Raw genomic sequence first — 57,671 nt, forward strand, 5'->3', positions numbered from 1 at the left:
CGCGGCCGGTGGTATCGGCAACGGCCGCCAGATCGCCGCCGCGATGGCCATGGGTGCGGCCGGAGCGTGGACCGGCTCGCTGTGGCTCACCGTCGAGGAGGCCAATGTGCCGCCCGCGCAGATGCAGTCCTACATCGATGCCACCAGCCACGACACCGTGCGCTCGCGCTCGTGGACCGGCAAGCCCGCCCGCATGCTGCGCAACGACTGGACCGAGGCGTGGGAGAACCCCGAGAACCCGGACCCGCTGCCCATGCCGCTGCAGATGATGGTCGCGCTGGACGGCGTCAAGCGCGGGCACCGCTACCCCGAGGCCGCCAAGGACGTCAACTTCAACCCCGTCGGCCAGGTCGTGGGCCTGATGAACAAGGTCGAGCGCACCTCGGACCTCATGCAGCGCCTCATCGAGGAATACCTCGAATCCTGCGAGCGCCTGAACAAGCTCAACAACGGCTGAGTTCCACACCCGCACAACGCGATTGCGCCGCCCCCGGATGCCGGGGACGGCGCAATCGGTCGTTTACGGCCCCGATCCCGCCGGATAGGCATGTGGGTCCCGTGGCGCGAAAAGTCGCGCTGAGCCCGACTGCACGGGGGCGGGTTGACCGATTCGAGTGAATGCTCAGCGTTGTTGCGGCGCTGATTGTTTCATGAGCGGCTGTGCGGGATGAAGGTGTCGCGGCCGGTGCGGAGTTCAGAGTTGACATCGAACCTGTCCGGTGAGCTACGGTGTGAGGCGATGACTACCGGGACGGCGTTGCGCCACACACGGATGGGTTACCCGGTGCTGTTCTGAGCGCCGCGCGGGCCGGTGTCGGCCCGCTCGTCGATCCAGGATCCTGCCGTATCGCGCGGGCCCCGCCTTCGTCGTGTTGATCACCGAACATCAACTACGACAGAAGGATTCAACGATGACTGCAACGCACGGTAAGTCCGTCGACCTCCGGACACCCGACGGTGTCGCCGACGCATACATCACCTCCCCCGACGACGGCGCCGCCCATCCGGGCGTACTGGTGATCCAGGACGGTTTCGGACTGCGGCCCGGCCTGCGATCACTGGCCGATCGCATCGCCGCCCACGGCTACACCGTCCTGCTGCCGAACGCCTACTACCGGCACGGCCGGGCGCCGGTGATCGAACTGCCGGACTTCATCGACCCAGCGCAGCGGCCGGAGATCTTCGAGCGGGTGTTCCCGATGATCCGCGAGCTGACCCCGCAGCGCGTGCGTTCGGATGCCGACGCCTACCTCGGGTGGCTGGCAACCTCGCCGCAGGTCACCCCGGGCAAGGTCGGCCTCGCCGGCTACTGCACGGGTGCACGGCTGGCGGTCTTGGCCGCCGCCATGTTCCCCGACCGAGTCGCGGCGGTGGCCGGATTCCACGGCGGACCGCTCGTCACCGACACTCCGGACAGTCCACACCTGAGCGTCGGAAATATCACCGCGGAGCTGTATTTCGCCCACGCCGGGAACGACGACCACATGACCCCCGAACACATCGACCGGTTCGACAAGGCGCTCACCGCCGCCGGCGTCCGCCACCGCACCGAGGTCTACCAGGGAGCGCAACACGGCTTCACCCAGGCCGACACCTCCGCCCACGACCCCGACGCCGCCGCCCGGCACTACCGCGAACTGCTGGCCCTGTTCGACCGCACTCTGCGCCGGTGAGTCAGGAAACCCACCACGGATCCCGACCCCGCCCGTCGGCCACAAGTCGGCGGCCGGTCATGCAATCCCGCAGCACTCGCAGTCCGCCACCTCGCACATGCGGGCACCGGCCCGGCACGCGACAGCGACCAGACCAGTGCGGCCGAGGCGAAGCGCCTCGAACCTCGCGCACCCGGGACGGTCGAGAACCGGATCAGTGCGGCGGGTTGCCGATCATCACCACATGCGTTCCGTCCCAATGGAACTTGACCTGGGTGTTGGTCCCGTCGGAGCAGGCGTTGCAGCTGCCCGGAGTCTTGTAGCTCAACGCCACCGTGTCATCGGTGGTCGCGGCCGGGGCCAGCGAGGTGAACCCGTACGCCTTGGACGTCGCGGTGCCCAGATAATGCCCGGAATGGAACATCAGCGCCTGATTCGGTGAGCTGCCCGTCGCGCCTTTGATCGAGATGATCGCGGTGGACAACGTGGCGCACGGATTGAAATTGCCCTCGATCGAGGCCGGATTCGTATCCCATTGCGCATGGGTGACCGGTTCGACCGGCTGCTCGGCGATCGCGGCGCGAACGGTCGGCGAGGACAGATCGACCCCGCACTTGATCAGCGGGGCGCCCGCGGTCGCGACCTGCGGATCCGGCGAATTCGCCTGCGCCGCAGCGGAGGTGGGCGGGGTGGCCGCTTGATCGGCCTTCGTGCTGTCACTGCTGCCGCAACCGGCCAGCAGGCCCGCGGAGACGACACTGACAAGGACGGCAACGCCGGTGGATCGGAGCACTATCGGTGACCTTCCGTCGGTTCTTCGTGCACGAATGTCATTACCCCGAGCAGCGCAGAGTATTCTGCACCGCCGCGGGCGCCGTACAGACTCGAATTCCCGGGCCCGCACGATCCGGTCGAGAAAAGCCCCTGCGCCACAGCCGATTCGACCCGATCACGCCAGGGAACGCACGTTCAGGCGAGCTGGACGGCGCGCTCGGCCACCGCGGCGGTCATCGCGCCGAATCCGCGCCGCAGCGCCCCGCCCATCAGACCGGTCACCACCGGCAGCAGCCAGCCGCCGAGTTCGAAATGCGAGTCGTAGCGGCAGCGGTCCGCACCCAGCGGAGTCAGGGTGTGCGAGCGTTCGCTGTGCAGCGCGCCCAGCGGAATGGGCTTCATGCAGTAGGTGAATCCGGTCTGCGGGGTGACCGAGCGAATGTATTCCCGCTGCGTGCGTTCCCCCGAGCCCAGCAGCCGCACCCGCATGGTGATCGGCGCGCCGGGCTCGAGGGTCGACTCGGCCGAGACACAGAACGGATTCCACTCCCGGTAGCGCGGGAAATCGGTCAGCACCCGCCACACCACCTCGGCGGGAGCATCGATCTGCACGGTGTCATCGATCACGAAGGCCATGCCGGAACAATACTGAAACAAGTTCTAGACAGTGGGTGCGGGTGCGCGACCGGCGCACCCGCACCGCTCAGGCGCGCCCGACCGCCAGGGACACGTTGTGCCCGCCGAAACCGAACGAGTTGCTCAGCGCATACGAGATGTTCTGCTCCCGGGCCTTGCCGTGCACGATGTCCAGTTCCACACCCTCGTCGGGATTCTCGAAATTCAGTGTGGGCGGGACGATTCCATCGCGCACACTGCACACCGTCAGAATCGCCTCGAGCGCGCCGACCGCGCCGATCGAATGCCCCAGCGCGCCCTTGGGCGCGTACACACTCACCTCGGGCGAGACCGCGGTGATCGCATTGGCCTCCGAGGCATCCCCGACCGGGGTGGAGGTCGCGTGCGCGTTGATGTGCTCGATATCGGCCGGAGTCAGCCCGGAGAATTCGATCGCCTTACGCATCGCGCGCGCCGAACCCTCGCCCTCGGGCTGGGTGCCGGTGATGTGATAGCCGTCCGAGGTGATCCCCGCGCCCATCACCCGGCCGTGGATCTGCGCGCCACGCGCGCGAGCGAACTCCTCCGATTCCAGGATCACCAGCGCACCGGCCTCACCGAACACGAAACCGTCGCGGTCGCGGTCGAACGGGCGCGAGGCGCGGGTGGGTTCGTCGTTGCGGGTGCTCATCGCGCGCATCATCGCGAAGCTCGCGATCGGGATCGCCTCGATGTATCCCTCCACGCCGCCCGCGATCGCCACATCGGCCTCACCGGTGGCGATCAGCCGCCACGCGTGCGCGATCGCTTCCGCGCCCGAGGAGCACGCCGAGGTCGGTGCGTACACGCCCGCCTTCGCGCCGAATTCCAGGCCCACGCGCGCCGCGGAACCGTTGGGCATCACCATCGGCACGGTCAGCGGATGGATCTTGCGATAACCCCCGGCCTCCATCTGGTGGATGGCGGTGTGGATGGTGTCGCCGCCGCCCAGGCCCGTGCCGATCGCGACGGCCAGGCGCTCACCGTCCACATCGGGTTCACCGGCCTCCTGCCACACCTGGCGGCCCAGCACCAGCGCCAACTGCTGCACATAGGAGTGCCGGCGTAGTTCGATGCGGGTCAGGTGCTCACCCGGTCCCTGCTTCAGCTTGCCGCCGATGCGGACCGGCAGATCGTATTTGGTGACGAATTCGTCTGTGAGCGGGCCGATTCCGCTCTCGCCGGCCAGCAGGCCAGTCCACGTGCCGGCCAGATCCGGGGCCAGGCTGGTCGTGGTGGTCATGCCGGTGACGACCACATCGCGTCGCGAATGTGAAGCAGTTGTTACACCCATGGCGTCATGGATACCTGTACCAAGCGCTACAGTCAACCGGTGCCACGCCCTCTCGACCAGGCCCGCCGGGCCGCTCTGCTCGCCGGAGTCATCGCCTACATCGGTGATCACGGACTCATCGAACTGTCCCTGCGCCCCTTGGCGGACTACCTGGGCACCAGCTCACGCATGCTGATCCACTACTTCGGCAGCAAGGAGCAGATGCTCATCGCGGCCCTGGAAACCCAGCGACCCGATATCGCGGGCCTGTTCGCCGGAGTCACCGACATCGATATGCTCCGGCGCCGAATGATCGAATCGTTCTGCGTGAACACGACCAGCGACTGGGTCACCAGCACCGGCGTGCTGATGCAGGTCCTGGGCGTGTCCACGGTCCCGGCCAGCCCCTTCAGCGACTACGCCAACGACGCGGTGCACATCCTGGTCGACGCCCTCACCGAAGTCCTGCACACCCTCGACCCACACATGCCGGACCCGACATCCACCGCCACCGTGCTCGTCTCGGGCATCCGCGGCCTCCTGCAGGACCGCCTGGTCACCGGCGACACCACCCGCGTTTCCAAAGCCGCCCGCCTCCTGATCAACCAGTGTCTGCCCGCGGCCGGCACCCGCCCTTCCGGCCCCTGAGCGCCCGGTGCCCGATCCGGCCATCACAGCCACAGCCCGAATCTCACTGCCGCACAGCGCCGTTGCCTCGAACAGCCATCGCCCGCCGATCCGGCCGCATCCTCGTCGATGATCGTCATCAGCCCGATGTCCGACGGCAAAGGTCCCACAGCCGGCCGAACGTCCCGAGTGTGCCTGACCGCCCCGCGCGACACACAGTTCGCCCCCGGCTCATACGCTGCCCGCCGTCCTGTCGGGCTCGCCGTCACGGTTGCCCGGGAGTAGTTGGCGTCAGCTGACCGCTTGCGGCACCCGCTTCCCTGCGCCTGGCTGCTCCTGTACCTGGAACCGGATGAGGTATCCGTCGGGATCGGCGACCAGGAACTGTTGGACTCGCACTTGTTCGTCGTCACCGATGCGGTACCACTTCGTTTCCGGTGACATGAAGAGTGGGTAGTTCGCTCGGCGTAGTGAGAAGAGGATCGGTGCAAGATCGGGCACCGTGATCTGGAAGTTGATTCCGCGCACGAATGGCCGGTCGAGTGGTGCGGTGATCCAGTTCCGGCCGAAGCCGCGTTGTTCGAGCATGATGTGTGCGGTGCCACGGGAGAGGTATGCGAAGCCCTCTTCCACGCGCTGATAGTTGATCTCGAACTCGCAGAGCCCGCACCAGAACGCGATGCTCCTGGATGTGTCGGTGACCAGAAGCTCGGGAACGAGAGCGGGTTCGGTTGCGGCGCAACTCATGTTGACATGCTGCCAGATCCTTCAATCGGCATATACCGGACGTGATGGCGCAGACAGGACTGCGCAGCGGCGCGCGTTCGGCCGATGAACGCTCGGGCGCTGCGACCGGGCCGAACGATCCGATCAGCTGCGTCCATGACGCCCTACGTACACTGAATCCGGCACGAGGACAGGGGGATTCGATGAAAGTGGACTGGGCGGGACAGGGGTCCTGGGGTGTGCGGATGGACTGGGGGCCCGCAGGCGCAGAGGCCCTGGCACCCGGCAGCGCGGTCGTCGTAGTGGTCGACGTGCTGTCCTTCACCACGTCGGTATCGGTGGCCGTGGGGCGTGGAACCCAGGTGCTGCCGTACGCGTGGCACGACGAACGCGCTCAGCGGATGGCCGAACATCACGATGCCCAACGTGCTGTTGCACGCTCGAAAGCCTCAGCGCGGCAACCATGGTCGCTGTCCCCGGCCGCTCTGCGGCACGCGCCCGCACGATGACGCGCTGCGAGACCTGAGCAGTCCGATCAGCTCGGCCATCGCGTGAATACGATTGCCGCCGGTGAAAGTATTGGCCTGCTCGCGGTTGAACATTGGCGCGCGGGTGACGTTCACGGCGTGCCGCAACCTCTGACAGGATGCTGGGGATTGCCGCGCGGCAAACTTGGGAGACGGGGATGACGGACAAAACTTTACGGGCCATCGGGGAGTTCCTGAGGTCGGTGCGGCCGCCGGGGTCCTTCGTCGCCTGCCGTACCGCCTCGGCCGGGGATCTGGCGATCGAGGTGGAAGGGATTGGTGCGCTCGGGTTTCCGGTCACGCCGGTGCAGGCGCTGAAGTTGCGCAAGATCGCCCGCCCGGCCCGTTACGGACTGGGCGAGCAGACGCTGCTGGATCCGAGTGTGCGCGATACCGGGGAGATTCCCCGCGAACTCGTCACCATGGACCAGGACCGCTGGCGCCGCGGGTTGGCGCCGATTCTGGATGCGCTGCGGTTCGATCTGGGTCTGCCGCCCGATTGCGAGCTTTCGGCCGAGTTGCATTCGATGCTGGTCTACGGACCGGGTCAATTCTTCCGGCGGCACCGGGATTCGGAGAAGTCCGACGGCATGATCGCGACTCTGGTGGTGACGCTGCCGTCGACTTTCACGGGCGGCGAGCTGGTGGTCGAACATCACGGTGAGCAGGTGATCGACCACGGCTCGCCCGACGAACTCGGCCTCGTCGCCTTCTACACCGACTGTGAGCACGAGGTACTGCCGGTGACCCGAGGCAGTCGAATCTCGCTGACCTACAACCTGATTGCCGGCCCACGCGCCGTCTCGATCGCCGATACCGGCGCGGCGGACCCGGCCGTCGCGGCGCTGGCCGAACAGCTGCGCGAGCACTTCGCCACACCGGTACCGGATACGACCTGGCGCGCAAGCACCGATCCTGCGCCCCTGCACCGACCGGACCAGCTCGTCTACCTCCTGGATCACCAGTATTCCCAGCGCGGATTCGGGTGGGATCAGCTCAAGGGCGCCGACGCGGCCCGCGCCGAGGTTCTCCTCGCCGCAGCCGACAGCGCGGGCTGCGACACGGCCTTGGCCCTGGCGGAGGTGCAGGACAACCACAGCAGCGAAGACCTCGCGGACGAGTTCTGGATGTGTGGCCGACGGCGCCGCTGGGAACGCATCGACGGCAACTGGGAACTCGTCCAGGACGAGTGGGAGCCCAACGAGTTCACCGAGGACGGGCCACTGGAAGAGGAACGTGCCGAAGGCTCCCTGCCCATCGACCATCCCGACCGGATGACACCCGAGGAACTGAACAAACCCAGCTCACAGCTCACGTTGACATGGTGGATCGACCGAGCGGGAGAAATCACGGGACCAGTAACCCGAAAGGTCTCTCCCGCCGAGATATGCATCGACACAACGGAAGTGGACCTGCAGCCGTTCGCCGTCGAATCCGAGGGGTTCACGGGCAATGAGGGCAACACGGTGGATCGCTGGTACCGGCGCGCAGCCATCGTCGTGCGGCCCGGGAGCGCACCCGCGTAACCTTGCCGGCACCGTGCCGCGTGGTCATCAGTCGCGGCTGCGGCCGCGGAACAGCACCCCGCGAGAAGGCAACCGTGCGCGGGAGAAATTGTCGGGTCGGCAGATCTTCGTCGATGCGGTGGATCGCTCCGACCACGAGCCCGTGACGCGCAGCCCGGACGGTGCATCTGTTCGCCCCGGGGCTCGTAGACGGCCAAGCCGCGCAAGCCCCGGGGCCGCAACAACCCGAAGGTATTGCGGCGCCGACTATGCCAGACGCACGTTCGCAGTGGTGAGGCCGAAAACCTTGCGGCCAGCCGATTTCGCGACGATGACGACAACAGCGGTCCTGGTGTCGGGATCGACCGACTTGACGCGACCGGTGAACTCCACGCTTCCTGCGGAGGTGGCTTCGATCGCCGCGTAATTGGACAGCCGGACACCGTATCTGATGAGCGCGGCCGGATCGCCGAGCCATCCGGTGACGAATCCGGCGCCCAATCCCATGGTGAGCATCCCGTGAGCGATCACATCCGGGAGACCCGCCAGTGCGGCGACTCCGTCGTGCCAATGGATGGGGTTCGCGTCGCCGGAGACCCCGGCATAGTTCACCAGATCTCCGCGGGTCAGCTTCACCGAGCGAGCGGGAAGCTCGTCACCGACCGCGACGTCCTCGAATCGCAGCGCGGTACGCGGCGCACGGGTGCGCGAGACCGGCGAAAGACGTGCGGCGGTCTCGGAATCCGGATCCGTCACCAGCAACCCGTCCGCATCGGCGGCCACGGCTGCGGTTCGGGGAGTCGTGTCGAGCCCGCTCATGATGACGCGCTCGATCCGTTCGCTCAGGTCGGCTTCGACGTCCTCGCTGGTGAGACCGAGGACTGTGGTGTGCATGATCTGCACGACGTCACCGGACCGGTCCAGGAAAGTGTTGGTGATGGTGAGCAGATCCTTGCCCGCGACACGACGCACCGCAGACAGCTCCACATCGCTGACCAACCGGTCGCCGGTGTGCACGGGGGCGTACATCTCGAAAACCTGATCGGTCTGCACGACCACGTCGTAGCCGGTCATGACGGTCCCGAGCAGCCTGCGGTTGGCCAGCATCGCGACGGTGGAGATGAACGTGGTCGGCGCGATCAGACCGGCGTATCCGAGCTCACCGGCAGCAGCCTCGCTCCAGTGCGCCGGGTGGAAGTCCTGTACCGCTCGCGCGTACTCGCGGATCTTCTCCCGCCCCACCTCGTAGTAGTCGTCCGCTCGATAGCGATACCCCACCAGCCCAGCCACATCGAACGCCGCTTCCACCAAAGCCACTCCTCTGTCCGGGATTTCTTCGACACTCGTCACCGAGACCGGCAGCACCGAATTCACGAGTGAAGCCCCACCTTAAACCGTGCTCACCGAACTCTACGAGCAGGCCGCCGCGCAGGGCAGGCACGGCCGTGGGATGAGGTCATCGGGGCTGGCGGTCGAAGTGGCGCTGGGCGGTGACGACTTCGACGGTGTGCTGCCGGATCCAGTCCAGGAACTGTTGCAGCGATTCGGTCAGGCCCTGGCCGAGTGGGGTGAGTGCGTAGCTGACCCGAGGTGGGGTGGCAGGCTCGACCGTCCGCTCGACCAGACCGTCACGCACCAGGGTGCGCAGTGTCTGCGACAGCATCTTCTCGCTGATTCCGCCGATCCTCGCGTGCAGTTCGGAGAACCGCCGTGGCCCGCCGCCCAACGCGGCCAAGATCAGCGTGCCCCACCGGCTGGTGATGTGCTCGAGCACTTCACGCGCGGGGCACTCACTGTTGAATGCGTCACTCACGCCCTGCCAGGCGTCATGAGCAGCCTGCGAACCTACCTCCACGCTCGGAGCTTACCTTGGGGTATGTCCTTTCGATAAGTTAGCCACAGGCTTAGGTTGCTGCCATGGTCACAGTCGTTTTCGGAGCCAGAGGCAATGTCGGTCGTCACGTCGCGGCGGGCTTGAGATCGATGGGCGAGCAGCTTCGCCTGACGAGCAGGACACCAGATGCTGCGGGTCTGCCAGCTGGATCGCAGGTCGTCGAAGCCGATCTGGAGAGCCCTGAAACCCTGCCCGCCGCACTCGAAGGCGCGCAGCGGGTTTTCCTCTACGCCAAGCCCGAAGGGATCGACGGCTTCGTGGCGGCGGCCGAGGCAGCCGGTGTGCAGCACGTCGTCCTCCTGTCTTCCGGGTCCGTGGTGCACCCAGGCGCCCCGCGCAACCCGATCGCCCAGGCACATCTCGCCGTCGAGTCCGCTCTCGAAAAGTCCGCTCTGGCATGGACATTCATCCGGCCGGGCATGTTCGCCACCAACACGCTGTGGTGGTGGCAGAAATCGATCCGCGATCAGGGCCTCGTGCGCGTGCCATATCCGGACACGCGCACGGCACCGGTCCACGAGAAGGACATGGCTGCGATCGCAGTGACCGCCATGACCCAACCGGGTCACCACCACCGCGCCTACACCGTGTGGGGACCGGAGTCGCTGTCCATTCGCCAACTGCTGCAACACATCAGCGCGGCCATCGGTCGCGAGATCACCCTCGAGGTGATTTCGGACGATCAGGCACGCACCGAACTCGCCAACACCATGCCATCCATCGGCGTCGACGCGGTCCTGGCCGCATGGCGGGCTGGAACAACGACCTCTCCGCAGGTGTCGACAATCGTTGCGGATGTCACCGGCCGCCCCGCGCACACCTTCGCGCAGTGGGCGCAAGATCACGCGAGCGACTTCCGATGAGCATCTCCCACTGCTCGCCAGTCCGAATCGCCTGCCCTGGAACGTAACTGGCGAGGCAGGTCCGACGACCGGCCGCAGTGGTGGTCAAGGGGCAGTTCAGCACCGGTGATCACGCGGTGTACATCCCGGAGCAGGCGATCGTGCCCGACCCGCTGATCGAGGAACTCGGACTGACCGGAAAATTGGCTGGGCGCCAACGGAATCGAGTCAAGGCGGTGCGACTGCGCGGCGAGGTCTCCCAGGGCATCGTCTGCCGCCCACGGCAACTGCATGGGGCGGATCTGACGCAGGCCGCCGCCGCGGGCACCGATTTCGCCGAGCTGCTCGGCATCACGAAATGGGTTCCACCGGTGCCCGCGATTATTGGTGTCGTTCCCGACAGATTGAGTACTGTTCGCGACATGGAGGCAGCGGTACTCGTCATCGATGGTGTGGCCGATTTCGGATTCGCGGCGGTACTCGAGACCTTCAACATGGCCAATGCCCTGTTGCCCGAACTGGAATCCCCACCCGCGCCCTGGCGGGTGCGCACCGCCTCGCTCGGCACCAGCGTCCGGTCCGCGCACGGCCACCTCGTGCCGACCACACCACTGGACGACCTATCCGGTGCGATCGATGTGATGATCATCCCGGCGATCGGCATTCCCGACGCCGAAGGATTGGTCGATCTGATCTCCGCGCCCGCGAACCTTCCACTGCTGGAACGCATTTCCGAAGCGCAGCAGCACGGAACCCACCTGGCCGCAGCCTGCACCGGAACATTCTTCCTCGCCGAGGCAGGAGTGCTGGACGGTCTTGCCGCGACCACCAGCTGGTGGCTCGGTCCCTCCTTCCGCCGCAGGTATCCCCGAGTCGATGTCCACGAAAGCCGCACCTTGTGCCACGCGAAGGGGGTGACCACCGCCGGAGCGTCTCTCTCGCACCTGGATCTTGCACTGTCACTGGTCAGTTCGGTCAGTCCGGCGCTGGCCGAGATCGTCGCCAGGTACCTGGCGATCGCCGATCGGGGGCCACAGATCGAGTACTCGATTCCGGAGGTCGTCGCCCGCGGTGACTCACTCGTCGCGTCGTTCGAACGCTGGGTGCGTGAGCGCGTCGCCGATCAGTTCGCGATCCGCGACGCTGCCAAGGCCCTGGGCATCACGACGCGCAGTCTGCAGCGTGCGACCCAGGCCGAGCTGGGCATGTCACCAAGGGATTTCGTCGATGAGATCCGCCTGGAGCGAGCCACGAGGCTCCTGCGAACGACCAATCTGTCGGTAGACGCGATTGCCGCGAAGGTCGGTTATCTCAACGCCGGAACGCTGCGGGCATTGTTCCGACGACGCCGCGGCAGGACCATCGCGGAGGTTCGCGGGTCGAACGCCGCCTGGGGGCCTGCGTCGAGACGGAGTTAGGCGGCCTGTCGCAGCCACTGGTATCGACAGCCTGCTCGTTTCTATCCGCGCCGAACTCGAGGATGACGAAGGGACCGACAGCCTCCCCGAGTGGAAATCCCGCACTGAGCGGGAGCACTCGCAGCTCGACGTTCGACCGGGTGCTCATGTCCGCCAAGTGCTTCAGCTGCGCCGCCATGACCCGCTGTCCGCCGACGCCACCCCTGAGGACTGATTCACGCAGTATGACGTCGAGGGTGATCGGGTCGCGCTTTCGAGTGATCCTGGTTTGACGGCGCATCCGCAGCTGCACGCGTCGTGCGTGCTCGGCTGCGCTGTCGTCGGGGTAGCCGGCATGGAACAGCGCACCTGAATAGACGGGTGTTTGCAGCACCCCTGGCACCAGCTCGGACTCATAGGTTGTCAGCCGTTGAACCGATGCCTCCAGACCGACGTAGAAATCGAAGTCCGCTGGGATGAGATCGCCGAACTCGTACCACCAGCTATCCTCGTTGCTCTGTGCGGCAAGACCTTTCATTGCCGCAGTGTGGTCGGCGTCGAATTCGTAGATCTGGCACAGCGCGTCGAGATCCACCTCTCGCAGCTTCGCCACCATCCCCTTCTCGATTCGCTGTGATGTGCTGGCGCTGCGCTGAATCAGATCGGCTGCCCGGTGCAGGGTCAGGCCGCGCTCCTGGCGGCCCTCCCGCAGATACTTCCCCAGCTGACGTCGTGCCAGCGTCGACCCGTCCTCCGACATACCCGCCTCCCGCTACGGTCCGTTGATCAGGCCAGCCCACCATGGTGCAATCTCCTGGAGGCCTTGCCGGAGCAGATTTTCATTCGATCCGCGCATCAGCCCAGGATGGATCTCAGTTGGGATTGCACCGCTTTGCATCCGGTATATGGATTCACACCGACAGCCGCGAAGCGCGTACCAGGCAAGGAGCCGGCGAGATCGCGTACGTGCCGGTCTGAGCGGTGAGCGCACTGTGATAGACCGGATTCCGGTTCGTCTCGTATTGCTGGAAGGGTCCGCTGATGTCGCTCGATGAATCCGGGTCCCCGGTTGCCGATCTGATCGCCGCGCGGCGAGCCAGTGGGAGTATGCCTGGTCAGCGCACTGACGGGGCGCGGGTGGCGTTGGTGATCGAGGGCGGGTCCGCGCGGGGAGCGTATTCGCACGGGATGGTGATGGGGCTCGAGGATCTGGGGGTGTTGAGCTGCTTCGATGCGGTGTACGGGTCCTCGGCCGGTGCGTTGAACGGGGCGTGGCTGCTGTGCGAGCGGGCGAATCGGTCGCGGCGGGCCTGGCATGCGGATGTGGTGCGGCGGGTGATCGATCCGGCGCGGGCGTTGCGCGGTGGGCGCGTGGTCGACACCCGGTATCTGGTGCACACGGTGTACGAGCGGATCGTGCCCATGGACTTCGCCGCGATCGTGGACTCCCCGGTGAGCTTCCACCCGATCGGCACCGACACCGCCGACGGCGCGGCGGTGGACCTGCACCCGCACATCACCGATCCGGCCTCGCTGCAACGCGCGCTGCTGGCAACCACGTGTCTGCCCATCCTGGCCGGGCGGTCGGTGGAGATGGCCGGACACCGCTATGTCGATGCTGGCCTGTCCGAATCGGTGCCCATCCACACCGCCCTGGCTCAGGGCGCCACTCACGCGGTCGTGCTGCGCACCCGCCGCGTCGACGAAACCCCCAGCGTCCCTTCGGCAATCGAGACCCGCGTGGTCGCGCGGTACCTGTCACGGCACGCACCCGGCGTGATCCCGAACTGGCTCGCCCGCGCCGATCAGCACGCTCGCGACGAACGAGTCCTCACCGGGGATCGCACGATTCTGCAGATCCGCCCGCCGCTGCACGCACCCGCGATCGGTCGCGTCGGACGCGATTCGACCGTGTTGCTGCGCGCACTGGACCTGGGCCGAGACGCAGTACTCGCGGCGTTACCGGGATTGACGCGCGTCACCGGTTGAGCCCACCGCCGCTGCCGCGGCGCTCGGGTAGCGCTCGCGCACACGCGGACCTTCTCGCAGATCTCATCACACCGATGCACCCGAGGCGTCCCAGCTCACAATTCATACTCTGTGCTGCACAGATTGCTAGCCTGTCGCTGTGACCGCGAACTCGAACGACGCACCCGAACCGTTCTGGGATCTGGAAGCCCGGCTGGCCACTGCACTACTGATCTTGGCCGGATTCGTCGGAGCCGCCGCCTACACCCATTCCGAGGGGTACTTCGTCACCTTCATGACCGGCAACACCGAACGCGCGGTCATCGGCGGATTCCTGGGCGACTTCCTGCTCGCGCGGGGCGCGTTCCTGCTGATCGTCTGCTTCCTGGCCGGTGTGTTCTGTGCCTCGGTCTGCCGCCGCCACTGGTGGCGCAACCACCCGCACGGCGCGACGATGCTGGCCACCTTCGCGCTCGTGATCGCCGCGGCGGTGGACGCGTTCGGCCACGCAGCGAGCGTGGGGCTGGTTCCGATTCTGTTCGTCGCATTCGCCATGGGTTCGCTGAACACTTCGTTCGTGCGTAAGGGCGAGGTGTCGATTCCGGTCACCTACGTCACCGGGACACTGGTCAAATTCACCCAGGGCGTCGAGCGCCACCTCGCCGGCGGCACCCACCGCGAATGGCTCAATTATGCGGTGCAGTGGCTGTCCTTCGTCACCGGCGCCGCGATCGGCGGACTGGTCAGCCTGGCCGTGAACGGTGATGAAATGCTCATCGCCGCGGCGGTCGGCTCGGCCCTGGTCGCCACGTACACCTGGCGCGCGGACATCCGCTGGGTGCGCCGCCAGGAACAGTCCCGTTCCGGAAACTGACTCGCGCAACAGGATTCGGGCCGACTTTTCGACTTGACACGGACGGTCGTCGGGCAGAGCCTGTCTTCTACAGACGCGATCGTGTTCCGGCGGAGGGGGAATCGATGGCCGACGAGATCAGCTTGCGCGAAATCCTGCCCGTACTCGTCGAACGACTCACCGAGTCGCCGCACGACCACAATCAGCTCCGGCCACGGCCGGTGTTGGTGCTGGAGGGCTGCGGTGGTTCGGGCCGAACCGGCTTACTACTCGACATTCTGGATGAATGGAAGAATAGGACATACGCCGAACGTCTCACTTCCCGTGAATGGGAACTCGCCGACCGGGAATCGCGCATCGACCCCGAGGAACGAGATCCCTTGCGCCCCCTCATGGTCGCGATCATGGTATGGCTCGGCAAGCGGCTGCCGGGATTTCGCCTCAACCGGATGCGGATGCTGGTGGCGCACATCGCGATCGGCACCGACTTCCGCGGAATGGCCCTCGACGACCAGTTGCGGCTGCTCAACGCCGAACTCGACAAATATTGCGACCCACAGCAATTGCGCGGTCTGCTGGACGGACTGGCCCGATTCGTCGCGGCCGCGATCCCCAATCCTCCGCCGCCACTGAACATCGTGCTCGATGCCGCCAAGGCCGAATGGATCAGCGGGGCGGTGCCGGTGCTCGTGCGCAAAGGGATGCGCCGCAGGCTCGACCACGCCGTGAAGTGGTTCGGACATCGTGACCTGGGCACGAGCCATGACCTCAGTATCAGGAGCATCCCCGAACATGTGCTGATCGACCTCAGTAATCATGCGCGACAACGTGATCCGGTCGTGCAGCGCGGCGTGGACGACATGCTGACCGGCGCGCTGCTGGCGGACCTGCGCGAGAGCGTGACCAGGCTCGGGTCGCGGACACCCAACATCCTGCTGCTGCTCGACGACGGCGATCTGCCGATGGCCACGGCGTTCACCCAGTCACTGCTGCGGGTGCGCGAACTCGTCGCGGCCGCCGGAGCCGTCGCGGCCGATCCTCTCACCTTGGTGACCACGAGTTCCGGTGCGCTCACCGCCGCGCTGTACGAACAATCCGGCGGCGAGCCCGACTGGGCCGACACCGAGGTGCGCACCATCCTCGCTCCGGACAATGCCTCGGGGCATGGCAGCCGCTGGGCACGCACCGTGGTCGACCGCGCCGCGCCCACCCTGGCCGCCCGCCCCTGGCTGCGCGCAGAACTCACCGGATTCACCAAGAACGAACTACTCCTGCGCGCCGGTGCCATCGCCCCGTTCCACGCCCAGACCATCGCCTCGAATCTCGAGCGGCTGGCCCACCGGCATCATGAGGCCACCGAGCTGTCGCTGCAGAAGATCAGCGCGGATCACCGGCTGTGGCGCGACATCGAGGCGCTGCTGTCCAGCAGGGTCCAGCCGGACGGACGTGTTCCGGCGCAAAAGCGTGACAGCGCAGACGATCCCGCGCACCGGCACGTCCCCACGCTCGAGCGACACCTGCTACAGGTCTTCGCCGCCGGGCTCGATCCGGCCACCCGGCCCACCGAGGAACTCATCGACGCCCTGGTCACCATCTCGGCGGCCCGCAATCTGCCCGAAGCGCGGAGTCTGCTCGGCCTGCACAACCGCGACGTCATCGTCGATGTCCAGCACCCGCTGTACACCTCCTCGACGCTGTGGACCACACATCCTCCCGACGAGGCGACCGCACGCATGCACCCCCTCGCGCGCTATCTGGGTCTGCGGGCACTGGCTGTCCGCACCGGCCCGGAACGCGACTGGAACGCCGTCTTCGAACTGCTGCGTGAGCGGTGCGACAGAAACGACACGGTGGCACGGCTGAGCTGTGATCGCATGCTGCGCAGGCATATCGAGGTCGTCGGTGAGCTGGCCGAGCTGCACACGCGCCTGTCGTGGCAGAACTGGACAGCACTGGTCAGCGAAATTCTCGCCACCCCCGACCCGCACGCTCGAGCACCCCGAGTCGAGGCCCTGCGCGGCCTCTACCCGGAGGACACCCGCGAGTGGCACATCGCGACACTGCTCGCCGCGGTGCCCAGCTGTCGGAACCCCTGTATGACCGACGACGCGACGCGTGATCGCCTCGATCACCAGATCGGGCGCGCCGAGACGTTCCTGGCCGATCCCGACACCGTCCCGTCCCGGATTCGAATCTGGTGCTGACTCGAAATTCCTTCCAGGCGCGACGAATCGATTCCGCCTCCGACCGAAAGGGCCACGATGAACCACCGATGGCGGTCCCGGCTGAAGAGATGGTTCGCGCCGTGGACCGTCGCGCCACCACGCCCGCTGCGCGTATGGCTGCCCTTCCTGAGTACGGTCGCGACCGTCGTCGTCGTGGTGCCCACAGCCGTCGTATTGTCGCCGCACATCGGGCAACTGGTCACTTGCGGTGGGGGCTGGTACACCAGCACGCCGACCTGGCATGCCGAAAACCAGTGCGTCGGACTCAGTTCGGGCCCCTACGACTTCGGCGTGCGTGAATTCGCCCCCGTCATGGCATTGATCCAGCAGCAGAACGACAGTGCCGCCACCAATTGCCCCACAGGCACCCCGGTCACCGTCGGCGTGCTGCTCAGCCTCACCGACCCGTCCGTCGGGGGCCGCGGCCTCGACGAACTCGAGGGTATGGCCGCAGCGCAACGCCGCGCGGACGATTCAGGATGCCTGCACCCGGTGAAGCTGCTGATCGGCCAGCTCGGCGACGATCAGCACGGGCCCGGCCCCCGAGCGGTCGCGCAGGCGATGGCCGCGCGCGCGGACGTGGTGGCCGTGGCCGGGGTCGGGCTCAGTTACCAGAGCACCACCGACGTCGTGGGAACCCTTGCCGCGGCGAAGATTCCGACCGTCGGAGACGTGGTGACCGCCGAAGGTTTCGACCAGGACGGTTCGCGTCTCGATCAACCGATCTACGACGGTTGCGATGCGAAGGAGACCTACCGGTACGGCGTCGGCAAGGATTATTTCTATCGAATCGCGTTCCGGGTGGCGGTGCAGGTCGATTCGCTGACGAAGGTCGCCGCGAACACCCCCGACTTCGTGATGGTCCCCACCGGCACCACCGACCCCTACACCTGCACCGCGCTGCCCCTGCTGCACCGTGCCCTGCACACCGAGGCACCGGATGTGAAGTTCGATGCCACCGAACCCAGCACCGTCGTGCAGACCGCCGAAAGAGTCTGTGCCGAAACCAAAGACGTCACGGTCGCCTATCTGGCCAGAGGCCGGGACCTGAGCCGGTTCCTGTTCAGCGTGGACCAGGCGTACGGCAACGGCCAGTGCGCCGCGCCCTCGATCACCGTGATCGGGACCTCCGACGCGGTGCGCCTGTCCACTCCCGAACCCGATCCGGTGCTCGAGGACTTGCGCAGCAAAGCGTTGAGCTCGGCCAGCTTCACCGGCGGCCGGGTGCGGCTACTGTCGAGCATGGTCGCCGACACTCACCGTCCGGCCGACGACACCGCGTTCCTGGACTACCAGAACGCCTTCACCGCCGCCCGGCTCGACCACTCCCGCCTCGGCCAGGGCTGGGCGGTCGACGGCTACGACGCGGTGACCACCATCGCCACCGCGGTGCACACCCTGCCCCAGCACGAGCCGGTCACCCGTGGGCAGGTCAACACGGTGATCAGCGGATACAACGCACCCGGACAGGCGATCCCCGGCGCGGGCGGGCCGATCTACTTCGACAACGCGGGCAACCGCGCCGACCCGGCGCCCGCGGTGGTCCGGGTGTGCCCGGTCGAGCGTCGCGAGGACCGCGAATCGCACACGGTGCGGACCGTTCCCGTGCAACCCGGACAGCCCTACCCGGCCTGCTGACCTCACACCCGGCTGTTCGGGCGTTTGTCCATCAACCGCAGGATCAGCGGGGTGAAGATCAACTGCATGGCCAGGTCCATCTTCCCGCCCGGCACCACGATGCAGTTGCGTCGCGACATGAACGAATCGTGCAGCATCGACAGCAGATACGGGAAGTCGATCACCTTCGGATCGGCGAACCGGATCACCACGAAACTCTCGTCCGCGGTCGGAATCGTGCGTGCGACGAACGGATTGGAGGTGTCCACCGTGGGCACCCGCTGGAAATTCACGTAGGTGCGGGAGAACTGCGGGCAGATGTAGTTCACGTAGTCCGGCATGCGGCGCAGGATCGTATCCAGCACGGCCTCACCGGAATACCCGCGTTCGGTCTTGTCCCGGATCACCTTCTGAATCCACTCCAGATTGATGATCGGCACCACACCCACCAGCAGATCGGTATGCCGGGCCACATCGACCTTCCCGGTCACCGCGGCACCGTGCAACCCCTCGTAGAACAGCAGATCACTGCCCGGCGCCAGCTCCTGCCAGGGAGTGAAGGTGCCCGGCGGCTGCCCGAACGGTTCGGCCTCGGCCTCGTCGTGCAGATACCGGCGCACCAGACCCACTCCCGTTTCGCCGTAATCGCGGAACAGCGCCTCGAGTTCGGCGAGCAGATTCGCCTCCGGACCGAAATGCGAGAAGTGCCGATCCGCGTTCTGCTCCGCCTCGGCCATCGCCAGCGCCATCTCCCCGCGATCGAACCGGTGGAACGAATCCCCTTCCACCACAGCGGCATCGATTCCCTCGCGGCGGAAGATCTCCTGAAAGGTCCGGGTGACACTGGTCGTCCCCGCACCGGAGGACCCGGTGATCGCGACCACGGGATGTTTGAGCGACATCGCACCTCGTTTCAGTGGCCCGCGGGCCGGAACAGCGACCGCGTGCCGAACAGCGACGCGTCGAACCGCGGCCCCTCCTCGGGCTCGCGGTGATAGCGCTCGATGCGCTCGACCTCCCGGCGCGAACCGAAGATCAACGGCACCCGCTGATGCAGATCCTCCGGCGGCACCTCCAGCACCCGCGCATGCCCGGTGGTGGCCGCCCCGCCGGCCTGCTCGACCACGAACGCGATCGGATTCGCCCCGTACAGCAGCGACACCCGGCCCGCACACCGGGTGTCGTACGGATACAGGTAGACCCCGCCGTGGGTCAGGATGTGGAAGGTGTCCGCGACCAGCGAGGCCACCCAGCGCATATTGAAATCCCGCCCGCGCGGGCCGTCCACCCCGGCCAGGCATTCGTGCACGTAACGGCGCACCGGCCGGGCCCAGAACCGCTCGTTGGCGGCGTTGATCGCGAATCCCGACGTGTCCTCGGGGATGCGCATGCGCGGATGGGTGAGCACGAACGCGCCGATCTCCCGATCCAGGGTGAAACCGTCCACCCCGTCCCCGGTGGTCAGTACCAGCATCGTCGCCGGGCCGTACAGGGTGAAACCCGCGCACACCTGCCGCACTCCCGGTTGCAGGAAGTCCTGCGCGTCCGGTGCGCGGGCGTCGTCGGGGCAGCGCAGCACGCTGAAAATCGTTCCCACGGGCAGGTTCACGTCGATATTGGACGAGCCGTCCAGCGGATCGAACGCCAGCAGATACTTGCCGCGCCGGAACTCGGTGGGCACCGGATGGAATCCGCTCATCTGCTCGGACAGCAGGGCCGCGAGCGGTCCGGTCCACTCGGACTCGGCGACCATGATGTCGTTGGCGATCGCGTCGATCCGGCGATGCTCCGCGATCGGTGCCGGGTGCGCCGCACCGGTGTCCACGATGCGGCCCCGGGTGACCTGATTGGCGATGATCTTCGTCGCGGTGGCCACCACGTTCAACAGTGCGGAGAACTCGCCCGAGGAGCCGGGATGGCGGTGTTCCTGCGCGATCGTGTACCGGGTCAGTGTCTCGAGTCTCTCGGACATCGCGTCTGTCAACTCCTCACGGATCGTCCCCGTCCTCGGTGACGGGGACGGGATCGGCGTCGCCGAACACGCTGCTGCCGTAGACATCCGCGGCGGTCAGTGTGATCAGCTCGGTGCGGCGCAGCGGCCGGTGCAGGTCCACCAACCGGCGGGCCTGGCGTAACCGGCAGCGCTCGAGCGCGTTGCGCAGACTGCGCGCGTTGGCGAATCGCGGTCGGGCCATCCGCAATTCGAGATATTCGCTCAGGGCGGTAACCGCGCCCGGATCCAGGGTGAACTGCTCGCCCCGGGCCATCAACTCCGCGATGACCATCAGCTCACCGTGGCTGTAGTCCGGGAAATCGATGTGGTGCGCCACCCGTGAGGACAGGCCCGGATTGGCGGAGAAGAACGTCTCCATCCGATCCGGGTACCCGGCGAAGATCACCACCAGGCTGGCGCGCTCGGTCTCCATCTCCTGCAACAGGATCTCGATGACCTCCTGCCCGTAGTCGCGTTCGTTCTCCGGGCGGAACAGGTAGTACGCCTCGTCGATGAACAGCACACCCCCAGCCGCGCGCGCCAGAGCCTCCTTCGTGCGCGGCGCGGTGTGACCGATGAACTGGCCCACCAGGTCATCGCGAGTCACACTGTGCACCAGCGGTTTACGGATGTATCCGAGTGCGTGCAGCAGATCGGCCATGCGCAGGGCCACGGTGGTCTTGCCGGTGCCCGGACCGCCGGTGAAACTCATGTGCATCGTCGGGCGCGCGGCCGCGAGCCCGAACCGGGCGCGGGCCCGGTCGATCAGCAGCAGCGCCGCGATCTCCCGCACCCGCGTCTTGACCGCCGCCAGACCCACCAGCTCCGCATCCAGCCGCGCCAGGGTGCGCTCGACTTCCCTGGTGGCAGGATCCTGCGACAGATCCAGCTCCGCGTCCGGACCGAGAATCTCCGGCTCGCACGACTCCGGCTCGGGCGCCTCCCCGGGCGGGCTGCCCGAGACCGGATCGGGCCGGTGCATCCGAAATCCGTTGCCCGCGTTGGTCATCGCATCCGGCCTCATTCGCGGTACCGCTCGCCCGGCGGCTGATCGGTGGCGTACGCGGCCCACCCGTACCGCTGTGCGCGATCGTCGGATTCGGTGCGCGCCAACCGGAATCCGGGTTCGACCGGCGGGCGCTGCACCAGGAAACTCAGCGCCGTGGTTTGACGACCGTACCGGGCGTCGTAGGCGGTCACCCGGATGTAGTGGCGCGGCAACGCATCCCGGCACGCGGCGATCTCCGCGAGCACCCCGTCGGGTTCGTGCAGGTCGAACATCGGCAACCCCCACATCTCCCAGTACACGTTGCGCGGATGTGGATCGTCGGTGTACTCGATCGACACCGGCCAGTTGTTCAGCAGCGCGTACCGCACCTGCGCGCGGACCTCGGCGTCGGACAGTTCCGGCAGATGCGAGAAGGTTCCCTGACGCACATACATGGCAGCCCTTTCTGATTCACAGCGTCGCCGTGGGCACGGCGTCGGGAGCGTCGGTGGAGGTGTATTCGAAGGTGACCTCGCCCCACACCGCCAGCGCGGCCTCGAGCGAACGACAGCTGCGCGCGGCCGCGCGCAACACCGCCGGGCCCTCGGAGAGCAGATCGCGGCCCTCGTTGCGGGCCTTGACCACCGCCTCGAGCGCCACTCGATTGGCCTCCGCGCCCGCGGCGATACCCATCGGATGTCCGATCGTGCCGCCGCCGAACTGCAGGATCACATCGTCACCGAACAGATCCAGCAGCTGATGCATCTGCCCGGCGTGAATGCCGCCCGAGGCCACGGGCAGCACACCCGGCAGACTCACCCAGTCCTGGTCGAAGAAGATCCCGGTGCCCGCGTCGGCGGGAATGTAGTTCTCCCGCAACGTGTCGTAGAACCCCTTGACCGTGTTGCGGTCACCCTCGAGTTTGCCGATCACGGTGCCCGCGTGCAGATGATCCACCCCGATCAGCCGGCACCACTTGGCCAGCACCCGGAAACTCACCCCGTGCGTCTTCTGCCGGGTGAAGGTGGAATGGCCGGCGCGATGCAGATGCAGCAGCATGCCGTTGCGTCGCGCCCACTTCGACATCGATTGCATCGCGGTGTATCCGACGGTCAAATCCATCATGATGATCACGCTGCCGAGCGATCGGGCGAATTCCGCGCGCTCGTACATGTCCTCCATGGTGGCGGCGGTGACGTTGAGATAATGGCCTTTGAGCTCACCGGTTTCCGCGATCGCCCGATTCACCCCCTCCATGGCGAACAGATAGCGATCACGCCAGCGCATGAACGGCTGGGAGTTGATGTTCTCGTCGTCCTTGGTGAAATCCAGTCCGCCCCGGCACGCCTCGTACACCACTCGCCCGTAGTTGCGCGCGGACAAACCGAGTTTGGGTTTGACCGTCGCGCCCAGCAGCGGGCGCCCGTACTTGTTCAGATATTCCCGCTCGGTGACGATTCCGTGCGGCGGACCGGGGAAGGTCTTGACATACGCGACCGGAATGCGCATGTCCTCGAGCCGCAGTGCGGCCAGCGGTTTGAAGCCGAACACGTTGCCGATCACCGAGGAGGTCAGATTGGTGATCGATCCCTCCTCGAACAGGTCCAGATCGTAAGCGACATAGGCGAAGTACTCGCCCGGACGACCCGGCACCGCATCGAGCCGATAGCATTTGGCGCGATAGCGGTCGTGCGCGGTGAGCCGGTCGGTCCACACGACCGTCCATGTGGCGGTGGACGATTCGCCCGCCACCGCCGCGGCGGCCTCGATCGGGTCCACGCCCGCCTGCGGGGTCACCCGGAACACCGCGAGCACATCGGTGTCCCTGGGTTCGTAGTGCGGATCGTAATAGCCCATCGAGGCATAGGACTGCACGCCCGGATCCCAGCGGTCGCGAGTGGATTCCTCGGCCATATCTCCTCCTGTGCGAGCGAGCCTGTGCGCCTTGCAGATTCAGGATGCGGCCGGGCACCTCCACGGACAATTCGATTGTTTCTCGGCACGCTCAACCGAACAGTTGAGTTTGCTACCGTCTGACGATGGGAACGGTGAGTGCGGTCCGGATGGAGACGTATCTGGCCGTGGCCCGCCACGGCAGCATTCGCCGCGCCGCCGCGCAACTGCACATCACCGAGGCCGCCGCCTCGGCGGCGGTCGCCCATATCGAAAAACAGCTGGGTGCGAAACTGATCGCCAAATCCGGGCGCGGGATCGTACTCACCGACGCCGGACGCGTGTACGCCGAATACTGCCGCAGCATTCTGGGATTGATGCGCGAGGCCCAGGCCGCGGTGCGGCGCGCGGATACCGGACGATTGCGGATCGGGGTGGTCGCCACCGCCGGGGAATACGTTCTGCTGCGCCCGCTGGCCGCCTTCCGGGACCGCTATCCCGATATCGAAGTGGGGCTGTCGATCCATCCGCGCGATATGTTGTTCCTCGAATTACAGCACCACGAAAGCGATCTCGTGATCGCCGGTCGCCCGCCGCGTGAGGCCGGGCTGGTGGTGCGCGCGCGCCGACCGAGCTGTCTGGTGGTCGTCGGCTCACCCGGCCGCTGCCCGGATCCGCTGCGCGCCACCTGGTTGCTGCGCGGGCACGGCTCGGGCACCCGCGCGACCACCCTGGCGCTGCTGGACCGGTTGCAGATCCGCCCGCCCACACTCACTCTGGGCACGCACGGCGCGGTGCTGGCAGCCGCGCGAGAAGGGCTGGGCGTCACGCTGATCCACGGGGACGCGGTCGAATCACACCTGGCCGCAGGACATCTGGAGATCCTGCCGGTCGAGGGCACTCCGCTGGACCGGCCCTGGTACGCGGTCACCACCCCCACACCGACCCCGCCCGCCCGGTTGTTCATCGACCATCTGCTGCATCACGCCGCCCCCGGCGACCGAGCCTTCGAAGCGGTTCCCGCGCCCTGATCCTCTACCACGCCGAGCGTATTCCCGACCGAGGTGTGACCAATTCCCTATTCACTCCATTTAGTTAGTTAGCATATTGCAACTATATTGAGTGAGGCACTATTCACGGCAATCCTCGGGGAGAGGGACTCTTGGCTTCCGCACAAACTTCCGCCGACCTGGACGTCGGCGACGTCCAGACCGTTCGCCGGCGGCTCCGCGTCGACCACGATCACCCGCACTACAAGTGGGTGGCGTTGTCGAATACCACGCTGGGGATGCTGATGGTCACCATCAACTCCTCGATCGTGCTCATCTCGCTGCCCGCGATCTTCCGCGGCGTGCACCTCAATCCGCTCGAGTCCAGCAACGTCAGCTACCTGCTGTGGCTGATGATGGGCTTCCTGCTCACCTCCGCGGTACTGGTGGTCATGTTCGGCCGCCTCGGCGACATGTTCGGCCGAGTCAAGATCTACAACGCCGGATTCATCGTCTTCACCGTCTGCGCGATCCTGCTCTCCTTCGACCCGTTCGACCACGGCGGCGGCGCGATCTGGCTGATCGCCTGGCGAGTGGTCCAGGGTGTCGGTGGCGCCATGCTGATGGCCAACTCCTCGGCCATCCTCACCGACGCCTTCCCCGCCAAACAGCGTGGTTTCGCCCTGGGCATCAACCAGGTCGCGGCCGTGGCCGGTTCGTTCCTGGGCCTGCTGCTGGGCGGCCTGCTCGCCGAATGGGACTGGAAGGCCGTGTTCTGGATCAGCGTGCCCTTCGGCATCATCGGCACCATCTGGTCCTACCGGTCCCTGCACGACAACGGCCAGCGCACCCCCGGCTCGCTGGACATGCCCGGCACCCTCACCTTCGCCATCGGCCTGACCGCACTGCTGGCCGGTATCACCTACGGTATCCAGCCCTACGGCAGCTCCAACACCGGCTGGGGCAACCCGTGGGTGCTGACCGGCGTCATCGGCGGCCTGGCGCTGCTGGTGATCTTCTGCATCATCGAAGCCAAATCGCGTCAGCCGATGTTCAACATGTCGCTGTTCCGCAACAAGACCTTCGCGCTGGGCAACTTCGCCAGCCTGATGACCTCGGTCAGCCGCGGTGGCCTGCAGTTCATGCTCATCATCTGGCTGCAGGGCATCTGGCTTCCCCAGCACGGCTACAGCTTCGAGGACACCCCGCTGTGGGCGGGCATCTACATGCTGCCGCTGACCATCGGCTTCCTGGTCTCCGGCCCGTTGTCGGGCTATCTCAGCGACCGCTTCGGCGGACGGATCTTCGCCGCGGGCGGCCTGCTGCTGGCCGCGATCACCTTCGTGCTGCTGATCATCATCCCGGTCAACTTCAACTACTGGCTGTTCGCGCTGATCATCCTGCTCAACGGCTTCGGCATGGGCATCTTCACCTCGCCCAACACCGCCGAGGTGATGTCCTCGGTGCCGGCCAACCAGCGCGGTGTGGCCTCGGGTATGCGCGCGACGCTGATGAACGGCGGTATGGCGCTGTCGATCGGCATCTTCTTCTCGCTGATGATCGCCGGCCTGTCCGGCACCCTGCCCAACGCGATGAACTCCGGACTGCGCGACCAGGGCATCCCGGCGAACGTGGCCGATCAGCTCTCCAACACCCCGCCGGTGGGCAGCCTGTTCGCGACGTTCCTGGGCTACAACCCGTTCAAGGAGATGATCTCCCCCGACGTGCTGAACCAGCCCGGCGTGAACGGCGACACCATCACCGGTGAGCAGTTCTTCCCGCACCTGATCTCCGGACCGTTCCACTCCGGTCTGATCGCGGTGTTCATCGCCGCCGCGGTGATGCTGCTGCTCGGCTCGATCGCCTCCTGGTTCGCCAAGGGTGACTACGCCGTGGACGAGGCCGCCGAACTGGCCGAGGCCACCCGCGAGGGCATCATCGACGACACCGAGCAGCTGCCGGTGCCCGCCACCAACGGGCACGCCGTCGCCAGCAGGCTCACCGCACCGGCTCCCGCGACGTTCCGGGCTCCCGCCGCACCCTCGACCCGCCCACTGGTCGCGGACGGCCGCGCCATCAGCGGCCGAATCGTGCGCTCGGACGGATACGTGGTGCCCGGGGTGGCGCTGACGCTGATCGACCAACGCGGACACCAGGTTTCGCGGGCCACGGGCAATCAGCAGGGCGAGTACGTCATCGAGCCCCCCGCCGCGGGCAGCTACGTGCTGATCGTGTCGGCCGGTGGGCACCAGCCCGCCGCGGTGAACGTCACCGTCGACGGCCGCCCGCAACGCCTGGACGTGCCGCTGCAGGGTTCGGGCGAGGTGTACGGCGTCGTGCGCTCGGCCGATGATCTGCGGCCGCTGGCCGGAGCCACCATCACGCTGACCGATATGCGTGGCGAGGTCGTCGGGGCCGCGGTTTCCGACACCCGTGGCGACTACGCCTGCCAGGGCGTGGTGTCCGGGGTGTACACGCTGGTCGCGGTCGCCGAGCACATGCGGCCCACCGCGATCACGCTCACCGTCCCCGACAGCGGCGTGCTCGCACAGGACGTCGAGCTGACCACCATGGCGGTGCTGAACGGTTCGGTGTGGGCGCAGGGACGCGCCGTGCCCGACGCCCAGGTCATCGTGCAGGACGCGACCGGGGGCATCCTCGGCTCGGCCCGCACCGACGACGAGGGCCGCTACAGCGTCACCGATCTGGCCGAGGGCCAGTACACCGTCGTGACCCGCGGCTACCCGCCGGTGTCGAGCCGGGTGCGCATCACCGGCTCGCAGGTCTCGCACGATCTGGAACTCGGCTTCGACCTGCCCGCCGACGCCGGAAACGGCGTCGCGAGCAACGGCAGCAACGGCCGCCACGCGGCGCACGTCACCGCCGAGGTCGAATAGTGATCCACGTGCGGTGCGCGGCGGCACGATCCGCCGCGCACCGCACGCCCCGGCGCCCCGCACGACGGGCATACTTGCTGACACAGCCAGTGCGAATGAGCCGGGTAGGAACGAGGATCGGATGATTCAGCAGCACAGTGCCGAACGTCTGGCCGAGGCGGCCGATGCGTATCTGGCCGTCGGCCGGATCACCCGGCTGTTGCGCCGCGCCGGGGACACCGGCGCACTGAGCCCCGGCTCCGCTGCGGCACTGGGCACCCTGGTGCGGTGCGGGCCGATGCGCCTGGGCGATCTGGCCGCCGCCGAACGCGTCACCGCACCCACCATGTCCCGCATCATCACCCAGCTCGAGAAGGGCGGGTACGTCCAGCGCGCCACCGACCCGATCGACGGCCGCGCCCATGTCCTGTCGGCCACCGGACCGGCCCAGGACATGGTCAACGGCCTGACCTCCGCGCGCATCCAGCGCTTCGCCGATGTACTGGACCACCTGCCCGACGACGAACGCCGCATCCTGGCGACCACCCTGACCAGGATCGTGGATCTGCTCGACGAGTGAGCGGGCACGGCATCGGAAAACCGATTTGACCTGGAGTGCGCTCCAGCACCTAGCGTCGTCGGTGGTGAGCGCGACTCACCTGCCAATTCCGGTGTTCCTCAGGAGGATCCAGCCATGATCGCGACCCGCACACTCGGAGAACTCACCGTCGGCGCCCAGGGCCTGGGCTGCATGGGTATGAGCCAGGCTTACGGCGTGCGCGACGACGACGCCGAATCCATCGCCACCATCCACCGCGCACTCGAACTCGGTGTCACCCTGCTGGACACCGCGAACGTCTACGGTTCGGGAACCAACGAGGAACTCGTCGGCCGCGCCATCGCCGGACGCCGTGACCAGGTGGTCCTGGCCACCAAATTCGGCATCGTATGGGGTGAGAACGGCACGATGAGCGCCCGCGGCGACGCCGCCTACGTCAAACAGTGCTGTGAGGAGTCCCTGACCCGTCTCGGGGTCGACCACATCGACCTGTACTACCAGCACCGCGTCGATCCGAATGTGCCGATCGAGGAGACCTGGGGCGCGCTGGCCGAGCTGGCTGCCGAAGGCAAGATCCGGTACGCCGGAATCTCCGAGGCCGCCCCGGACACCATCCGCCGTGCCCACGCCGTGCACCCGGTGACCGCACTGCAGAGCGAATGGTCGCTGTGGACCCGCGAGATCGAGGACGAAGTGGTGCCGGTGTGCCGCGAACTGGGCATCGGCATCGTGCCGTTCTCCCCGCTCGGGCGCGGCCTGCTCACCGGCGCGATCACCTCCGCCGAGGAGCTGCCCGCCGACGACATGCGCCGCGGTATGCCGCGTTTCGCAGAGGGCAACCTGGACCGCAACCTGGCGATCGTCACCGCCTTGCGCGCCCTGGCCGAGGAGAAGGGCTGCACCGCAGGACAATTGGCGCTGGCCTGGGTGCAGAGCCGGGGCGCGGACGTGGTCCCGATCCCGGGCACCAAGCGCCGCACCTACCTCGAGCAGAACGTCGCCGCGACCGAGATCACCCTGGCTCCCGAGGAACTGGCCCGCATCGAGGACGTCACCGCGGACGTCGCCGGGGCCCGCTACCCCGAACGCTTCGCCCGCGTCGTGGGCAAGTAATCCCGCGCTAGGTCACCGCGGCCGGTCAGTTGTGCTGCGCCGCGGTGACTTTGAGCGTGATCGGGGTCTGCGCGGTGACCGAGGTGCCCGCCGCCGGGGACTGCGAGGCCACTGTCCAGGGCTTGGTCATCCCGGCCGCGTCGTGCATCACGTCGGTGCCGTCCGGCGCGGTGATCGCGGTGATGTTGTAGCACAGGCCCGCACCGACCACCATCTCGCCCAGCGCCTTACCGTGGAAGTCCGGCAGTTTCTGCGGCCAGGTCTGGCTGCTGCACTGCTGCGCGGCGGACTGCGCGGAGCTCGGCGCGGCCTCCGACGAAGTCACCGCCGAGGACGCCGATGCCGCGTTCGAGCCGTCCGAACCTCCCGAGGAACCGCACGCACCACACGCGAGGGCAGCGGCCAGGGTCAACACGGTGATCGCGGTGCGACGCATAGAGTTTCCTTCAGGACAAGGGCCGGGCACCCCGGCCGCCGTAGCGGTGCGCCACAGACCCTAATACGCGCCGCGAGGGCGGCATCGATCGGTCCGGGCCACGCGCGTGAGCGGCGAACTTCCGCAGCGGCAAGCACATCCGTGCGCACGCGCCGGAAATTCGATGACGAAATCAGGTGCAGACCGGTCGGATTGCCTCGAATTGTCTTTTACGGCCGGAAATTTCCGGCGGTGATGTCGGCTTGTCGGGTGCGGGCGAGATTCGAGCCACAACATGGTATCGGGTGGTGAGGTCCGAGGGTTTCGGCGCATCCCGGACCCCACCCGATCAGCGGTGCTTCGACCGCGAGCTTGGTGTCGGCGAATAGCCCACCGAAATTCTGCCTCGAATTCCGCGGGCGCGCAGGCATTTTCTGTTACGAACCGATGAAAATCCGCACGGCGGTATTTCCGGCCCGCCGAATTCGACCGTCTCGCCTACGGTGTCGCGCGGTACCGCAGCGTATCCCGCGCGGCTCAGCCCTGCAGATAGTGCTCGAGATGCTCGCGCTCGGTCTCCAGTTCGGAGATCGCACTCTTCACCACGTCGCCGATGCTCACGATCCCCACCATCTGCCCGTGCTGCACCACCGGCAGATGACGGATGCGATGTTCGGTCATCGTCGTGCGCAGGCTCTCCACCCGATCCGCCGGTGAGCAGGTGTGCACCACCATCGTCATGATGTCCTGGACCGGAGATTCCAGCAGCGCAGCGCCCATCGCGTGCAGGCGCCGCACGACATCGCGCTCGGAGACGATGCCGTCCATCGCCAGCCCGTCGCCCGAGACCACCACCGCCCCGACATTGTGCTCGGCCAGCACCTCCAGCAGTTCGGCGACCGTGGCCTGCGGCCCGATCGTGACCACCTCGGCGCCCTTCTTGCGCAGAACCTCCGAAATTCGCATCGCCCTTCACCACCTCGTCGGCCACCCCGCTACTCAGGATCTCGCGTTTCGCCGCCGATGACCAGCACGGATTCATACCGGGACGCACCGAGTGCGGCGAACCTGCCACGCCCGGGTGGTCCGCGGACGTACCATGCCGAACGTGGCCGAAGCAAACCGTCCCGCGGTGCTGCGGGTTCTCGTGTACAGCAGCGATTCCGACACTCGCCGCCAGGTGATGCTGGCCCTGGGGCGCCATCCGCACCCCGACCTGCCACCGCTCGAGTACCTCGAAGTAGCCACCGCGCCGGTGGTCGTGGACCGGCTCGACGCCGGCGGTGTCGACCTGGCCATCCTGGACGGCGAGGCCGCCCCCACCGGCGGACTCGGCCTGGCCAAACAGCTCAAGGACGAGGTCGAGCCCTGCCCGCCGATCCTCGTGCTCACCGGCCGCCCCGACGACGCCTGGCTGGCGAACTGGTCCCGCGCCGAGGCCGCCGTCCCGCATCCGATCGACCCGTTCCGGCTCACCGAAGCCGTGGTCGGCCTGCTGCGCAACTCCGAAGCCGCCTGAACCCGGCACCCAAGAATCCCGTTCTTCCCGAACGCCCGCACTCGCTCGGAGGCGGGCGTTCGGCGCGTCCGGCAAATCCGATCATTACGCCGTTTCGGTCATAAGTGACAGTTCTGAATTCGATCAAACACGGCTGCGAATCGGCACGCATTGAGAAGGAACGGTTGTAGGCTGTGCTGTAGCTCACACGAGTGCGGGCGTTGGTATGAGTACCCGCCCAAGTCAGGTCCCGTTACCCGTCCGCGCTCGCGACCGAGCGCGCCCTGGGGGCGAGACTGGCCCGGCAGACGACGATGTCAGCCCCGCCTCGGCTGCTGCCGTCCGAGGATACGGAGAAGGGGTTGTGCAGTTGTGAATAACGAAGTTCCCACCCTCGTTCTCGGCGCGATCGCTGCGGCGTTCGCGGTGGGGTCGATTCTGCTCGCCGCCCTGATCGGGCCCAAACGCCGCAATCGGGCCAAGCTCGAAGCCTACGAGTGCGGTATCGAACCGACCCCCCACGCCGTGGCCGGCGGTCCCGGAAATGCTGCCGGACAACGCTTTCCGGTCAAGTACTACCTGACCGCGATGCTGTTCATCATCTTCGACATCGAGATCGTGTTCCTGTATCCGTGGGCGGTCCACTTCGACGCGCTGGGCCTGTTCGGCCTGGCCGCGATGGCGCTGTTCATCGTCAACGTCTCGATCGCCTACGCCTACGAATGGCGGCGCGGCGGCCTGAGCTGGGACTGATCCGGCGTCACCGAGCAACACGATCACCGAGGTACACCACCAAGCACACGGAACGGCAAACCCGCCTCCGGTCCACACCGGAGCGAGGGTTTCGAGGACGGAAGCGAGTCGGTCCGAGATGGGTCTGGAAGAGAAACTGCCGAGCGGATTCCTGCTGAGCACGGTCGAACAGTTCGCCGGATATATGCGCAAGGGCTCGCTGTGGCCCGCGACGTTCGGGCTGGCCTGCTGCGCGATCGAGATGATGGCCACCGGCGCGGGCCGATTCGACAGCGCCCGATTCGGCATGGAGGTGTTCCGCGCCTCGCCCCGGCAGGCCGATCTGATGATCGTCGCCGGTCGGGTCAGCCAGAAGATGGCCCCGGTGCTACGCCAGGTCTACGACCAGATGACCGAGCCCAAATGGGTTCTGGCCATGGGCGTGTGCGCCTCCTCGGGCGGGATGTTCAACAACTACGCCGTCGTGCAGGGCGTGGATCACGTTGTGCCCGTGGACATCTACCTGCCCGGCTGCCCGCCCCGCCCGGAGATGCTGCTGCACGCGATCCTCACCCTGCACGAGCAGATCCAGCACATGCCCCTCGGGGTGAACCGCGAGGAGGCCGTGCGCGCCGCCGAGGCCGCGGCCCTGGCGGTCACCCCGACCATCCAACTCAAGGGGCTGCTGCGATGACCTTCGACTCCCCCGGCACCAGCGAGCGCACACCGGAGGCCGCGGTGAACGACACCCCTTCCAGCACAGAACGATCCGAGCCCACCCCGACACCCCCGCCCGAACCCGCGGGCGAGGAGGTGATCGGCGTGCGGCGCGGCATGTTCGGAGTCACCGGCAGCGGCGACACCTCCGGCTACGGCCGCCTGATCCGCACCCTGAGCCTGCCCGGCAGCACACCCCCGCCCTACGGCGGCTACTTCGACGAGCTGATCGACCAACTACGACACGCGTTGTCCGACGAGGGCTTCACCGCCGCGATCGAGAAGGTCGTGGTTTTCCGCGACGAGCTGACCCTGCACGTGCGACGCGAACGCCTGCCCGCCCTCGCGCAGGCCCTGCGCGACGCGGGGCCGCTGCGTTTCGAGCTGTGCCTGGGCGTGAGCGGAGCACATTACCCCGACGACGCCGGGCGCGAACTGCACGCGGTCTACCACCTGATGTCGATCACCCACAACCGGCGACTGCGCGTGGAAGTGGCCGCGCCGGACGACGATCCGCACATCCCGTCGCTGTATTCGGTGTATCCCACCACCGACTGGCACGAGCGGGAGACCTACGACTTCTTCGGCATCCGGTTCGACGGTCACCCCTCGCTGACCCGCATCGAGATGCCCGACGACTGGCGCGGACACCCCCAGCGCAAGGACTACCCGCTCGGCGGGATCCCGGTCGAGTACAAGGGCGCGCGCATCCCGCCGCCCGACGAGCGGAGGACGTACAACTGATGAGCGAGACGGATACGCGGCGCGAACAGCAGCCGGGAGAAACCACCATCACCGTCGTCGGGCAGGACTGGGACGATGTGCGCGAAGCCCTCGACGGCGCGGCCGAGGAACGCATCGTGGTCAACATGGGCCCGCAGCACCCCTCCACCCACGGTGTGCTGCGGCTGATCCTGGAGATCGAGGGCGAGACCGTCACCGAGGCCCGCTGCGGCATCGGCTATCTACATACCGGCATCGAGAAGAGTCTCGAATTCCGCAGCTGGGTGCAGGGCGTCACGTTCGTCACCCGCATGGACTACCTCTCGCCGTTCTTCAACGAGACCGCCTACTGCCTGGCGGTGGAGAAACTGCTCGACATCACCGAGGCGATTCCCGAGCGCGTCAACGTGATTCGGGTGATGCTCATGGAGCTCAACCGGATCTCCTCACATCTGGTGGCCCTGGCCACCGGCGGCATGGAACTGGGCGCGCTGACCCCGATGCTGTTCGGATTCCGCGAACGCGAACTGATCCTGGACATCTTCGAGACCATCACCGGCCTGCGCATGAACCACGCCTACATCCGTCCCGGCGGCCTGGCCCAGGACCTGCCCGAGGACGGCGTGGCCAAGATCCGAGATCTGCTGGCGCTCATGCCCAAACGGCTGCGCGATATGGAACTGCTGCTCAACCAGAACCCCATCTGGAAGGCCCGCACCCGCGACGTCGGCTACCTGGATCTGGCCGGATGCATGGCCCTGGGCATCACCGGCCCGGTGCTGCGCGCCACGGGACTGCCGCACGACCTGCGTAAATCCCAGCCGTACTGCGGATACGAGAACTACGAGTTCGACGTCATGACCGACACCGGCAACGACTGCTACGGCCGCTACCTGATCCGGGTCAACGAGATGCGCGAATCGCTCAAGATCGTCGAGCAGTGCCTGGACAAGTTGCGGCCCGGCCCGATCATGGTGGCGGACAAGAAGATCGCCTGGCCCGCGGACCTGGCCCTGGGCCCGGACGGGCTGGGCAACTCCCCCGAGTACATCGGCACCATCATGGGCACCTCCATGGAGGCGCTGATCCACCACTTCAAACTCGTCACCGAGGGGATGCGCGTGCCTCCGGGGCAGGTGTACTGCGCGGTCGAATCCCCGCGCGGCGAACTCGGCGTGCACATGGTCAGCGACGGCGGCACCCGTCCGCACCGGGTGCACTTCCGCGACCCCTCGTTCACGAATCTGCAGGCCGTGGCCGCGATGTGCGAAGGCGGCATGGTCGCCGACGTCATCGCGTCGGTGGCGAGTCTGGACCCGGTGATGGGCGGTGTGGACCGATGAGCCGAATCATGCTGAAACTGACCACCAAACCGATCCCGTATCCGGTCGAGGTGCACGACCGCCTGGCCGCGGACGCCAAGACCATCCTGGACTGCTATCCGCAGTCGCGCTCGGCACTGCTGCCGCTGCTACACCTGGTGCAGAGCGTGGAAGGATACGTCTCGGGCACCGGAATCGGTTTCTGCGCAGAGCAATTGGGGCTGACCGACGCCGAGGTGACCGCGGTGGCCACCTTCTATTCGATGTACCGCAGCAGCCCGACCGGGGACTACCACGTCGGGGTGTGCACCAACACGCTGTGCGCGGTGCTGGGCGGCGACGAGATCCTCGCGACGCTGCAGGAGCATCTGGGTGTGCGGCACGGTGAGACCACCACCGACGGCAGCATCACCCTCGAGCACATCGAATGCAACGCCGCCTGCGACTACGCACCGGTGCTGATGGTCAACTGGGAGTTCTTCGACAACCAGACTCCCGAATCCGCACGCGCCCTGATGGATTCGCTGCGCGCCGGCGAACCGGTCACCGGAACGCGCAGCGGCCTGCCGGTGTGCACGTTCCGCGAGACCGCCCGCGTGCTGGCCGGATTCCCGGACGAACGTCCCGGAGCCACCGACGGCGAGCCCGGCGCGCCCACCCTGGCCGGACTACAGGTCGCGCGCAGCATCGAACAATCACCGCCGCAACACGATTCGGCCGCATCGAACGGGAGCGACCGGTGAGCCTGGCACCCGTACTGACCCGCTACTGGGACGAACCGCAGTCCTGGACGATGGACACCTACCGCCGCCACGACGGCTACCGCGCACTGTCCCAGGCACTGCGCATGGAACCGGACGAGGTCATCTCCACGGTCAAGGACTCCGGGTTGCGCGGGCGCGGCGGCGCGGGCTTCCCCACTGGCATGAAATGGGGATTCATCCCGCAGGGCCCCGGCCCGGACGGCACGAGCAAACCGCACTATCTGGTCGTCAACGCCGACGAGTCCGAACCGGGCACCTGCAAGGACATGCCACTGATGCTGGCGACCCCGCACGTGCTCATCGAGGGCGTCATCATCGCGGCGTACGCGATCCGCGCGGCGCAGGCGTTCATCTACGTGCGCGGTGAGGTCGTGCCCGTGCTGCGGCGGCTGCAGGTCGCGGTCGCGGAAGCCTACGCCGCGGGCTACCTCGGACACGACATCCTCGGCTCGGGCTACGACCTGGACCTGATCGTGCACGCCGGCGCCGGCGCGTACATCTGCGGTGAGGAGACCGCACTGCTGGACTCGCTCGAGGGCCGCCGCGGCCAGCCCCGGCTGCGTCCGCCGTTCCCGGCCGTGGCGGGCCTGTACGCCTGCCCGACCGTGGTCAACAACGTCGAATCCATCGCCAGCGTGCCGGAGATCATCCGCAACGGCGTCGACTGGTTCCGCACCATGGGTTCCGAACGCTCGCCCGGATTCACCCTCTACTCGCTGTCCGGACACGTCACCCGGCCCGGCCAGTACGAGGCCCCGCTGGGTGTCACGCTGCGTGAGCTGCTCGGGTACGCGGGCGGCGTGCGCGCCGGGCACACCCTGAAGTTCTGGACGCCCGGCGGATCGTCCACCCCGCTGTTCACCGCCGAACACCTGGACGTGCCACTGGACTACGAGAACGTCACCGCGGCCGGATCCATGTTGGGCACCAAGGCATTACAGATCTTCGACGACACCACCTGCATCGTGCGGGCGGTGCTGCGCTGGACCGAGTTCTACGCCCACGAATCCTGCGGCAAATGCACGCCCTGTCGCGAGGGCACCTACTGGCTGGTGCAGCTGCTCGAACGCATCGAAACCGGCCACGGCACCGGCGCGGATCTGGACAAACTCCTGGACATCGCCGACAACATCAACGGCAAGTCGTTCTGCGCCCTGGGCGACGGCGCGGCGAGCCCGATCTTCTCCTCCCTGAAGTACTTCCGCGAGGAATACGAGCAGCACCTGCGCGGCGGCTGCCCGTTCGACCCGGCCCACAGCACCGCGTGGGCCACCGCCGACACCGCCATCGCTGAACGAGGAGGCGCGCGATGACCGCCACGGTCCCCACCGACACCAGCGGCGTCACCCCCGCGGATCTGGTGAGCCTGACCATCGACGACACCACCCTCAGCGTGCCCGCCGGGACGCTGCTGATCCGCGCGGCGGAACTGGTCGGCATCCAGATCCCCCGATTCTGCGACCATCCGCTGCTGGACCCCGTCGGCGCGTGCCGCCAATGCCTCGTCGAGGTCGAAGGACAGCGAAAGCCGGTGGCGTCCTGCACGATTCCGGTCACCGAGGGCATGATCGTGCGCACCCAGCTCAGTTCTCCCGTCGCGCGCAAATCGCAGGAGGGGGTGATGGAACTGCTGCTGATCAACCATCCACTGGACTGCCCGGTGTGCGACAAGGGCGGGGAATGCCCGTTGCAGAACCAGGCGATGTCCAACGGACGCGCCGAATCCCGCTTCGAAGGCGTCAAACGTACGTATCCCAAACCGATTCCGCTGTCCAGCGCGGTGCTGCTGGATCGCGAACGCTGTGTGCTGTGCGCGCGCTGCACGCGCTTCTCCCAGCAGGTCGCCGGGGATCCGTTCATCGAGTTGATGGATCGCGGTGCGCTGCAACAGGTCGGCATCGCCGACGGCGAACCCCTGGACTCCTACTTCTCCGGCAACACCGTGCAGATCTGCCCGGTCGGCGCACTCACCGGCACCACCTACCGCTTCCGCGCCCGGCCCTTCGACCTGGTCTCCAGTCCCGCGGTGTGCGAGCACTGCGCCTCGGGCTGCGCCCAGCGCACCGACCACCGCCGCGGCACCGTGCTGCGCCGCCTGGCCGGTGACGACCCGCAGGTCAACGAGGAATGGAACTGCGACAAGGGCCGCTGGGCGTTCAGCTACGCCACCCAACCCGATCGCCTCACCACACCGCTGGTGCGCGACTGGAACGGCACCCTGGCCCCGGCATCCTGGTCCGAGGCGCTGGCCCGCGCCGCGGAGGGCCTGGCCTCCGCACACGGTAACGCCGGTGTGCTGGTCGGCGGCCGCAGCACCCTCGAGGACGCCTACGCGTATTCGAAATTCGCGCGAATCGCGTTGGACACCAACGATATCGACTTCCGGGCCCGCGCCCATTCGGCCGAGGAGACCCGGTTCCTGGCCGCCCGCATCGCCGGACAGGGCATGCGCGTGGACTACGCCGCCCTCGAGACCGCGCCGGTGGTGCTGCTGGCCGGATTCGAGCCCGAAGAGGAATCGCCGATGGTGTACGTGCGGCTGCGCAAAGCCGCACGCAAACACGGACTTCCGGTGTACTCGCTGGCCGCGTACGCCTCGCGCGGGCTCGAACGGATGGCGGGCACGCTGATTGCCACGGTGCCCGGCGACGAGCCGCGCCTGCTCGAGGCGCTGCGCATCGGCGACGGTCCCGCCGAGCTGGACGCGCCAGCCGAGCTGCTGCGCGTGCCCGGCGCGGTGATCCTGGCCGGGGAACGCCTCGCCACGGTCCCCGGCGCGCTCACCGCGATCGCGCGACTGGCCGACGACACCGGCGCGGCACTGGCGTGGGTGCCCCGGCGCGCGGGCGAGCGCGGCGCACTCGAGGCCGGAGCGCTGCCCGGCCTGCTGCCGGGCGGACGTCCGGTCGCCGATTCCCGTGCGCGCCAACAGGTCAAGACCGCATGGGACGTGGACGAACTGCCCGCCGCGCCCGGGCGTGACACCGCCGCCATCCTCGCCGACGCCGCCGCACTCGGAGCGCTGGTCGTGGGCGGAGTCGAGGTCGCCGACCTGCCCGACCCCCGCGCGGCACTCGCGGCCATCGACGCCGCCCGCTTCGTGGTGGCTCTGGAACTGCGCACCAGCGAGATCACCGACCGCGCCGACGTCGTGTTCCCCGTCGCCACCGCCATGGAGAAGGCGGGCACCTTCCTGACCTGGGAGGGCCGCGCCCGCGAATTCGACGCCGCCCTGGCCGATCCCACCGTGCGCAGGCAGTCCGCGCCGCTGGCCGATCATCGCGTCCTGCACGCCATCGCCGAAGAGATGGGCGTGCGGCTGGGCCTGCTCGATATCGCCTCGGCCCGTAGGGAATTGGCGAACCTCGGCACCTGGGACGGACCACCGGCCACCGGACCGGACACGATGCCCGAACCGGTCATCGAACGCACACCCGGCACCGCGGTGCTGGCCGGATGGCGCATGCTGCTCGATCGCGGCCGCCTGCAGGACGGGGAAGCGCACCTGGCCGGGACCGCGCGCCCCTCGGTGGTGCGGCTCTCGCACGACACCGCGGCCGCAATCGGGGCCGCCACAGGCGATCCGGTGCACGTGAGCACCGACCACGGCCACCTCACCCTGCCCCTGGTCGTCACCGAGATGCCCGACCGGGTGGTGTGGCTGCCGCTGAACTCGCCCGGTTCGGCGGTGTACGAACACCTCGCCGTCACCCCCGGGCACCTGGTGCGGATCCGACGGGAGGACCACCGTGAATGAGTTCGTAGCCGCATCGACCGCGGCGAGCACCGACCTGACCGCCTTCGGGCACGACCCGTGGTGGCTGGTGATCGTCAAATGTGTCGCGATCTTCATCTTCCTGCTGCTGATCCCGATGCTGGGCGTCTACGCCGAACGCAAGATCGTCGCGTTCATGCAGATGCGCGTGGGCCCGAACCGCGTCGGCCCGAACGGGACGCTGCAGTCCATCGCCGACGGGGTCAAGATGCTCCTGAAGGAGGACATCGTCCCGGCCATCGTGGACAAGCCGATATTCATTCTCGCGCCGGTGATTTCGCTGATTCCGGCGGTGATGGCGTTCGCGGTGATGCCCTTCGGGCCGCAGGTGTCGATCTTCGGCACCCACACTCCGCTGCAGCTGACCGATATGCCCGTCGGGGTGCTGTACATCCTGGCGATGGCCTCGGTCGGGGTCTACGGGATCGTGCTGGCCGGATGGGCCTCTGGTTCGACCTATCCGCTGCTGGGCGGGCTGCGCTCGACCGCGCAGGTGATCTCCTACGAGATCGCCATGGCCGCCTGCTTCGCCGCGGTGTTCCTGCTGACCGGCACCATGTCCACCTCCGGCATCGTCGCGTACCAGTACGGCACCTGGAATGTGTTCCTGCTGCTGCCCTCGTTCGTGATCTACGCGGTCTCGATGGTCGGCGAGACCAACCGAGCCCCGTTCGACCTGCCCGAAGCCGAGGGCGAACTGGTCGGCGGATTCCACACCGAGTACTCCTCGCTCAAATTCGCGATGTTCATGATGGCCGAGTACATCAACATGGGCACCGTCTCGGCGCTGGCGACCACGTTGTTCTTCGGCGGCTGGCACGCCCCGTTCCCGCTGAGCCTGTGGGCGGGCGCGAATTCGGGCTGGTGGCCGCTGCTGTGGTTCACCGCGAAGGTGTGGGTGTTCCTGTTCGTGTTCATCTGGCTGCGCGGCACGCTGCCGCGGCTGCGCTACGACCAGTTCATGAATCTGGGCTGGAAGCTGCTGATCCCGGCCTCGCTGCTGTGGGTGATGTTCGTGGCCGTACTGAAAGTGCTGCAGGACAACGGATATCACGTACAGACCGCCGGACTGGTGATCGGCGGCATCGTGCTGACCCTGCTGCTGCTCGCGGCGGTGGTGCGCGCCGGACTGCGCGGCAACGACCGGCCCGCCCGCACCGAATCCGCGCATCCCACACCGGAATACGCCGGATTCCCGGTCCCGCCGATGCCCACGACCCCGCCCCCGCGCGGTCCGAAACCCGGTCTGCTCGAACCGTTCGGCGGTTTCGCGGTCACCTTCCTGACCATGTTCAAAAAGCCCAACACCGAGTTCTATCCCGAGGTCAAAGTCCCCACCGCGCCCCGCTATCACGGCCGTCACCAGCTCAACCGGCACCCCGACGGGCTGGAGAAATGCATAGGCTGCGAACTGTGCGCGTGGGCGTGCCCCGCGGATGCGATCTACGTCGAAGGCGCGGACAACACCGAGACCGAACGCTATTCCCCCGGCGAACGGTACGGCCGGGTCTACCAGATCAACTATCTGCGCTGCATCGGCTGCGGACTGTGCATCGAGGCGTGCCCCACCCGCGCGCTGACGATGACCAACGAATACGAACTCGCCGACGACAACCGCGCCGACCTGATCTACGAGAAGGACCGGCTGCTGGCCCCACTCGAGCCCGGCATGACCCTCCCGCCGCACGCGATGGTCCCCGACACCACCGAACAGGACTACTACCTCGGCACCGTCGATGTGCTCGGCAGTCTTGCCGCGGGACAGGACCCGAACCAGGCGCCCGCGGCTCACACCGAAGGAGCCCTGCGATGACTCCGGCGACACATCGCGGCGCTACAGCTACACCGCGTACCGGACCCGAAGGAGGTTCGCGATGACCATCCTGGCGACACAACTGGTTTCGGCCACCCAGCAGATTCCGCTGGCCGCGCACCCGGTACGCGCCTCCACCGGTGAAGCGGTGCTGTTCTGGGTGCTGGCGGTGGTCTCGGTCGTCGGCGCGGTCGGCATGGTGACCGCGCGCAAGGCTGTGCATGCCGCGATGTGCCTGGCGGGCACCATGATCACCCTGTCGGTGTTCTACATCGCCGAGAATGCCCTGTTCCTGGGCGTGGTGCAGATCGTGGTCTACACCGGCGCGGTGATGATGCTGTTCCTGTTCGTGCTGATGCTCGTCGGGGTCGACTCCTCCGAATCGTTGCGCGAAACACTGCGCGGGCATCGCATCGCTGTCCTGGTGGTCGGCATCGGCTTCGGGCTGATCCTGATCGCCGCGATCTCGCGCGGCATGCGCGATCATTCGGTCGCCGGCACCGGACCCGGCTTCGCCCAGGACACCATCGGCGAACTGGCCGAACTGATCTTCGTGCGGTACGTGTGGGCGTTCGAACTCACCGGCGCACTGCTGATCACCGCCACCATCGGCGCGATGGTGCTCGCGCACCGCGAACGGTTCGGGCCGCGCACCGACCAGCGCGAGATGTCCCAGCGCCGGGTGCGCCGCGGCGATCGGGTCACCCCGCTGCCCACCCCGGGCGTGTACGCCCGGCACAACGCGGTCGACGTCCCCGCCCGCCTGCCCGACGGCTCGTTCGCCGAACTGTCGGTCAGCACCGTGCTGCGCCACCGCCGCAACCGCGCCCACACCGAGGCCGCGGCCATCGGCGTGGGCCTGACCGACTCGGACGACAACGCCCGCCCCGCAAACGGGAACGGCTCCGGCAACGACGCCCCCACGCACGGCTGACCAGAAAGGCTCTGCGGTGAATCCGGACAACTACCTGTATCTCTCGGCTCTGCTGTTCACCATCGGTGCGGCCGGAGTTCTGGTGCGGCGCAACGCGATCGTGGTGTTCATGTGCATCGAGCTGATGCTCAACGCGGTGAACCTGACCTTCGTGACCTTCGCCCGCGAACACGGCAACCTCGACGGTCAGGTCTTCGCCTTCTTCACGATGGTCGTGGCCGCGGCCGAGGTCGTCATCGGCTTGGCCATCATCATGACCATCTTCCGCGCCCGCCGCTCGACCTCGGTCGACGACGCCAACCTGCTGAAGTACTGATATGGATACCACGCAGATGCTGTGGCTCCTGCCCGCGATCCCGCTGGCCGGTGCGGTGATCCTGCTGCTGGCCGGGCGCGTGAGCAACGCCTGGGGACATTGGCTCGGCCTGCTCGCCGCACTGGGTTCGTTCGCGATCGCGGTGTGGGCCTTCGTCGATATGCTCGGCCGCTCCGATGCCACCCGCGCGGTCTCGCACGACTTCTTCAGCTGGGTGCCCGCGGCCGGACTGCAGGTGAACTTCACCCTGCAACTCGATCAGCTCTCGATCTGCTTCGCGCTGCTGATCACCGGCGTCGGATCGCTGATCCACCTGTACTCGGTCGGCTACATGGCGCACGATCCCGGGCGGCGGCGCTTCTTCGCCTACCTGAACCTGTTCCTGGCCGCGATGCTGGTGCTGGTCCTGGCGGGCAACTATCTGGTGCTGTATCTGGGCTGGGAGGGCGTGGGTCTGGCGTCCTACCTGCTGATCGGGTTCTGGTATCACAAGCCCTCGGCCGCGACCGCTGCCAAGAAGGCGTTCGTGGTCAACCGGGTCGGCGATATGGGCCTGGCGATCGCGTTGTTCGTCATGTTCGCCACCTTCGGCTCACTCGATTTCGGGCAGGTGTTCGGCGGTGCGCCGCACGCGGGACAGGGCACACTGACCGCGATCGGGCTGTTGCTGCTGCTGGGCGCGTGCGGTAAATCCGCGCAGGTGCCGCTGCAGTCCTGGCTCGGGGACGCGATGGAGGGCCCGACCCCGGTCTCCGCGCTGATCCACGCAGCCACCATGGTCACCGCCGGGGTGTACCTGATCGCCCGCTCGCACGCCATCTTCGACCTCGCCCCCGGCGCTCGCGCGGGCGTGCTGATCGTTGGCGCGGTGACGTTGCTGTTCGGTGCGATCATCGGCTGCGCCAAGGACGACATCAAGAAGGCCCTGGCCGCCTCGACCATGAGCCAGATCGGGTACATGGTCCTGGCCGCGGGCCTGGGCCCGGCCGGATACGCGGTGGCGATCATGCATCTGCTCACCCACGGATTCTTCAAGGCCGGACTGTTCCTGGGCGCGGGATCGGTGATGCACGCGATGAACGACGAAACCGATATGCGCCGCTACGGCGGGCTGCGCGTGCTCATGCCGATCACCTTCGTCACCTTCGGCCTGGGATACCTGGCGATCATCGGGGTGCCGCCCTTCGCGGGCTTCTTCTCCAAGGACCGCATCATCGAGGCCGCGTTCGGGTACGGCGGCGCGAGCGGAGTCACCCTCGGCGTCGCGGCGCTGCTGGGTGCGGGGATCACCGCGTTCTACATGACACGGGTGATGCTGCTGACATTCTTCGGCAAGCGCCGCTGGCGGCCCGAGACCCACCCGCACGAATCACCCGTCGCCATGACCGGTCCGATGATCGTGCTCGCGCTGGGCTCGATCTTCTCCGGCGGCGTGTTCGTGTTCGGGTCCTCGCTGCAGAACTGGCTCGAACCCGTTGTCGGACAGCGGCATTCCGAAGGCGGCATGCCCTCCTGGGTGGTCACGGTGCTGGCACTGCTGGTCGTCGCGGCCGGTGTGGTGCTGGCCTACCGCCAGTACGGGCAACGTCCCGTCCCCGAAACCGCACCCGTGCCGGTGTCCGCGCTCACCGTTGCGGCCCGCCGCGACCTGTACGGCGACGCGGTCAACGAGGCCGCGTTCATGCGCCCCGGCGCCCGGCTGACCCGCTCGCTGGTGTTCCTGGACACCCGCGGCATCGACGGCCTGGTCAACTCCACGGCCACCGTCATCGGCGCGGCCTCCACCCGGATCCGGCGCGTGCAAACCGGTTTCGTGCGCTCGTACGCGCTGTCCATGTTCGCCGGCGCGGCCCTGGTGGTCGTGGCCCTGCTGGCGGTGAGTCTGATATGAGCGCCCCGTCCATGTTCACCCGTGCGGCCCCGGTGGTCGCCGCCCTGCTCACGGTGAGGTCGATGTGAACTATCCCTGGCTGACGACTCTGTGGGTGCTGCCGCTGGTCGGCGCGATCGTGGTGGTGGCGGTGCCGCGCGCCTGGCGGACCGCGGCACGGGCGACCGGGCTGCTGGTGGCGGTGGCCACGCTGGTGATCGCGATCGTGATCGCGGCACGGTTCACCCCCGGCGGACCGCAGTATCAGATGGTCGAATCACACCGGTGGATACCGGCTTTCGGGGCCGGATACACCCTGGGACTCGACGGGATCGCCCTGGCTCTGGTCCTGCTGACCGCAGGACTGGTGCCGCTGCTGATCGTGGCCGGATGGCGTGACGAGGACGAAGCCGGCGGCGGCCGGCGCGTGGCGCACATCTACGTGGCGCTGACGCTTGTGGTCGAGTCGATGGTGCTGGTGTCCTTCGTCTCGCTGGACATCCTGCTGTTCTACGTGTTCTTCGAGGTCATGCTGATCCCGATGTACTTCCTCATCGGCGGCTTCGGACCACACGGCGCCGATCCCGAACTGCGCCGCGCCCGCTCGCGCGCGGCGGTGAAGTTCCTGCTGTACAACCTGTTCGGCGGACTGATCATGCTCGCCGCGGTGATCGGACTCTACGTGCTCACCGCCCGCCAGCACCTCGGCGGAGCCGGCGGGACGTTCGATTTCCGGGCCGTGGTCCAAGCCGCCGCGACCGGACAGCTCGGCGCAGGGCCTGCGGTGCTCAACGGGCTGTTCCTGGGATTCTTGTTCGCCTTCGCGGTCAAGGCCCCGCTGTGGCCGCTGCACACCTGGCTGCCCGGGGCGGCGGTCTCGGCGACCCCCTCGAGCGCGGTGCTGATGATGGCGGTGGTCGACAAGGTCGGCACCTTCGGCATGCTGCGGTACTGCCTGCTGCTGTTCCCGCACGCCTCGAAAACCTATGCGCCACTGATCAGTGTGCTGGCCGTGGTCGGGATCGTGTACGGCGCGATCGTGGCGATCGGACAACGCGACGTGATGCGCCTGATCGCCTACACCTCCATCTCGCACTTCGGATTCATCATCCTGGGCATCTTCGCGATGACCAACCAGAGCGGTTCGGGTGCGACGCTGTACATGGTCAACCACGGCATCTCCACCGCGGCACTGTTCCTGATCGCCGGATTCCTGGTCTCGCGCAGGGGAACTCGCCTGATCGCCGACTTCGGCGGGGTGCAGAAGGTGGCACCGGTCCTGGCCGGGACGTTCCTGATCGCGGGCCTGGCCACCCTCTCGCTGCCGGGCCTGGCGCCGTTCGTCAGCGAATTCCTGGTCCTGGTGGGCACATTCACCCGATACCCGGTCGCGGCGATCTTCGCCACCAGCGCACTGGTCCTGGCCGCGCTGTACGTGCTGTGGATGTACCAGCGAATGATGACCGGCCCGGTCAAGGAGGGCAACGAGCGAGTCCGGGATCTGCTGCCACGCGAACTCGTGGTCGTGGTGCCGCTCATCGCGGCGCTGCTGTTCCTGGGCGCCTACCCGAAACCCCTGCTGGACCGGATCAATCCGGCCGTCGCGGGCACGCTCAGCACGATCGGGGCGCACGATCCCGCGCCCGCGGTACCGCAGGCCACATCCGAGCACAGCAGATCCGCCGGAAGTCCCCGGCCGGCCGAAGGGGCGCACGCCGCCACCGGACCGGCCGCCGCGAACGGAGGTACACACCCGTGAGTTCCCTTCTCGCCGCGACGGTTCCGGCACCCCCGATCGAATACCGTGATCTGTCACCGATGCTCGTCGTGTTCGGCGTCGCCGTCGTGGCGGTGCTGGTGGAGGCATTCGCGCCGCGCTCGTGGCGCTACGTGCTGCAACTGCTGCTGGGCGCGGCCGGACTCGTGGTCGCCCTGGTCATGGTGATCGGCCTGGCCGGTACACACAGCACCGCCGTGGTCGGCGCGGTCGCCATCGACAACGTCACCCTCGTACTGCAGGGCACGATCCTGGTGACCGCCCTGTTCGGCATGGCGCTGATGGCCGAACGCGGCATCGAACCCCGGCTGGGCCGCACACGCCGTGAGGGGCCGGGCACCTGGAGTCGCACCGCCGCCCTGGCCGCCGGAGCCCGGGTGCCGGTGGACGCGTTCACCCCGCAGGCGTCCGCGACGCCGGGCAGCTCGGACGAGATCGCTGCCGCGCGTGCGGGAATCACCACCACCGAGGTGTTCCCGCTGGCATTGTTCGCCGTCGGCGGGCTGATGCTGTTCCCGGCGTCCAACGATCTGCTGACCGCGTTCGTCGCGCTCGAGGTGCTCTCGTTGCCGCTGTATCTGCTGTGCGGGCTCGCGCGCCGCCGCAGGCTGCTCTCGCAGGAGGCGGCGCTGAAATACTTCCTGCTCGGCGCGTTCTCCTCCGCGTTCTTCCTGTACGGGATGGCGCTGCTGTACGGCTACGCCGGAACCGTGCGGTTCGCGGGCATCGCCGACGCGGTGGGCCGGGACTCGGGTTCGAAAACCCTTGCGGTACTGGGCCTTGCGATGCTCGCGGTCGGGCTGCTGTTCAAGATCGGTGCGGTGCCGTTCCAGTCCTGGGTGCCCGATGTGTACCAGGGTGCGCCGACCTCGGTGACCGCGTTCATGGCTGCGGGCACCAAGATCGCGGCCGTCGGTGTGCTGTTGCGCGTGCTGATGGTCGCGGTGCCGGGGCTGGGCCAGACGTGGCGGCCGATCCTGGCCGCGGTCGCGGTGGCCACCATGGCCGTCGGCGCGGTCATGGCGATCACCCAGACCGACGTCAAACGCATGCTCGCCTATTCCTCGGTCGCGCACGCCGGATTCATCCTGGTCGCGCTGGTCGCGGCGAACAGCGAAGGCGTGTCCTCGGTGCTGTTCTATCTGATCGCCTACGGCCTGAGCACCACCGGCGCGTTCGCGGTGGTGACGCTGGTGCGTGACCGGGTCGGCGACGAGGCCACCGCGATGTCGGCGTGGGCCGGGCTGGGCCGCCGATCCCCGTGGCTGGCCTCTATTTTCGCGCTGTTCCTGCTCTCGTTCGCGGGCATTCCGCTCACCAGCGGGTTCGTCAGCAAGTTCGCGGTGTTCCAGGCCGCGGCGACCGGCGGCTACGCGTGGCTGGTCATCGTGGGCGTGGTCTGCAGTGCGATCGCCGCCTACTTCTACATCCGCGTCATCGTGCTGATGTTCTTCACCGACCCGCCCGAGGACGCCCCGCAGATCGTGGCATCGCCGATCACCAGCACGGTGGTCGCGCTCACCGCCGCGGCGACCCTGGTCCTGGGCATCCTGCCGCAATCGGTGCTCGATATCGCCGATCGCGCAACACAATTCGTGCGCTGATCCGCGATCCTCAGCCCACGACCTCGCGCAGCCGGGCGGCGAACACCGCGGGATTCTCCACGAATCCGACGTGGCCGCCGGGGAACAGGGTCGGTTCGATGCCGAGTTCGGCGCCCAGCGCGCGGGAGGTTCGATCGCAGAACACACCCGCGGACGCCTCGCCGATACCGATGACGAGCCGGTCCCGCACGCCGCGCAGAGCGTCCAGGTCGGGCTGCCAGCCCGAGGTGCCTTCCAACTCGTGCAGGTAGAAGTAGCGGTCGTTGGCGATGTCCGCGGGCGCCCGGTTCCCGAACATCTGCTGGAATCGGTCCTCGGGAAGTTCGAGTTCGGCGTAGGAGAAGAACTTTCGGATCCCGGCGATCTCGTCCTCGCGGAAGGTGGCCACAATATCCTTGCGCCGGGCACGCATGGCGGGCCGGTCGTCCAGTAGTTCGGCCAGCGGTGGCTCGTGGGCCACGGCGAGAGACACCAGCTCCGGGGCGGACTGCAGCAGTGCCAGTGTGGTGATCGCGCCGCCGGAGGATCCGAGCACGACGGCGGGTCCGGCGGCGATGTGCCGCAACAGCCGAGCCAGATCCTGCGCGCGCAGTTCGGGGGTCGAATCGGCTTCCGGGTCGTTCAGCGCACTGCCGAAATGCCCGCGCGGATCGGTGGTCAGCACGGTGTACTCCCGTGCCAGCTGCTCGGCCAATCCCGCGAACGGCGCGGCGTGCATCGGCGAACCCACCAGCCCCACGAGCGGTCCGCTGCCGCGCAGTTCGTAGTACAGCCGCACATCCGGCGCGGCGAGGGTACCCGCGGTGACGGGAATGCTCATCGAATCCTCCAAGAGATCGAACCGGTCCTCGATGTGGACTCCCCCAGTCTCCGGAATTCATCGGCGTGGTCCACCGAGACTTCCGGTCACCGCAGTGCCCTCCGGCGATAGCCTCGATACATGATCAACGGTGCGCACACCATCATTCACGCGGCCGATCCCGAAGCCGCCCGCGAATTCTTCCGCGACGTTCTCGGCCTGGCCCACGTGGACGCTGGGCACGGCTGGCTGATCTTCCGCTCACCCCCGGCCGAGCTCGCGGTCCATCCCGCCGAGGCCCCCGACAGCGGGCGCTGCGAGTTGTACCTGATGTGCGACGACCTCACCGCGACGGTCGAGGAGTTGCGGGCAAAGGGCGTCGAGTTCACCGGGGAGGTCACCCAGGAGCGCTGGGGGCTGCGCACCGCACTGATCGTCCCGGGGGCCGGACCGATCGGGTTGTATCAGCCGACACACGAAATCGCCCACAGCATCGAGTGATTCGCGTGGATCCAGGATCTCCATCGCGACCTTCTTGCGGGGATGACCGTCGTCAGCACCTCATTCCCGCTTGATCCTAATCATATTAGGCAATATCCTAAGCTAGATAACAACCCGTGTGATGCGCCGTGTTCGGCCGCCGCGGCCCCGAGCGATCGGCCCGCCGATCACGATGAAAGACCCACAGCTGCAATGAGATCCGATACCTTCGCCGTGCCCGGCGCCACCATCTACCACGAGATCCGCGGGACGGGCCCGGTCCTGCTGATACTGCCCGGCGGCGGGGGCGATGCCAACGGGTCCGATGAGATGGCCGAACTGCTCGCACCGCACGTCACCGTCGTCACGATGGATGCGCGTGGGTATTCGCGCAGCACGCTCGACAGCGAGCGGCCCGAGCAGCAGCATGTGCGGGTGCAGAGCGAGGATGCGTACCTGCTGCTGCGGCACCTCACCGACGAGCCCGCCTACGTCGCCGGCGGTAGCGACGGCGCGATCGTCGGGCTCGATCTGCTGGCGCGTCATCCCGACGTGGTGCGCGGACTGCTCGCGCACGAGCCGCCCTGTTTCGCGGTGCTGCCCGACGCCGAGGAACATCGGGCTTTCGTGACCGAGGTCGCGCATCTCGCGCGCACCGACGGGATCGCCGCCGCGTCACGGCGATTCCTCGACGGCATCGGCGGCGCGATGGCGCCGTCCCCCGAACCGAGCGACCTCACGCCACATCAAACCGCCATGTGGGCACGGCTGGCCGTCAACGCGCCCATCATGATGGAATACGAGTTGTGCGAATTCACCTCGTACATCCCCGATTTCGCGACCTTGGCCACGCTGGCCGATCGACTCGTACTCGCCGTGGGCGCCGACTCGCGCCATCTGCTGCCCGCGCGACCGGCGGCACAGATCGCCGCGCGGCTCGGCCTCGAGGCCGTCGAATTTCCCGGCATGCACAACGGCGCGCGCACCCATACGCTCGAATTCGCCGCACGAGTGATCGAGCTCCTGGGGATACAGCGATATGCCAGGGGCGGCAGCATCCAATAGGCTACCGAGTGTTCGCGTAGCTACGAGGGAGTTTCACCGATGGACAACCCGCACCCGCCCGGAAATCGGCCCATGTCGGTGGCGCCGGACCCCGGTCGGGGTCGGGAGCCGGAACCGCCCCGGGGACGGCGGCATTCGCTCGCCGATGTGCTGGCGGCGGTCATGTTGCTGCTGGCCACACTGACCTATCTGGGCAGATTGGTGTGGGGGCTGTCGCAACCCGGCTACGAGATCCAGGCCCGCGATTTCGGTTCGCTGCTGGCCGCGATCATCGCGATTCCCGCCGGGGCGATGCTGGTGACCGGGATGAAACCGGCCGTGGGCCGACTCACCGGCGCCCTGGGCGCCGGGGCGATGCTGCTGTTCAACGCGGTGAACCTCACCGGAGGTTCGGTCGACGACGTGATCGGCAAATACGGTACGTGGGCGGCGATTCCGATCGTGGCGACCACCACCATCGCGATCATCGCGCTGTACCGGGCCTCATGGTCGTCCGAGCAGCAGGTCGTCGCGGCCGACCGGCGACAGGATCTCGACGAGGAATTCGTCCCGCGCCGACGCGAGGAGGACTTCGATTCGCCTCGCTACCAGGACGATTACCCCGCTCAGTCGCGTCGCGCGGAGGGGCCGTCGCGGTCCGCGCCCGTGGTCGAGCAGAGCGCCGGTGTGATCGGCGCTCCCGCAGCGGACGACGAGGATGTGCTGCCTCCCCTGGCGCAGCGCTCACCGTTCGGCGCGCCACCGCGGTCCGCACCCGAACCGCTGCTCGCAGAGCCGTCGCCGGAACCATCCGAGCACGTCAGGCCCGAGCCCGCACGGCCCGCTCCCGACCGTCCGACGGCCGAGGCAGCGCAGGAGTTCGCGGTGCCCGGCGAGCGTGCGACGCAGGAATATTCGTCGCTGCAACTGCCGGAGATGTCACTGCCCGAATCGGGGCCGCGGAACGGTCCGGCCGAGGCGTTCACCTCTGAACCTCCGATGCCACCCGAGCAGCACGAACCCGAATTCGCCGTGTCCGGACCGGCCGGATCGGCCCCGCACCCGCAGCCCACGCCGCCCGGTGAACCGCAGCCGCCTGCGCCGGAACCCTATGTGCCCGAACGTCTCGCGCCACAGCCCGCCGAACCCGAACCCGCCGGGGGCGGTGCGCCGCAGCAGGTTCCGTTCGCCGCGGCGCAGACTCCGCCCACCGAACCGTTCGCGCAACCCGATCCGGCGTTGTTCCATGCCGCGACCGATGGCATTCCCGCCGTGCCGCCGGTCGATCCGCCGACCGCGGTGCTGCCGCGTCCGGACTTCACAGCGAACCCACAGCAAGCCGGTCCGCCGGTGGTCGAACCGCAGCAGCACAATCCCGCGAACGTCGAACCCGAGCGGCACGACGGGTTCGGCACGCCACCGCCGTTCCCGCCGTCCAGCGGCGAGCCGTTCCACCCCGGACATGTCATCGCGCCGAATATGCATGCGCCCGAGACCGCCCCGCTGAACATGGGGTATCCGGGTGCGCCGCAGCCGCCCGCTCCGCCTGAGCCGCAACGTCCCGATGTCCCGTCCCCGCCGCCGCACACTGGATTCGGCGATGGCGCTCCCCCGTATCAGGGCGCTCCGCAACCCGGCACGCCCGTGCATCAGCCGTTCGGACCGCCGCAGAACAGCCCGTACCCACCGAACGATGGTCAGCAGGGCTCGCTGGGACTACCGCCGGGCACCGAACCCATTCCCGCACAGTTCGCTCCGCGTCAGCCGGTGCTGCGTCAGCCCGGCGGCTTCCTCGCCCCGCCGCCGGTCGATCCCGCACCGGCTCCCGGATGGCCGCAACCCGGTCCCGGACAGCCGCATCCGGACGGTCGGCGTCCGCAACTGCACGACGTGTCGTCCGCCGAACGGCCCGGTCCGCGCGAGCCGCAGCCGCCACATACCGAGGACGAAGCACAGCCGCCGGCGTATCTGGATCATCGGCAGTCACCGCCCAAACGCCTCGCACCTCCGCCGTGGGCGCAGGAACAGTAACCGACGTCGTCGCCGGGCCCAGCGGGTTGCCCGGACCGCGGTAACGCTGCCGGACGTGCGCGCACCCCTTAGGCTGATCGCGATCCGATTTCAGCATTTGCGCACGACAGCAGGGAGTTTCAGCGATGGCCAACCCGTATCACCCCGGCCCGGCGCCGATGCCGTCGCCACCGCCCCAGGGTTACGGGTGGCCCGCGCAACCGGGTGTGCCGCTCGCGCAGCCGGGTTTTTCTTCTGTGGGGCAGACGAATTCGCCGTTCCCCGCGCAGCGTGCGGCCGCACGGCGAGACATATTGACCCTCGTGGCTTCGGGTCTGGTGGTGCTGGCTCTGATCGTCGGAATCATCCGGATGTCCATCAGCGATGGCGCCGATTGGTTGACCGACTGGTATGTGCTGACGTGGGTCGTCCTCGTCACGACCGCGGTGGGTGGTGCGATACTGGCACTGCTCAACCGCAATCCCGCCGTGGCTCGTCTCACTGTCGCACTCTCGGCCGGTATGACGTTCATCGGTCCGTTCAGCAATCTCACTGTCGGCCCCTCCTCGTACGACGACGGCCAATACCGGTTCTGGCTGGCCGTACCGGCCACGCTTTTCGCTCTTGCCGCGATCGTCCTGCTGTACATGACTTCTCGCTTGAACGCAGCGCAATCTGCTGCCAAGCCGAGCGCTCCCGCGGCGCCAGGCTGGCCACAACAGCCGCACCCCGGCGTCGCGCAAGGGCCGCAATGGCCGCAGCCTCCGGCGCAGAACCCGCAGCCTCCCACCGGTTTTCCCGCTCCGCAGCCCCCTGCCGGATATGCTCAGCAGCCCGCGTACCAGCCTGCTGGTTACCCTCAGCCCGGGTTCGCGCCGCAACCGCAACTGCAACAGCCGTCGGCACCTCGGCAGCCGCTGTACCCGTCGCCGCCACCGCAGCAGCCCGCCGTCAACGCGCCCCAGCCCCCGCCCGCGGATCCGACGATCCTGCGGCAGCCTCCGACTCCGGCCGACAGCCAGGGCTCGATTCCTCAGCCGCCCAACCCCTTCGGACAGGCACAGAATTCCGGAGCCGAACCCACAGTCCTGCAGCGACCCAGTGCATTCGGCACTCCCCCCGGCTCTGATACCCCACCGACCGCCTCGCAGCAGCCGGACTCCGCCGCCCAGCCTTCGGCCGCACCACAGCCGAGCAGTACCCCGGCCACCCCGTCGACGAGCCAGCCGCCCGTCCAAGCGGGTCCGGCTCAGCCGGCCGCCTCGACCCCCACGCCACCACCCGCCTCGTCAGGTCAGCAGCAACCGCCGTCACCACAACACTGATCCCCGGTCGACTCCCGGTCTCCTTCTCACATCTCTGCACTGAGCAAGCCGACTCGTCGTCGACTCTGTGACAGAGTGGGTCGGTGCCTGCTCGGGGGCGTCGACGAGGAGGCTGTATGCCGATTGCGCTTCCAACACCTCCGGGTGTCGGAAGCGCGAGCGGACCGACTCATTCGCGCGTGATGCTCGAGACCGAGGAGTGATGTGAACGGCGGTTGTGTATGCGGCAATATCCGGTTCTCCGCGACCGGCGAGCCGGACTTCCCGCACCTGTGCTCATGCCCGCACTGCCAGCGACTTTCGGGCGCCCCGGTGATCGCATGGGTCGATTTTCCGGAGAAAGGATTCGGCTGGACCGGGCCCGGCGGCGAGCCGCGGTGGTTCCAGACGTATCCCGCGACCGAGACGCATCCGGCGATCGAACGCGGCTTCTGCCCCGACTGCGGCGCGAGCGTGGCCTCACGCGGTGACGTCCCGGGCAATGTCGGCGTCACGATATTCGCGCTCGACGACCACTCCGCACTCGTCCCCGAGCATCAGTCGTTCAAAGACAACGCCGTCCCGTGGATGGCCCCGCTGGGCTGACGTCCTGCGGTGCGGGACAGGCCATCCGGGGCCGTCCTGCCCGGGTGTCGTGTGCTTCGCTCGAAGGTGTCGTCACCGCAACGCTTGTCTTTCACGCTCGACCGTCGATCTCGTTGCGACACAGCAGGATCGATAGCTGGCCGCGTCGACGTGACATGCCTTCACGGACGATCCGTCAGGTACCCGCGAACGCCTAGCAGAATGGACTATCGCCGGATCGACCACACAGGACAACCCCGAGGTACAAATATGTCCCTCTTCGACGCAGCGACCGCACTGGGAGCCCGCGCGCGGCGCACTTCCGAGAACAGTTACGGCGTGCAGGTGAGGAATTGATCCAGATCGACAGGCCGTTCGCCAAGGCCGACAAGGTCGACCTTCCGGCAGTGCTCGCGAAGGTCGGCAGCATGGACACTCCGGGCGGCCTCGTCGTGGTGGGTGAGGACATAATGCTGCGGGACGCGCTCCTGCTGAGTGTGGCCCTCGCGTCCGATGACCGCTTCGACGACGCCCTCGGTTACGAGGACTCGAGCGAATCGTCGACGCGGCCAGGCATCCGGGCCGGCAACTCGCCGGATACGACGACGGTTTCCGACCGGCACCGCGGCGACCGGCCCGAGCGCGGCGCGCGTGGGTGCCTCGTCCGGCTCGGTGCCGTTGAGGGCGTCCTCGCGGATGCTGTTATCTGTTGCCATCCAAGTCGGTGGTTTCGATCGCGGGACTGAACGTACCGTCACGGCCCACCTGCCTCTCGGACAGCGCGGTGTGCCCTCTGCCGGTTCGCGCCGATTCGCATCCGCATTGCCGAATCATGTTGCAGCGGTGAGAGTTCGCGTGTGTCGCAGACGCCTGCGTTCTGGGCAGTGAGCTGTTGTCCGGACAGCACCGGGTTGACAGTAGGCACTGCCTCTCATCCCCAGGGATGAGGCGATCACACCGATATGGTCCTGCGGTCGCACCGCGGCTGTGTGCGGCGGGTGATGTGCGGGAGTGCTCGGGCGCGGCAGGATCGGGGCACGGCAGGTTTCCGCTAGGAGGTCCAACGGTGCAGCTCACGGTGCGGTCCGAGACCCGTGGCCCGGTGGTGCCCGCATTCGCCGGATGGGCGGTGGGTTCGGTCGCGGCCGTGGTCGGTGTGGTTCATCTGGTGTGCAGTGTGCGCGGTGGTTACTGGTTCGACGAGGCGTACATGGTGGCGATCGGCCGGCACCATCTGGCGTGGGGGTCGGCCGATCAGCCGCCGCTGGTCCCGGCACTGGCGGGTGTGCTGGATTGGCTGGCACCGGGTTCGCTTGTGCTGCTGCGGATTCCGGCGGTGCTGGCGACCGCGGCGGCGGTCCTGGTGGCGGCGCTGATCGCGCGGGAGTTCGGCGGGGATCGGCGCGCGCAGCTGCTCACCGCGGGGGCGCAGGCGACCGCGCTGTGGGCGAATCTGGTCGGGCACTGGCTCACCCCGTACGCGCTCGAACCGGTGCAGTGGCTACTGCTGATCTGGCTGCTGGTGCGTTGGGTGCGGGTGCGACAGGATCGGTTGCTGCTCGCGGTCGGCGTGGTCGCCGGGGTGGCCGCGGAGACGAAGTTCCAGGTGCTGCTGTTGTGCGCGGTATTGCTGGCCGCGGCGGCGGTGTTCGGGCCGCGTGAGCTGCTGCGCCGCCCGCTGTTGTGGGCCGGGGCCGGGATCGCGGCGCTCATCGCCGCCCCGACGTTGCTGTGGCAGGCGCGTAACGGTTGGCCGCAGTTGCGGATGGGCTCGGTGGTCGCTTCGGAGGCCGAGGCACTGTACGGGGGACGTACGGGTGTGGCGTTATCGCTGATCACCGTGGGCGGCGTGGCCGGAACGGTGTTGGCGCTGTACGGATTGTGGCGGTTGCTGCGGGCTCCGGAGCTGCGCCCGTACCGCTTCGTGGGGGTGAGCGCGATCGTGCTGTTCGTCTTCTTCGTCGTCACGGTCGGGCGGCCCTACTATCTGGACGGCATCTACGGTCCGCTGTGCGCGGCGGGTGCGCTCGGCTTCCAGCAGCGCAGGCTCGCCGGTGGCCGCCGAGGGTGGGTGGTGTGGCCCGCGTACGCGGTCAGTGCCGCCGCGGCCGCGGGAATCGTGGTGATCTCCACTTCTGCGGCCGATCCCGGTGCGGCACACGCGATTGCGCAGCGGGCCACGCGCACCTACCACGACCTGCCGGAGCAGGATCGCCGCGACACGATCATCATGGGCCAGTCGTACATCGTCGCCGCCTACATCGATGTGTACGGCGAGGCCGGACTTCCCCTCGCCTACAGCAGTAACCGCGCCTACGGATATTTCCCCGCCCCACCGGATTCCGCGCGCAGCGTGCTGTATGTCGGTTCGGACATCGTTGAGCTGCGGGGCCGTTTCGATCAGTGTCGCACGCTGATCGGGGACGATTCGAGCCAGAAGGTGTGGTGGTGCACGGGCCCGCACGAGCCGTGGCCGCAGCTGTGGCCGCGGCTGCGCCATCTGGGCATGACCTGATCCACTACCAGTATCGGTACTGTTTTCCGTCGGTATCGGTGAACAGGATGAGAGCGTCGGCGGCCTCGATATCGGACTGCTGGAGCGGAATATGTCCGGGCACAAGGGGTTCGGCGGCCTCGACCGGATCGGTGAGGGCGGCGCGCAGGGCCGGTGTCGCGAACAGGGTGCGGCGGGCGGTGGCCTCGGCCAGCAGGCCCTGCAGAGTGTGCGGATCGCGGGAGCGGGCGGCATCGGTGGTCACGACCAGATAGCGGTCCCCGAGCACCGAGCCGACCAGTGCGCCGACGCTGCCCCAGCTCACCCCGTCCCGGTCCGTGGACATCAGGGACCGGGCGCGCTGCAGATGCGCGTTGTGCGCGAAGACCAGGCTCGGGCCGCGGTGGTGTTCCTCGGCGAGGATCGCGAACAGGTTCTCGGCCATCATCTCCGCGCGCACGCTGCCCAGGTTCCCGACGCGATCGGGTGCGGGCGTGGCCATCACCGCGTGATAGCGCAGCAGTCCCTGGGCGGCGCGCGCGTGCGCCAGGACGCGGTCGTGGTGCTGTGGGTCGGCTGCGCGCAAGCTCGGCGCGGCCCGTCGCAACGCGCTGACCAGATCGTCCGCGACGACACGCAAGGCCCGAGCACGCGCGGAATCGCCGACCGATGCGGCCGGATCGAACATGGCCGACTCAGCGCTCCACTCGGTGTCGCGGCCGACCAACTCGTCGAGTTGCCCGACCGCGGCGGGACGCAGCGCCTCGGGCAGATGGTCGCGGACCACGGACAGCGAGCGACGCGGGCTCGGTGCGGCGGCGAACTCGACCGGCGCGTCGAAGCCGTAGAACCGCACCCGATCTCGCGGGGTGCGAGTGGCGTTGTGTGCGCGAAGCCATTGCAGCAGTGCAGGATTGCCTGGGATGGCGCCGAATCCGTGGCTGAATCCGGTTGCCAGGACGGTGTCGATATCGCTGCTCGCGCCATCGACGTAGTCCTGGACCACCGATGCGGCCAGCGCGTCGGTCTCCAGGGCGATCGAGCGGTATCCGCGCTCGACGAGGTGGGTCAGGATGTCGTTGCGCAGCAACGGAAATGCCTCGATCCCGTGCACCGGCTCGCCCAGCGCCAGCAGAGCGGGCGGTTCGGCTCGTGCGGTGAGCAACTCGTCCAGCGCTCGGCCCAGACTCGACGGATCGTCCAGTGGGCGGCCGATCGCGTGCAGTGCGGCGGCTGTGGACATGGAATACCCCTTTCCGGAAAATATCCCCTTTGACGATATCGTTGAAGATTCGAGTGAGGATTTGGTGAAATCGACCTGGTGATTCCGGGTCAAAACTTCAATCGGAGGTACACGCTGCGCCCCGTCGACCTGGCCCGCGAGCACGGATTGTCCGCACAGGCGATCCGCAACTACGACGAGGCGGGCATCCTGCCGGAGACCGAGCGCAGCGCATCGGGTCACCGGCGCTACACCCCGGTACACGCCCAGGCGCTGCGCGCCTTCCTCGCCCTGCGCCGCGGTCACGGACATCAGCAGGCGATGGAGATCATGTGCGCGATCAACGACGGTCGGGTCGAATCGGCCTACCGGCTGATCGACGCCACGCACCTGGCGTTGGTCGCCGAACGCGGCACCCGCACCGATGTCGCCTCGGCCCTGACCGCACTGTCCGGCACGGCGCCGGCCGGGTTACGCGGTGAGCCGCTGACCGTCGGTGAACTCGCTCGCCGCCTCGGCGTGCACCCT

Annotated in this window: 53 protein-coding genes and 1 pseudogene (2 of these 54 cut by a window edge); 38 read left to right on the forward strand and 16 right to left on the reverse strand. The window is 67.6% G+C overall.

Annotated features, from left to right (window positions below):
- A protein-coding gene (locus ON40_RS12950; RefSeq protein WP_040822123.1) for a nitronate monooxygenase crosses the window boundary here: on the forward strand, positions 1-457 show its 3' end. Its footprint begins 665 nt before the window's first position; the window shows 457 of its 1,122 coding nt (coding positions 666-1,122); the start codon falls outside the window, past its left edge; it ends in the stop codon at positions 455-457.
- Positions 458-911: 454 nt separating this feature from the next.
- Positions 912-1,673: a dienelactone hydrolase family protein gene (locus ON40_RS12955; protein WP_040822510.1), complete on the forward strand. Its 762-nt coding sequence runs from the start codon at positions 912-914 to the stop codon at positions 1,671-1,673.
- Between the two features lie 193 nt (positions 1,674-1,866).
- On the opposite strand, the gene ON40_RS12960 is transcribed toward ON40_RS12955, so the two are convergent.
- From ON40_RS12960 to ON40_RS12970, 3 genes are all read right to left on the reverse strand, one after another.
- Positions 1,867-2,445 (reverse strand): LppP/LprE family lipoprotein, encoded by a 579-nt coding sequence (locus tag ON40_RS12960; RefSeq protein WP_040822125.1) that lies wholly within the window; start codon positions 2,443-2,445, stop codon positions 1,867-1,869.
- A 176-nt stretch (positions 2,446-2,621) separates the two neighbouring features.
- Positions 2,622-3,062 carry an SRPBCC domain-containing protein gene (locus tag ON40_RS12965; RefSeq protein ID WP_040822127.1) on the reverse strand — a complete coding sequence of 147 codons (441 nt, stop codon included), beginning with the start codon at positions 3,060-3,062 and terminating at the stop codon, positions 2,622-2,624.
- A gap of 67 nt (positions 3,063-3,129) precedes the next feature.
- Entirely contained in the window at positions 3,130-4,374 is a 1,245-nt protein-coding gene (locus ON40_RS12970) for a KasA/KasB family beta-ketoacyl-ACP synthase (RefSeq protein WP_040822129.1), read from the reverse strand.
- Positions 4,375-4,413: 39 nt separating this feature from the next.
- Here ON40_RS12970 and ON40_RS12975 point away from each other — a divergent pair, with 39 nt between their 5' ends.
- Positions 4,414-5,001 (forward strand): TetR family transcriptional regulator, encoded by a 588-nt coding sequence (locus ON40_RS12975; RefSeq protein WP_040822512.1) that lies wholly within the window; start codon positions 4,414-4,416, stop codon positions 4,999-5,001.
- A 270-nt stretch (positions 5,002-5,271) separates the two neighbouring features.
- On the opposite strand, the gene ON40_RS12980 is transcribed toward ON40_RS12975, so the two are convergent.
- A complete protein-coding gene (locus tag ON40_RS12980) occupies positions 5,272-5,727 on the reverse strand; it encodes a bleomycin resistance protein (RefSeq protein WP_040822131.1) in 456 nt (151 codons plus the stop codon).
- A gap of 182 nt (positions 5,728-5,909) precedes the next feature.
- Between ON40_RS12980 and ON40_RS12985 the strand changes: the two genes are divergently transcribed.
- Positions 5,910-6,215 carry a hypothetical protein gene (locus tag ON40_RS12985; protein ID WP_157186283.1) on the forward strand — a complete coding sequence of 102 codons (306 nt, stop codon included), beginning with the start codon at positions 5,910-5,912 and terminating at the stop codon, positions 6,213-6,215.
- 176 nt (positions 6,216-6,391) lie between these two features.
- On the forward strand, positions 6,392-7,759 hold the full coding sequence (locus tag ON40_RS12990; RefSeq protein WP_157186284.1) for a 2OG-Fe(II) oxygenase: 1,368 nt from the start codon (positions 6,392-6,394) through the stop codon (positions 7,757-7,759).
- 246 nt (positions 7,760-8,005) lie between these two features.
- On the opposite strand, the gene ON40_RS12995 is transcribed toward ON40_RS12990, so the two are convergent.
- Together ON40_RS12995 and ON40_RS13000 are read right to left on the reverse strand one after the other, a co-directional pair.
- Positions 8,006-9,049 (reverse strand): fused (3R)-hydroxyacyl-ACP dehydratase subunits HadA/HadB, encoded by a 1,044-nt coding sequence (locus ON40_RS12995; RefSeq protein WP_040822519.1) that lies wholly within the window; start codon positions 9,047-9,049, stop codon positions 8,006-8,008.
- A gap of 145 nt (positions 9,050-9,194) precedes the next feature.
- On the reverse strand, positions 9,195-9,593 hold the full coding sequence (locus ON40_RS13000) for a winged helix-turn-helix transcriptional regulator (protein WP_040822132.1): 399 nt from the start codon (positions 9,591-9,593) through the stop codon (positions 9,195-9,197).
- Between the two features lie 62 nt (positions 9,594-9,655).
- Here ON40_RS13000 and ON40_RS13005 point away from each other — a divergent pair, with 62 nt between their 5' ends.
- Entirely contained in the window at positions 9,656-10,495 is an 840-nt protein-coding gene (locus ON40_RS13005; protein WP_040822134.1) for an NAD(P)H-binding protein, read from the forward strand.
- 77 nt (positions 10,496-10,572) lie between these two features.
- On the forward strand, positions 10,573-11,892 hold the full coding sequence (locus ON40_RS13010) for a helix-turn-helix domain-containing protein (protein ID WP_245567783.1): 1,320 nt from the start codon (positions 10,573-10,575) through the stop codon (positions 11,890-11,892).
- On the opposite strand, the gene ON40_RS13015 is transcribed toward ON40_RS13010, so the two are convergent.
- Entirely contained in the window at positions 11,786-12,631 is an 846-nt protein-coding gene (locus tag ON40_RS13015; protein WP_051193048.1) for a helix-turn-helix domain-containing protein, read from the reverse strand. The genes ON40_RS13010 and ON40_RS13015 overlap by 107 nt on opposite strands.
- 281 nt (positions 12,632-12,912) lie before the next feature.
- On the opposite strand from ON40_RS13015, the gene ON40_RS13020 reads away from it, so the two are divergent.
- The 4 genes from ON40_RS13020 to ON40_RS13035 all read left to right on the forward strand — a co-directional run bounded on the left by ON40_RS13020 (position 12,913) and on the right by ON40_RS13035 (position 18,555).
- A complete protein-coding gene (locus tag ON40_RS13020) occupies positions 12,913-13,860 on the forward strand; it encodes a patatin-like phospholipase family protein (protein ID WP_040822136.1) in 948 nt (315 codons plus the stop codon).
- 139 nt (positions 13,861-13,999) lie between these two features.
- Entirely contained in the window at positions 14,000-14,713 is a 714-nt protein-coding gene (locus ON40_RS13025) for a YoaK family protein (RefSeq protein WP_051193049.1), read from the forward strand.
- Positions 14,714-14,817: 104 nt separating this feature from the next.
- Positions 14,818-16,896 carry a hypothetical protein gene (locus ON40_RS13030; protein WP_040822137.1) on the forward strand — a complete coding sequence of 693 codons (2,079 nt, stop codon included), beginning with the start codon at positions 14,818-14,820 and terminating at the stop codon, positions 16,894-16,896.
- Positions 16,897-16,953: 57 nt separating this feature from the next.
- Positions 16,954-18,555, forward strand: a complete 1,602-nt coding sequence (locus tag ON40_RS13035; RefSeq protein ID WP_051193050.1) for a hypothetical protein — start codon at positions 16,954-16,956, stop codon at positions 18,553-18,555.
- A 2-nt stretch (positions 18,556-18,557) separates the two neighbouring features.
- On the opposite strand, the gene ON40_RS13040 is transcribed toward ON40_RS13035, so the two are convergent.
- Genes ON40_RS13040 through ON40_RS13060 form a run of 5 tightly spaced genes read right to left on the reverse strand, consistent with a single transcriptional unit; the run spans position 18,558 to position 23,429 of the window.
- Positions 18,558-19,436 (reverse strand): phosphoribulokinase, encoded by an 879-nt coding sequence (locus ON40_RS13040; RefSeq protein WP_040822139.1) that lies wholly within the window; start codon positions 19,434-19,436, stop codon positions 18,558-18,560.
- A gap of 11 nt (positions 19,437-19,447) precedes the next feature.
- A complete protein-coding gene (locus ON40_RS13045; protein ID WP_040822141.1) occupies positions 19,448-20,506 on the reverse strand; it encodes a class 1 fructose-bisphosphatase in 1,059 nt (352 codons plus the stop codon).
- Between the two features lie 16 nt (positions 20,507-20,522).
- Positions 20,523-21,536, reverse strand: a complete 1,014-nt coding sequence (locus ON40_RS13050; RefSeq protein ID WP_051193089.1) for an AAA family ATPase — start codon at positions 21,534-21,536, stop codon at positions 20,523-20,525.
- An 11-nt stretch (positions 21,537-21,547) separates the two neighbouring features.
- Positions 21,548-21,970: a ribulose bisphosphate carboxylase small subunit gene (locus ON40_RS13055; RefSeq protein WP_040822142.1), complete on the reverse strand. Its 423-nt coding sequence runs from the start codon at positions 21,968-21,970 to the stop codon at positions 21,548-21,550.
- A gap of 16 nt (positions 21,971-21,986) precedes the next feature.
- The gene (locus tag ON40_RS13060) at positions 21,987-23,429 is read right to left on the reverse strand and encodes a form I ribulose bisphosphate carboxylase large subunit (RefSeq protein WP_040822144.1); all 1,443 of its coding nucleotides are present in this window, start codon (positions 23,427-23,429) and stop codon (positions 21,987-21,989) included.
- A 125-nt stretch (positions 23,430-23,554) separates the two neighbouring features.
- Here ON40_RS13060 and ON40_RS13065 point away from each other — a divergent pair, with 125 nt between their 5' ends.
- From ON40_RS13065 to ON40_RS13080, 5 genes and pseudogenes are all read left to right on the forward strand, one after another.
- Positions 23,555-24,439, forward strand: coding sequence for a LysR family transcriptional regulator (locus tag ON40_RS13065; RefSeq protein WP_245567784.1), 885 nt, complete (start codon positions 23,555-23,557; stop codon positions 24,437-24,439).
- A gap of 131 nt (positions 24,440-24,570) precedes the next feature.
- Positions 24,571-26,289, forward strand: a pseudogene (locus ON40_RS54525) (MFS transporter); the annotation flags it as partial.
- A gap of 69 nt (positions 26,290-26,358) precedes the next feature.
- Positions 26,359-27,294 (forward strand): MSCRAMM family protein, encoded by a 936-nt coding sequence (locus ON40_RS54530; protein ID WP_281033030.1) that lies wholly within the window; start codon positions 26,359-26,361, stop codon positions 27,292-27,294.
- A gap of 121 nt (positions 27,295-27,415) precedes the next feature.
- On the forward strand, positions 27,416-27,853 hold the full coding sequence (locus tag ON40_RS13075; RefSeq protein WP_051193051.1) for a MarR family winged helix-turn-helix transcriptional regulator: 438 nt from the start codon (positions 27,416-27,418) through the stop codon (positions 27,851-27,853).
- A gap of 114 nt (positions 27,854-27,967) precedes the next feature.
- Positions 27,968-28,945 (forward strand): aldo/keto reductase, encoded by a 978-nt coding sequence (locus ON40_RS13080; RefSeq protein WP_040822146.1) that lies wholly within the window; start codon positions 27,968-27,970, stop codon positions 28,943-28,945.
- A 25-nt stretch (positions 28,946-28,970) separates the two neighbouring features.
- Here ON40_RS13080 and ON40_RS13085 read toward each other — a convergent pair whose 3' ends face one another.
- Together ON40_RS13085 and ON40_RS13090 are read right to left on the reverse strand one after the other, a co-directional pair.
- Positions 28,971-29,381, reverse strand: coding sequence for a PASTA domain-containing protein (locus tag ON40_RS13085; protein WP_040822148.1), 411 nt, complete (start codon positions 29,379-29,381; stop codon positions 28,971-28,973).
- 516 nt (positions 29,382-29,897) lie between these two features.
- Positions 29,898-30,326 carry a CBS domain-containing protein gene (locus tag ON40_RS13090; RefSeq protein WP_040822149.1) on the reverse strand — a complete coding sequence of 143 codons (429 nt, stop codon included), beginning with the start codon at positions 30,324-30,326 and terminating at the stop codon, positions 29,898-29,900.
- 133 nt (positions 30,327-30,459) lie between these two features.
- On the opposite strand from ON40_RS13090, the gene ON40_RS13095 reads away from it, so the two are divergent.
- The 14 genes from ON40_RS13095 to nuoN all read left to right on the forward strand — a co-directional run bounded on the left by ON40_RS13095 (position 30,460) and on the right by nuoN (position 47,205).
- Positions 30,460-30,879 carry an Rv3143 family two-component system response regulator gene (locus ON40_RS13095; protein ID WP_040822543.1) on the forward strand — a complete coding sequence of 140 codons (420 nt, stop codon included), beginning with the start codon at positions 30,460-30,462 and terminating at the stop codon, positions 30,877-30,879.
- A gap of 351 nt (positions 30,880-31,230) precedes the next feature.
- Positions 31,231-31,611 (forward strand): NADH-quinone oxidoreductase subunit A, encoded by a 381-nt coding sequence (locus ON40_RS13100; RefSeq protein WP_040822151.1) that lies wholly within the window; start codon positions 31,231-31,233, stop codon positions 31,609-31,611.
- Between the two features lie 118 nt (positions 31,612-31,729).
- Positions 31,730-32,284 (forward strand): NuoB/complex I 20 kDa subunit family protein, encoded by a 555-nt coding sequence (locus ON40_RS13105; RefSeq protein WP_040822153.1) that lies wholly within the window; start codon positions 31,730-31,732, stop codon positions 32,282-32,284.
- Positions 32,281-33,051 carry an NADH-quinone oxidoreductase subunit C gene (locus ON40_RS13110; RefSeq protein WP_083895612.1) on the forward strand — a complete coding sequence of 257 codons (771 nt, stop codon included), beginning with the start codon at positions 32,281-32,283 and terminating at the stop codon, positions 33,049-33,051. Before ON40_RS13105 ends, ON40_RS13110 begins: the two co-directional genes overlap by 4 nt.
- Positions 33,051-34,373 carry an NADH dehydrogenase (quinone) subunit D gene (nuoD, locus tag ON40_RS13115; protein WP_040822155.1) on the forward strand — a complete coding sequence of 441 codons (1,323 nt, stop codon included), beginning with the start codon at positions 33,051-33,053 and terminating at the stop codon, positions 34,371-34,373. Before ON40_RS13110 ends, nuoD begins: the two co-directional genes overlap by 1 nt.
- Complete coding sequence (nuoE, locus tag ON40_RS13120; RefSeq protein WP_040822157.1) at positions 34,370-35,095, forward strand: NADH-quinone oxidoreductase subunit NuoE; 726 nt, start codon at positions 34,370-34,372, stop codon at positions 35,093-35,095. Before nuoD ends, nuoE begins: the two co-directional genes overlap by 4 nt.
- Entirely contained in the window at positions 35,092-36,429 is a 1,338-nt protein-coding gene (gene nuoF / locus ON40_RS13125) for an NADH-quinone oxidoreductase subunit NuoF (RefSeq protein ID WP_040822158.1), read from the forward strand. The genes nuoE and nuoF overlap by 4 nt, the downstream gene beginning before the upstream one ends.
- On the forward strand, positions 36,426-38,873 hold the full coding sequence (locus ON40_RS13130; RefSeq protein WP_040822159.1) for an NADH-quinone oxidoreductase subunit G: 2,448 nt from the start codon (positions 36,426-36,428) through the stop codon (positions 38,871-38,873). Before nuoF ends, ON40_RS13130 begins: the two co-directional genes overlap by 4 nt.
- On the forward strand, positions 38,866-40,704 hold the full coding sequence (gene nuoH / locus ON40_RS13135; protein WP_051193052.1) for an NADH-quinone oxidoreductase subunit NuoH: 1,839 nt from the start codon (positions 38,866-38,868) through the stop codon (positions 40,702-40,704). The genes ON40_RS13130 and nuoH overlap by 8 nt, the downstream gene beginning before the upstream one ends.
- A gap of 61 nt (positions 40,705-40,765) precedes the next feature.
- Positions 40,766-41,638, forward strand: a complete 873-nt coding sequence (locus ON40_RS13140; protein ID WP_051193053.1) for an NADH-quinone oxidoreductase subunit J — start codon at positions 40,766-40,768, stop codon at positions 41,636-41,638.
- A gap of 16 nt (positions 41,639-41,654) precedes the next feature.
- Positions 41,655-41,954: an NADH-quinone oxidoreductase subunit NuoK gene (gene nuoK / locus ON40_RS13145; protein ID WP_040822160.1), complete on the forward strand. Its 300-nt coding sequence runs from the start codon at positions 41,655-41,657 to the stop codon at positions 41,952-41,954.
- A 1-nt stretch (position 41,955) separates the two neighbouring features.
- On the forward strand, positions 41,956-43,845 hold the full coding sequence (nuoL, locus tag ON40_RS13150) for an NADH-quinone oxidoreductase subunit L (RefSeq protein WP_040822161.1): 1,890 nt from the start codon (positions 41,956-41,958) through the stop codon (positions 43,843-43,845).
- 64 nt (positions 43,846-43,909) lie between these two features.
- The gene (locus ON40_RS13155) at positions 43,910-45,583 is read left to right on the forward strand and encodes an NADH-quinone oxidoreductase subunit M (RefSeq protein ID WP_083895613.1); all 1,674 of its coding nucleotides are present in this window, start codon (positions 43,910-43,912) and stop codon (positions 45,581-45,583) included.
- A 59-nt stretch (positions 45,584-45,642) separates the two neighbouring features.
- Positions 45,643-47,205, forward strand: a complete 1,563-nt coding sequence (nuoN, locus tag ON40_RS13160; RefSeq protein WP_085997711.1) for an NADH-quinone oxidoreductase subunit NuoN — start codon at positions 45,643-45,645, stop codon at positions 47,203-47,205.
- A gap of 10 nt (positions 47,206-47,215) precedes the next feature.
- Here nuoN and ON40_RS13165 read toward each other — a convergent pair whose 3' ends face one another.
- Positions 47,216-48,025 carry an alpha/beta hydrolase gene (locus ON40_RS13165; RefSeq protein ID WP_040822163.1) on the reverse strand — a complete coding sequence of 270 codons (810 nt, stop codon included), beginning with the start codon at positions 48,023-48,025 and terminating at the stop codon, positions 47,216-47,218.
- Between the two features lie 120 nt (positions 48,026-48,145).
- On the opposite strand from ON40_RS13165, the gene ON40_RS13170 reads away from it, so the two are divergent.
- The 7 genes from ON40_RS13170 to ON40_RS13200 all read left to right on the forward strand — a co-directional run bounded on the left by ON40_RS13170 (position 48,146) and on the right by ON40_RS13200 (position 55,942).
- The gene (locus ON40_RS13170) at positions 48,146-48,505 is read left to right on the forward strand and encodes a VOC family protein (RefSeq protein WP_040822164.1); all 360 of its coding nucleotides are present in this window, start codon (positions 48,146-48,148) and stop codon (positions 48,503-48,505) included.
- A 192-nt stretch (positions 48,506-48,697) separates the two neighbouring features.
- The gene (locus ON40_RS13175) at positions 48,698-49,549 is read left to right on the forward strand and encodes an alpha/beta hydrolase (protein ID WP_040822165.1); all 852 of its coding nucleotides are present in this window, start codon (positions 48,698-48,700) and stop codon (positions 49,547-49,549) included.
- A 39-nt stretch (positions 49,550-49,588) separates the two neighbouring features.
- Positions 49,589-51,559, forward strand: a complete 1,971-nt coding sequence (locus ON40_RS53190; protein ID WP_169541856.1) for a hypothetical protein — start codon at positions 49,589-49,591, stop codon at positions 51,557-51,559.
- Between the two features lie 125 nt (positions 51,560-51,684).
- Complete coding sequence (locus ON40_RS13185) at positions 51,685-52,863, forward strand: hypothetical protein (protein ID WP_157186285.1); 1,179 nt, start codon at positions 51,685-51,687, stop codon at positions 52,861-52,863.
- Between the two features lie 204 nt (positions 52,864-53,067).
- On the forward strand, positions 53,068-53,448 hold the full coding sequence (locus ON40_RS13190) for a GFA family protein (RefSeq protein WP_051193054.1): 381 nt from the start codon (positions 53,068-53,070) through the stop codon (positions 53,446-53,448).
- A gap of 332 nt (positions 53,449-53,780) precedes the next feature.
- Positions 53,781-54,173, forward strand: coding sequence for a hypothetical protein (locus ON40_RS13195; protein ID WP_040822169.1), 393 nt, complete (start codon positions 53,781-53,783; stop codon positions 54,171-54,173).
- A 320-nt stretch (positions 54,174-54,493) separates the two neighbouring features.
- Positions 54,494-55,942: a glycosyltransferase family 39 protein gene (locus tag ON40_RS13200; protein WP_245567785.1), complete on the forward strand. Its 1,449-nt coding sequence runs from the start codon at positions 54,494-54,496 to the stop codon at positions 55,940-55,942.
- Positions 55,943-55,946: 4 nt separating this feature from the next.
- On the opposite strand, the gene ON40_RS13205 is transcribed toward ON40_RS13200, so the two are convergent.
- Complete coding sequence (locus ON40_RS13205) at positions 55,947-57,164, reverse strand: erythromycin esterase family protein (protein WP_040822170.1); 1,218 nt, start codon at positions 57,162-57,164, stop codon at positions 55,947-55,949.
- A 114-nt stretch (positions 57,165-57,278) separates the two neighbouring features.
- Between ON40_RS13205 and ON40_RS13210 the strand changes: the two genes are divergently transcribed.
- Positions 57,279-57,671, forward strand: partial view of a MerR family transcriptional regulator gene (locus ON40_RS13210; protein WP_040822559.1) — the 5' portion only. The gene runs 303 nt beyond the window's last position; only the first 393 of its 696 coding nucleotides appear in the window; it begins with the start codon at positions 57,279-57,281; its stop codon lies off the right edge, out of view.

The sequence above is a fragment of the Nocardia jiangxiensis NBRC 101359 genome (assembly GCF_000308615.1).
Lineage (GTDB): Bacteria > Actinomycetota > Actinomycetes > Mycobacteriales > Mycobacteriaceae > Nocardia > Nocardia jiangxiensis.

Excerpts from the sequence above, each read along its gene's own strand:
- ON40_RS12955 (WP_040822510.1), top strand. The coding sequence starts at position 912 with ATGACTGCAACGCACGGTAAGTCCGTCGACCTCCGGACACCCGACGGT.
- ON40_RS12965 (WP_040822127.1), bottom strand. The coding sequence starts at position 3,062 with ATGGCCTTCGTGATCGATGACACCGTGCAGATCGATGCTCCCGCCGAG.
- ON40_RS12970 (WP_040822129.1), bottom strand. The coding sequence starts at position 4,374 with ATGGGTGTAACAACTGCTTCACATTCGCGACGCGATGTGGTCGTCACC.
- ON40_RS12980 (WP_040822131.1), bottom strand. The coding sequence starts at position 5,727 with ATGAGTTGCGCCGCAACCGAACCCGCTCTCGTTCCCGAGCTTCTGGTC.
- ON40_RS12985 (WP_157186283.1), top strand. The coding sequence starts at position 5,910 with ATGAAAGTGGACTGGGCGGGACAGGGGTCCTGGGGTGTGCGGATGGAC.
- ON40_RS12990 (WP_157186284.1), top strand. The coding sequence starts at position 6,392 with ATGACGGACAAAACTTTACGGGCCATCGGGGAGTTCCTGAGGTCGGTG.
- ON40_RS13005 (WP_040822134.1), top strand. The coding sequence starts at position 9,656 with ATGGTCACAGTCGTTTTCGGAGCCAGAGGCAATGTCGGTCGTCACGTC.
- ON40_RS13015 (WP_051193048.1), bottom strand. The coding sequence starts at position 12,631 with ATGTCGGAGGACGGGTCGACGCTGGCACGACGTCAGCTGGGGAAGTAT.
- ON40_RS13020 (WP_040822136.1), top strand. The coding sequence starts at position 12,913 with ATGTCGCTCGATGAATCCGGGTCCCCGGTTGCCGATCTGATCGCCGCG.
- ON40_RS13030 (WP_040822137.1), top strand. The coding sequence starts at position 14,818 with ATGGCCGACGAGATCAGCTTGCGCGAAATCCTGCCCGTACTCGTCGAA.
- ON40_RS13035 (WP_051193050.1), top strand. The coding sequence starts at position 16,954 with ATGAACCACCGATGGCGGTCCCGGCTGAAGAGATGGTTCGCGCCGTGG.
- ON40_RS13040 (WP_040822139.1), bottom strand. The coding sequence starts at position 19,436 with ATGTCGCTCAAACATCCCGTGGTCGCGATCACCGGGTCCTCCGGTGCG.
- ON40_RS13045 (WP_040822141.1), bottom strand. The coding sequence starts at position 20,506 with ATGTCCGAGAGACTCGAGACACTGACCCGGTACACGATCGCGCAGGAA.
- ON40_RS13050 (WP_051193089.1), bottom strand. The coding sequence starts at position 21,536 with ATGACCAACGCGGGCAACGGATTTCGGATGCACCGGCCCGATCCGGTC.
- ON40_RS13055 (WP_040822142.1), bottom strand. The coding sequence starts at position 21,970 with ATGTATGTGCGTCAGGGAACCTTCTCGCATCTGCCGGAACTGTCCGAC.
- ON40_RS13060 (WP_040822144.1), bottom strand. The coding sequence starts at position 23,429 with ATGGCCGAGGAATCCACTCGCGACCGCTGGGATCCGGGCGTGCAGTCC.
- ON40_RS13065 (WP_245567784.1), top strand. The coding sequence starts at position 23,555 with ATGGGAACGGTGAGTGCGGTCCGGATGGAGACGTATCTGGCCGTGGCC.
- ON40_RS13075 (WP_051193051.1), top strand. The coding sequence starts at position 27,416 with ATGATTCAGCAGCACAGTGCCGAACGTCTGGCCGAGGCGGCCGATGCG.
- ON40_RS13080 (WP_040822146.1), top strand. The coding sequence starts at position 27,968 with ATGATCGCGACCCGCACACTCGGAGAACTCACCGTCGGCGCCCAGGGC.
- ON40_RS13085 (WP_040822148.1), bottom strand. The coding sequence starts at position 29,381 with ATGCGTCGCACCGCGATCACCGTGTTGACCCTGGCCGCTGCCCTCGCG.
- ON40_RS13090 (WP_040822149.1), bottom strand. The coding sequence starts at position 30,326 with ATGCGAATTTCGGAGGTTCTGCGCAAGAAGGGCGCCGAGGTGGTCACG.
- ON40_RS13095 (WP_040822543.1), top strand. The coding sequence starts at position 30,460 with ATGCCGAACGTGGCCGAAGCAAACCGTCCCGCGGTGCTGCGGGTTCTC.
- ON40_RS13105 (WP_040822153.1), top strand. The coding sequence starts at position 31,730 with ATGGGTCTGGAAGAGAAACTGCCGAGCGGATTCCTGCTGAGCACGGTC.
- ON40_RS13110 (WP_083895612.1), top strand. The coding sequence starts at position 32,281 with ATGACCTTCGACTCCCCCGGCACCAGCGAGCGCACACCGGAGGCCGCG.
- nuoD (WP_040822155.1), top strand. The coding sequence starts at position 33,051 with ATGAGCGAGACGGATACGCGGCGCGAACAGCAGCCGGGAGAAACCACC.
- nuoE (WP_040822157.1), top strand. The coding sequence starts at position 34,370 with ATGAGCCGAATCATGCTGAAACTGACCACCAAACCGATCCCGTATCCG.
- ON40_RS13130 (WP_040822159.1), top strand. The coding sequence starts at position 36,426 with ATGACCGCCACGGTCCCCACCGACACCAGCGGCGTCACCCCCGCGGAT.
- ON40_RS13140 (WP_051193053.1), top strand. The coding sequence starts at position 40,766 with ATGACCATCCTGGCGACACAACTGGTTTCGGCCACCCAGCAGATTCCG.
- nuoL (WP_040822161.1), top strand. The coding sequence starts at position 41,956 with ATGGATACCACGCAGATGCTGTGGCTCCTGCCCGCGATCCCGCTGGCC.
- nuoN (WP_085997711.1), top strand. The coding sequence starts at position 45,643 with ATGCTCGTCGTGTTCGGCGTCGCCGTCGTGGCGGTGCTGGTGGAGGCA.
- ON40_RS13165 (WP_040822163.1), bottom strand. The coding sequence starts at position 48,025 with ATGAGCATTCCCGTCACCGCGGGTACCCTCGCCGCGCCGGATGTGCGG.
- ON40_RS13170 (WP_040822164.1), top strand. The coding sequence starts at position 48,146 with ATGATCAACGGTGCGCACACCATCATTCACGCGGCCGATCCCGAAGCC.
- ON40_RS13175 (WP_040822165.1), top strand. The coding sequence starts at position 48,698 with ATGAGATCCGATACCTTCGCCGTGCCCGGCGCCACCATCTACCACGAG.
- ON40_RS53190 (WP_169541856.1), top strand. The coding sequence starts at position 49,589 with ATGGACAACCCGCACCCGCCCGGAAATCGGCCCATGTCGGTGGCGCCG.
- ON40_RS13185 (WP_157186285.1), top strand. The coding sequence starts at position 51,685 with ATGGCCAACCCGTATCACCCCGGCCCGGCGCCGATGCCGTCGCCACCG.
- ON40_RS13205 (WP_040822170.1), bottom strand. The coding sequence starts at position 57,164 with ATGTCCACAGCCGCCGCACTGCACGCGATCGGCCGCCCACTGGACGAT.